The 57,377-nt window shown below is 64.5% G+C and carries 52 protein-coding genes and 1 tRNA gene (1 of these 53 running past the window's edge); 16 read left to right on the top strand and 37 right to left on the bottom strand.

Going from position 1 to position 57,377, the window contains the following annotated elements; translation table 11 throughout:
• Positions 1 to 208 precede the first annotated feature (208 nt).
• Positions 209 to 1,372 (bottom strand): cytochrome P450, encoded by a 1,164-nt coding sequence (locus V7P99_RS03770; RefSeq protein WP_333793451.1) that lies wholly within the window; start codon positions 1,370 to 1,372, stop codon positions 209 to 211.
• 372 nt (positions 1,373 to 1,744) lie between these two features.
• Between V7P99_RS03770 and V7P99_RS03775 the strand changes: the two genes are divergently transcribed.
• The gene (locus tag V7P99_RS03775) at positions 1,745 to 2,833 is read left to right on the top strand and encodes a S1C family serine protease (RefSeq protein WP_333793452.1); all 1,089 of its coding nucleotides are present in this window, start codon (positions 1,745 to 1,747) and stop codon (positions 2,831 to 2,833) included.
• Between the two features lie 96 nt (positions 2,834 to 2,929).
• On the opposite strand, the gene V7P99_RS03780 is transcribed toward V7P99_RS03775, so the two are convergent.
• A tRNA-Arg gene (locus tag V7P99_RS03780) sits at positions 2,930 to 3,006 on the bottom strand.
• 38 nt (positions 3,007 to 3,044) lie between these two features.
• Entirely contained in the window at positions 3,045 to 3,983 is a 939-nt protein-coding gene (locus tag V7P99_RS03785; protein ID WP_333793453.1) for a LysR family transcriptional regulator, read from the bottom strand.
• An 87-nt stretch (positions 3,984 to 4,070) separates the two neighbouring features.
• On the opposite strand from V7P99_RS03785, the gene V7P99_RS03790 reads away from it, so the two are divergent.
• From V7P99_RS03790 to fae, 5 genes are read left to right on the top strand one after another with little or no spacing between them, the layout of a single operon-like run.
• Entirely contained in the window at positions 4,071 to 5,330 is a 1,260-nt protein-coding gene (locus tag V7P99_RS03790; protein ID WP_333793454.1) for a sarcosine oxidase subunit beta family protein, read from the top strand.
• 28 nt (positions 5,331 to 5,358) lie between these two features.
• On the top strand, positions 5,359 to 5,655 hold the full coding sequence (locus tag V7P99_RS03795; protein WP_333793455.1) for a sarcosine oxidase subunit delta: 297 nt from the start codon (positions 5,359 to 5,361) through the stop codon (positions 5,653 to 5,655).
• Positions 5,655 to 8,660: a sarcosine oxidase subunit alpha family protein gene (locus tag V7P99_RS03800; RefSeq protein ID WP_333793456.1), complete on the top strand. Its 3,006-nt coding sequence runs from the start codon at positions 5,655 to 5,657 to the stop codon at positions 8,658 to 8,660. The genes V7P99_RS03795 and V7P99_RS03800 overlap by 1 nt, the downstream gene beginning before the upstream one ends.
• The gene (locus V7P99_RS03805; RefSeq protein ID WP_333793457.1) at positions 8,653 to 9,237 is read left to right on the top strand and encodes a sarcosine oxidase subunit gamma; all 585 of its coding nucleotides are present in this window, start codon (positions 8,653 to 8,655) and stop codon (positions 9,235 to 9,237) included. The genes V7P99_RS03800 and V7P99_RS03805 overlap by 8 nt, the downstream gene beginning before the upstream one ends.
• Positions 9,238 to 9,261: 24 nt before the next feature.
• The gene (fae, locus tag V7P99_RS03810) at positions 9,262 to 9,810 is read left to right on the top strand and encodes a formaldehyde-activating enzyme (RefSeq protein WP_333793458.1); all 549 of its coding nucleotides are present in this window, start codon (positions 9,262 to 9,264) and stop codon (positions 9,808 to 9,810) included.
• Between the two features lie 77 nt (positions 9,811 to 9,887).
• Here fae and V7P99_RS03815 read toward each other — a convergent pair whose 3' ends face one another.
• Entirely contained in the window at positions 9,888 to 10,547 is a 660-nt protein-coding gene (locus V7P99_RS03815; RefSeq protein ID WP_333793459.1) for a helix-turn-helix domain-containing protein, read from the bottom strand.
• A 436-nt stretch (positions 10,548 to 10,983) separates the two neighbouring features.
• Here V7P99_RS03815 and V7P99_RS03820 point away from each other — a divergent pair, with 436 nt between their 5' ends.
• A complete protein-coding gene (locus V7P99_RS03820; RefSeq protein ID WP_333793460.1) occupies positions 10,984 to 11,505 on the top strand; it encodes a SixA phosphatase family protein in 522 nt (173 codons plus the stop codon).
• Positions 11,506 to 11,540: 35 nt separating this feature from the next.
• Here the strand turns inward: V7P99_RS03820 and V7P99_RS03825 are convergent, their stop codons facing one another.
• The 5 genes from V7P99_RS03825 to V7P99_RS03845 form a co-directional block, all read right to left on the bottom strand.
• On the bottom strand, positions 11,541 to 12,623 hold the full coding sequence (locus V7P99_RS03825; protein WP_333793461.1) for an HWE histidine kinase domain-containing protein: 1,083 nt from the start codon (positions 12,621 to 12,623) through the stop codon (positions 11,541 to 11,543).
• 211 nt (positions 12,624 to 12,834) lie between these two features.
• Positions 12,835 to 13,188 (bottom strand): response regulator, encoded by a 354-nt coding sequence (locus tag V7P99_RS03830; RefSeq protein WP_333793462.1) that lies wholly within the window; start codon positions 13,186 to 13,188, stop codon positions 12,835 to 12,837.
• A gap of 201 nt (positions 13,189 to 13,389) precedes the next feature.
• Positions 13,390 to 14,253: a response regulator gene (locus V7P99_RS03835; RefSeq protein WP_333793463.1), complete on the bottom strand. Its 864-nt coding sequence runs from the start codon at positions 14,251 to 14,253 to the stop codon at positions 13,390 to 13,392.
• 116 nt (positions 14,254 to 14,369) lie between these two features.
• Positions 14,370 to 14,933, bottom strand: coding sequence for a sigma-70 family RNA polymerase sigma factor (locus tag V7P99_RS03840; protein ID WP_333793464.1), 564 nt, complete (start codon positions 14,931 to 14,933; stop codon positions 14,370 to 14,372).
• A gap of 2 nt (positions 14,934 to 14,935) precedes the next feature.
• Positions 14,936 to 15,136, bottom strand: a complete 201-nt coding sequence (locus V7P99_RS03845; RefSeq protein WP_333793465.1) for a NepR family anti-sigma factor — start codon at positions 15,134 to 15,136, stop codon at positions 14,936 to 14,938.
• 738 nt (positions 15,137 to 15,874) lie between these two features.
• On the opposite strand from V7P99_RS03845, the gene modA reads away from it, so the two are divergent.
• Positions 15,875 to 16,687 carry a molybdate ABC transporter substrate-binding protein gene (gene modA, locus V7P99_RS03850; RefSeq protein ID WP_333793466.1) on the top strand — a complete coding sequence of 271 codons (813 nt, stop codon included), beginning with the start codon at positions 15,875 to 15,877 and terminating at the stop codon, positions 16,685 to 16,687.
• Positions 16,688 to 16,735: 48 nt separating this feature from the next.
• Here modA and V7P99_RS03855 read toward each other — a convergent pair whose 3' ends face one another.
• Positions 16,736 to 17,149, bottom strand: coding sequence for a winged helix-turn-helix domain-containing protein (locus V7P99_RS03855; protein ID WP_333793467.1), 414 nt, complete (start codon positions 17,147 to 17,149; stop codon positions 16,736 to 16,738).
• Between the two features lie 295 nt (positions 17,150 to 17,444).
• Between V7P99_RS03855 and V7P99_RS03860 the strand changes: the two genes are divergently transcribed.
• On the top strand, positions 17,445 to 19,025 hold the full coding sequence (locus V7P99_RS03860; protein ID WP_333793468.1) for a bifunctional aminoglycoside phosphotransferase/ATP-binding protein: 1,581 nt from the start codon (positions 17,445 to 17,447) through the stop codon (positions 19,023 to 19,025).
• 215 nt (positions 19,026 to 19,240) lie between these two features.
• Here the strand turns inward: V7P99_RS03860 and V7P99_RS03865 are convergent, their stop codons facing one another.
• From V7P99_RS03865 to V7P99_RS03885, 5 genes are all read right to left on the bottom strand, one after another.
• Complete coding sequence (locus tag V7P99_RS03865; RefSeq protein WP_333793469.1) at positions 19,241 to 20,563, bottom strand: globin-coupled sensor protein; 1,323 nt, start codon at positions 20,561 to 20,563, stop codon at positions 19,241 to 19,243.
• 388 nt (positions 20,564 to 20,951) lie between these two features.
• Positions 20,952 to 21,941: an L-histidine N(alpha)-methyltransferase gene (egtD, locus tag V7P99_RS03870; RefSeq protein WP_333793470.1), complete on the bottom strand. Its 990-nt coding sequence runs from the start codon at positions 21,939 to 21,941 to the stop codon at positions 20,952 to 20,954.
• Between the two features lies 1 nt (position 21,942).
• A complete protein-coding gene (gene egtB, locus V7P99_RS03875) occupies positions 21,943 to 23,274 on the bottom strand; it encodes an ergothioneine biosynthesis protein EgtB (RefSeq protein WP_333793471.1) in 1,332 nt (443 codons plus the stop codon).
• A 101-nt stretch (positions 23,275 to 23,375) separates the two neighbouring features.
• The gene (locus V7P99_RS03880) at positions 23,376 to 26,552 is read right to left on the bottom strand and encodes an efflux RND transporter permease subunit (RefSeq protein WP_333793472.1); all 3,177 of its coding nucleotides are present in this window, start codon (positions 26,550 to 26,552) and stop codon (positions 23,376 to 23,378) included.
• A 69-nt stretch (positions 26,553 to 26,621) separates the two neighbouring features.
• A complete protein-coding gene (locus V7P99_RS03885) occupies positions 26,622 to 27,815 on the bottom strand; it encodes an efflux RND transporter periplasmic adaptor subunit (RefSeq protein ID WP_333793473.1) in 1,194 nt (397 codons plus the stop codon).
• A gap of 200 nt (positions 27,816 to 28,015) precedes the next feature.
• On the opposite strand from V7P99_RS03885, the gene V7P99_RS03890 reads away from it, so the two are divergent.
• Positions 28,016 to 28,627 carry a TetR/AcrR family transcriptional regulator gene (locus tag V7P99_RS03890; RefSeq protein ID WP_333793474.1) on the top strand — a complete coding sequence of 204 codons (612 nt, stop codon included), beginning with the start codon at positions 28,016 to 28,018 and terminating at the stop codon, positions 28,625 to 28,627.
• A 15-nt stretch (positions 28,628 to 28,642) separates the two neighbouring features.
• Here the strand turns inward: V7P99_RS03890 and V7P99_RS03895 are convergent, their stop codons facing one another.
• The 8 genes from V7P99_RS03895 to V7P99_RS03930 all read right to left on the bottom strand — a co-directional run bounded on the left by V7P99_RS03895 (position 28,643) and on the right by V7P99_RS03930 (position 37,000).
• On the bottom strand, positions 28,643 to 29,032 hold the full coding sequence (locus V7P99_RS03895; RefSeq protein ID WP_333793475.1) for a DUF930 domain-containing protein: 390 nt from the start codon (positions 29,030 to 29,032) through the stop codon (positions 28,643 to 28,645).
• A gap of 205 nt (positions 29,033 to 29,237) precedes the next feature.
• Entirely contained in the window at positions 29,238 to 29,861 is a 624-nt protein-coding gene (locus V7P99_RS03900; RefSeq protein WP_333793476.1) for a UdgX family uracil-DNA binding protein, read from the bottom strand.
• Positions 29,858 to 30,202, bottom strand: a complete 345-nt coding sequence (locus V7P99_RS03905; protein WP_333793477.1) for a DUF3175 domain-containing protein — start codon at positions 30,200 to 30,202, stop codon at positions 29,858 to 29,860. The genes V7P99_RS03900 and V7P99_RS03905 overlap by 4 nt, the downstream gene beginning before the upstream one ends.
• Before the next feature lie 213 nt (positions 30,203 to 30,415).
• Complete coding sequence (locus V7P99_RS03910; protein WP_333793478.1) at positions 30,416 to 31,654, bottom strand: SH3 domain-containing protein; 1,239 nt, start codon at positions 31,652 to 31,654, stop codon at positions 30,416 to 30,418.
• Between the two features lie 235 nt (positions 31,655 to 31,889).
• Positions 31,890 to 33,185: a dynamin family protein gene (locus V7P99_RS03915; protein WP_333793479.1), complete on the bottom strand. Its 1,296-nt coding sequence runs from the start codon at positions 33,183 to 33,185 to the stop codon at positions 31,890 to 31,892.
• Entirely contained in the window at positions 33,173 to 35,374 is a 2,202-nt protein-coding gene (locus V7P99_RS03920; protein WP_333793480.1) for a dynamin family protein, read from the bottom strand. Before V7P99_RS03920 ends, V7P99_RS03915 begins: the two co-directional genes overlap by 13 nt.
• A gap of 389 nt (positions 35,375 to 35,763) precedes the next feature.
• On the bottom strand, positions 35,764 to 36,222 hold the full coding sequence (locus tag V7P99_RS03925; RefSeq protein ID WP_333793481.1) for a hypothetical protein: 459 nt from the start codon (positions 36,220 to 36,222) through the stop codon (positions 35,764 to 35,766).
• A 451-nt stretch (positions 36,223 to 36,673) separates the two neighbouring features.
• Positions 36,674 to 37,000, bottom strand: coding sequence for a hypothetical protein (locus V7P99_RS03930; RefSeq protein WP_333793482.1), 327 nt, complete (start codon positions 36,998 to 37,000; stop codon positions 36,674 to 36,676).
• A gap of 308 nt (positions 37,001 to 37,308) precedes the next feature.
• Here V7P99_RS03930 and V7P99_RS03935 point away from each other — a divergent pair, with 308 nt between their 5' ends.
• The 4 genes from V7P99_RS03935 to V7P99_RS03950 all read left to right on the top strand — a co-directional run bounded on the left by V7P99_RS03935 (position 37,309) and on the right by V7P99_RS03950 (position 40,580).
• Positions 37,309 to 37,650 carry a hypothetical protein gene (locus V7P99_RS03935; RefSeq protein ID WP_333793483.1) on the top strand — a complete coding sequence of 114 codons (342 nt, stop codon included), beginning with the start codon at positions 37,309 to 37,311 and terminating at the stop codon, positions 37,648 to 37,650.
• A 30-nt stretch (positions 37,651 to 37,680) separates the two neighbouring features.
• Positions 37,681 to 38,802: a hypothetical protein gene (locus V7P99_RS03940; protein ID WP_333793484.1), complete on the top strand. Its 1,122-nt coding sequence runs from the start codon at positions 37,681 to 37,683 to the stop codon at positions 38,800 to 38,802.
• Between the two features lie 93 nt (positions 38,803 to 38,895).
• Complete coding sequence (locus V7P99_RS03945) at positions 38,896 to 39,822, top strand: ABC transporter ATP-binding protein (protein ID WP_333793485.1); 927 nt, start codon at positions 38,896 to 38,898, stop codon at positions 39,820 to 39,822.
• Complete coding sequence (locus V7P99_RS03950) at positions 39,819 to 40,580, top strand: ABC transporter permease (protein WP_333793486.1); 762 nt, start codon at positions 39,819 to 39,821, stop codon at positions 40,578 to 40,580. The genes V7P99_RS03945 and V7P99_RS03950 overlap by 4 nt, the downstream gene beginning before the upstream one ends.
• Before the next feature lie 46 nt (positions 40,581 to 40,626).
• On the opposite strand, the gene V7P99_RS03955 is transcribed toward V7P99_RS03950, so the two are convergent.
• From V7P99_RS03955 to V7P99_RS04020, 14 genes are all read right to left on the bottom strand, one after another.
• Positions 40,627 to 41,280 carry a hypothetical protein gene (locus V7P99_RS03955; protein ID WP_333793487.1) on the bottom strand — a complete coding sequence of 218 codons (654 nt, stop codon included), beginning with the start codon at positions 41,278 to 41,280 and terminating at the stop codon, positions 40,627 to 40,629.
• A gap of 56 nt (positions 41,281 to 41,336) precedes the next feature.
• Positions 41,337 to 42,674, bottom strand: a complete 1,338-nt coding sequence (locus tag V7P99_RS03960) for a L,D-transpeptidase family protein (RefSeq protein WP_333793488.1) — start codon at positions 42,672 to 42,674, stop codon at positions 41,337 to 41,339.
• Between the two features lie 143 nt (positions 42,675 to 42,817).
• Entirely contained in the window at positions 42,818 to 43,825 is a 1,008-nt protein-coding gene (gene thiL / locus V7P99_RS03965; protein ID WP_333793489.1) for a thiamine-phosphate kinase, read from the bottom strand.
• 3 nt (positions 43,826 to 43,828) lie between these two features.
• Positions 43,829 to 44,362, bottom strand: coding sequence for a transcription antitermination factor NusB (gene nusB / locus V7P99_RS03970; protein WP_333793490.1), 534 nt, complete (start codon positions 44,360 to 44,362; stop codon positions 43,829 to 43,831).
• Entirely contained in the window at positions 44,359 to 44,871 is a 513-nt protein-coding gene (locus tag V7P99_RS03975) for a 6,7-dimethyl-8-ribityllumazine synthase (RefSeq protein WP_333793491.1), read from the bottom strand. Before V7P99_RS03975 ends, nusB begins: the two co-directional genes overlap by 4 nt.
• 5 nt (positions 44,872 to 44,876) lie before the next feature.
• Positions 44,877 to 46,025, bottom strand: a complete 1,149-nt coding sequence (ribB, locus tag V7P99_RS03980; protein ID WP_442909861.1) for a 3,4-dihydroxy-2-butanone-4-phosphate synthase — start codon at positions 46,023 to 46,025, stop codon at positions 44,877 to 44,879.
• Positions 46,022 to 46,615, bottom strand: a complete 594-nt coding sequence (locus V7P99_RS03985; RefSeq protein ID WP_333793492.1) for a riboflavin synthase — start codon at positions 46,613 to 46,615, stop codon at positions 46,022 to 46,024. The genes ribB and V7P99_RS03985 overlap by 4 nt, the downstream gene beginning before the upstream one ends.
• A 10-nt stretch (positions 46,616 to 46,625) precedes the next feature.
• Complete coding sequence (gene ribD, locus V7P99_RS03990; protein WP_333793493.1) at positions 46,626 to 47,741, bottom strand: bifunctional diaminohydroxyphosphoribosylaminopyrimidine deaminase/5-amino-6-(5-phosphoribosylamino)uracil reductase RibD; 1,116 nt, start codon at positions 47,739 to 47,741, stop codon at positions 46,626 to 46,628.
• Positions 47,742 to 47,787: 46 nt separating this feature from the next.
• Positions 47,788 to 48,279: a transcriptional regulator NrdR gene (nrdR, locus tag V7P99_RS03995; RefSeq protein WP_333793494.1), complete on the bottom strand. Its 492-nt coding sequence runs from the start codon at positions 48,277 to 48,279 to the stop codon at positions 47,788 to 47,790.
• A 98-nt stretch (positions 48,280 to 48,377) separates the two neighbouring features.
• Entirely contained in the window at positions 48,378 to 49,673 is a 1,296-nt protein-coding gene (gene glyA / locus V7P99_RS04000) for a serine hydroxymethyltransferase (RefSeq protein ID WP_333793495.1), read from the bottom strand.
• 412 nt (positions 49,674 to 50,085) lie between these two features.
• On the bottom strand, positions 50,086 to 51,321 hold the full coding sequence (gene hemA / locus V7P99_RS04005) for a 5-aminolevulinate synthase (protein WP_333793496.1): 1,236 nt from the start codon (positions 51,319 to 51,321) through the stop codon (positions 50,086 to 50,088).
• Positions 51,322 to 51,633: 312 nt separating this feature from the next.
• On the bottom strand, positions 51,634 to 52,872 hold the full coding sequence (locus V7P99_RS04010; protein ID WP_333793497.1) for a L,D-transpeptidase family protein: 1,239 nt from the start codon (positions 52,870 to 52,872) through the stop codon (positions 51,634 to 51,636).
• Positions 52,873 to 53,165: 293 nt separating this feature from the next.
• Positions 53,166 to 53,678 (bottom strand): transcriptional regulator LdtR, encoded by a 513-nt coding sequence (ldtR, locus tag V7P99_RS04015; protein WP_333793498.1) that lies wholly within the window; start codon positions 53,676 to 53,678, stop codon positions 53,166 to 53,168.
• 201 nt (positions 53,679 to 53,879) lie between these two features.
• On the bottom strand, positions 53,880 to 54,968 hold the full coding sequence (locus V7P99_RS04020) for an enoyl-CoA hydratase/isomerase family protein (RefSeq protein ID WP_333793499.1): 1,089 nt from the start codon (positions 54,966 to 54,968) through the stop codon (positions 53,880 to 53,882).
• A 195-nt stretch (positions 54,969 to 55,163) separates the two neighbouring features.
• Between V7P99_RS04020 and V7P99_RS04025 the strand changes: the two genes are divergently transcribed.
• Positions 55,164 to 56,597 (top strand): extensin-like domain-containing protein, encoded by a 1,434-nt coding sequence (locus V7P99_RS04025; RefSeq protein WP_333793500.1) that lies wholly within the window; start codon positions 55,164 to 55,166, stop codon positions 56,595 to 56,597.
• Positions 56,598 to 56,704: 107 nt separating this feature from the next.
• Positions 56,705 to 57,377, top strand: the 5' portion of a protein-coding gene (gene hemB, locus V7P99_RS04030) for a porphobilinogen synthase (protein WP_442909862.1). 383 nt of this gene lie beyond the right edge of the window; 673 of the gene's 1,056 nt are visible here — the first part of the coding sequence; it begins with the start codon at positions 56,705 to 56,707; the stop codon falls past the right edge of the window.

Consider the following 57,377-nt stretch of genomic DNA (forward strand, 5'->3'; position numbering starts at 1 on the left):
CGGCGCTGCGCAAGCCATCGCTGCCGCGCCAGACATAATCAGCCGCGCTCTGCCGAGCATCAATCCGCCCCCGAACCGTTCCCCACAAACGGGAACATTATGCAACAGATCCGGGATATAAATGCAAGAACAGCCGGCTCATCGCCGGCCGACATCGTGATTGAGCCCTCTCTCACCAGAGGCGATCGCGAGACCGTCCGTCAACAGCCTATGCGACGCGCACGGGTAGCACTGAGAACCCGCTTGCCGGATAGAGGGCGATCTCCGGAGGCCGACCAGGCACGAGCGTGATCTGCTCCGTCCGCGTCAGCATTTCCTCCATGAGGACGCGAAGCTCGAGCCTCGCAAGATGCGCGCCCGGGCACACATGAATACCGCGGCCGTAAAGCAGGTTCTCGCCTGAATCGCGATCGAGCCGGAATTCATCCGGATCGCCGAAGACAGCCTCGTCGCGATTCGCCGAGGCCCACATGATCGTAATGCGTTCGCCTGCAGCAATCCGGCGCCCTCCGATCTCCACCGCTTTGGTCGTCCTCCGCCGGTTTGAGATCAGCGGCGCGTGCATGCGCAGGATCTCGTCGATGGCGGCCGCGAGGAGATGCAGATTGTTCCGGAGATGCTCTTGAATGCGCGGAGTATCCGCCAGGAAATGCACGAGGATGCCGACGCACGCCGCAATGGTGCCAAGCTCCCCAACGGTCCAATTGCGCAGGATGCTCACGATCTCTTCGTGGCTCAGCGGTTTGCTATCGACCCGTGTCCGCAGCAGATCCGTCGTGATGTCATCCGGCGCGTCGCTCCCGGCCACCCGTCGCTCCTCGAGCAGCGTCCTGATGTAGCCATCGAACTCGAGAGCGATCTCGGCCATCGCCTTGGTGTCTTTGGCCAAGGTCGCCTCATGGTTCTTTTGCGCCCACGAGAGCAGCGGCTCATGGAGCGCCGAAGGCCAGCCAAGAAAGGCACACTGGACCTGGACGGCGAAGGGCCGCGCCAGCCGGGACGCCAGGTCGATTTCCACGCCCTTGTCGAGGCCGGACACAAGATCGGCCGAAATCGTCCGGCAAAGCGGCTCGAATGCATTGACCCGCTCGGTCTCGAAGTGCCGCTCGACCACGCGCCGGTATGCCGTGTGCTGCGGCGGATCCATTCCGTTCGGCACGGAGAGATGGCTCGAGACGACGTTGCTGAATGCATGGTGGTCGTCCAAGACGCGCACCACATCCTGATGCCGGAATAGCGACCAGCCCAGGTAGTCGCTATAGGCCACCGGGCAACGGCCACGCATGGCATCGTAGGCTTTGATTTGGTTGGAAAGCACCTCGCCGGATCTAGGATCCCAATCCGGTTGCGACTTGTCTGGCGTACGGCTCACAATAATTCCCTGGCGGCATGCAGGCGCGCATCCTCGGATTGCGCCTTCCGGGCACCCCGTATCCCGTCACGGGTAAGCGGTCCTTAACCTAGCTCAAGCCACCGGTTCGCACCTCGGCACGAACAAGCGCGCTCGATCTTTGCCGCCCGATCTTTGCCGAATGCGCGATGCAGGACAGGCAGCGAAAGAATTGCGCCCCCTGTTAGAGTGCTTCCGAAAAATGGGAACCTATTTTCCGAGAAAAAGAACGATAAAACAAAACTGAGCCGTTCCGCGATTCCACTCGTAGCGGAACGGCTCTAGCTCATCGCAGACGTTACACAGGGGAACGCGTACCTTGAAGATGACGCCCAGAACGGCAAAGGTTGAGCAATGAACGACATCGTGCGCCGCGCTATCGTTATCGCGGCGGCTGCCATCGCCCTTTGGTATGGAGGCGGCTTCGTCCAGCGCTGGATCTACACGTCATACGACGCGCGCCCGATCACACCGCGCGGAGATCTCGCCGAATTCGAGCACACCTCCATCGATATCTTCCGCAAATCCGCGCCCTCCGTCGCCTACATCAGCACCATTCGCGCCCAGCGCGACATCTTCGGCAGCAGCACCGTGAGCGAGGGAGCCGGTTCCGGCTTCGTGTGGGACAAGGCGGGCCACATTCTCACCAACGCGCACGTCGTGAGCTCCGCGGACCAGGTGTTCGTTCGCTTTGGCTCCGACCGTCCGACCATTGCTCGGGTGGTCGGCGTGGCACCTGAGTATGACCTTGCAGTCCTGCGCATCAGCAGCCTTCCCTTCGAGCTCACGCCGCTGCCTCTCGGCACCTCCTCGGACCTCATGGTGGGCCAGCAGGTCTACGCGATCGGCAGCCCGTTTGGCCTCGACAGAACGTTGACGACGGGTGTGATCAGCGCATTGAACCGGACGTTGCCGACAGCGACGGGACGGGAGATCACGGGCGTTATTCAGACCGATGCGGCAATCAATCCTGGCAACTCCGGGGGGCCCCTGCTCGATTCGGCAGGGCGGCTCGTCGGCATCAACACCGCCATCGCATCCTCTACCGGCGCCTACAGCGGCATCGGCCTTGCGGTGCCGGTGGATACGGTGAACCGCGTGGTTCCCCAGCTGCTGCGCAAAGGAAAGGTCGCGCGGCCGGGCATCGGCATTGCCGCCGCCTCACAGGAAATCGCCTCCCAGATCGGCCAGGATGGCGTGATCGTCATTGACGTGGCGCCCGGCGGCGCGGCCGACAAGGCGGGTATCGTCGGCGCCGATGTCGAGCGCGGCCTGCTGGGCGACATTATCGTCGCCGTGAACGGCAAAGACGTCTCATCCGTCGGGGAGCTGGCCCAGCAGCTCGAGCAGACCGGCATCGGCAAGACGGCCGAACTGACGGTCGTGCGCAACGGGCAACGCCGCCAGGTGAGGGTCGTGATCGAGGATTTGAACGAGCGCTGATGAGGTCGCTCGCGGCCGCATGCCAGATCATCAAGCTTCGGGACCGCTCAACCGAGCATCAGAAAACACAGTGTTTTCAATGAAAAAACAAGACATTGGCGACCCCGGCAGGATTTGAACCTGCGACCCCCAGATTAGGAATCTGGTGCTCTATCCGACTGAGCTACGGGGCCCGCACCTGACCTATCAAGATCCGGCTCCGGCCGCAATTTCATAAAGCTTCCGAATTCGAGGCGCCGGCCGCCACCAGAATGCCCCGCACCATCTCACCAAGCTCGCGCGGCAGGCGCCCAAGCTCCCGATGGCGAGCGACCAGGGTGAGTTTGCGCGAAATTTGAGGCCCCGGCAGCGGCGCCGTCACGAGTCGGGCGCTCCTCACCTCCGCTTCCTCGATGCAGAGCGGCGTCGTGATCGCAAACCCGCTTCCTGCGGCAACCATGGACGTCACGCCATAGGGCGTATCGAATTCGAACGAGCGGGGCGACACGATGCCAAGGCGGCGGATATGCGCCTCGATCTCGACCCCGGTCCGCGAGCGTGAGCTGAACCGGATCAGCGGCAGCCTCTGCGCGAGCTTGCGCAGCGACGCCACGGTGCGTGGCGCATCCGTGCCCGCCGGCAGCACCAGCATGTAGGGCTCCTTGGCGAGCTGCCAGCGTTCAAGGCCCGCCCACGTCTCGAGGTCATCGACGCCGAGGAAAAGATCGAGCCGCCGCGTCAGGAGATCGCTCGCGTGAGAGGCCGTGAGCCCCGACAGGATCGACACCTCGTCGGCCTTCGTCGCGAGATAGCTTGCAAGCGGCTCCGTCAGCGCGCGCGAGAGCGAATCGACAAGTCCGACCCGGATCAAGGGCAGCTTGCCATGCTTGGTCTCGCGGAGGAGCGGACCAATCTGGCGCGCCTCCGCGATCAGGGCCGCCGCCCGCTGGCGCAAAAGGCCACCGGCAACCGTCACGGCAAGGGGGCGCACCGTCCGGTCGAAGAGATCGAACCCGAGCTTGCGCTCGAGATCTCCAATGGCGAGCGAGACGGCCGGCTGCGTGAGCCCAAGCTCGCGCGCCGCCGACGACATGGCGCCGCTGTCACAGACGGCAAGGAAGATCTCGAGCGATCTGAGGTCAAACGGGAGCGTAGGAGGCGGTTCGCGCATGGGCACATACTATAAGTCAAACTTATATGGCCCACAACGCCCCTGGCTCCTAAGCTCGCGACATCCGTGACGAGGAGCGAGAGCCGCATGTCGGGCACCCGTTATTCCATCTTCTCCGTTTTGCGCGAAGCCTTGCGCGGGCACACGGGCTGGGGCCCGGCCTGGCGAAACGCTGATCCGAAATCCGACTACGACGTCGTGATCGTCGGCGGCGGCGGGCATGGCCTCGCAACAGCCTATTACCTAGCCAAGAGTTACGGTCCGCTGCGCATCGCCGTGCTCGAAAAGGGCTGGATCGGCGGCGGCAACGTCGGACGCAACACCACCATCGTCCGCTCCAACTACATGCTGCCGGGCAACATCCCCTTCTACGAGTTGTCCATGAAGCTGTGGGAGGGCCTCGAACAGGACCTCAACTACAACGCCATGGTCAGCCAGCGTGGTGTCCTGAACCTTTACCATTCGGACGGCCAGCGTGACGCCTTCGCACGCCGCGGCAACGCCATGCGCCTGCACGGCGTCGACGCCGAGTTGCTGGATCGCGAGGACGTGCGCCGGATGCTGCCGTTCCTCGATTTCGACAATGCGCGCTTCCCGATCCACGGCGGCCTGCTCCAGCCCCGCGGCGGAACCGTGCGCCACGACGCCGTCGCCTGGGGCTATGCACGCGCCGCCGACAGGCTCGGCGTCGACATCATTCAGAACTGCGAAGTGAAGGGCTTTAAGCGCGAGGGCGGCCGCGTCACCGGCGTCGAGACGTCTCGCGGCTTCATCGGGGCCAAGAAGATCGGCCTCGCCGTCGCCGGTAGCACGTCGCGCGTTGCCGCAATGGCGGACCTGCGCCTTCCCATCGAGAGCCACGTGCTGCAGGCCTTCGTCACTGAGGCCATCAAGCCGTTCGTCGATTGCGTGGTGACCTTCGGCGCCGGCCATTTCTACATGAGCCAGTCCGACAAGGGCGGCCTCGTGTTCGGCGGCGACCTCGACGGCTACAATACCTATGCGCAACGCGGCAACCTGCCCGTCGTGGAGGACGTCTGCGAAGGCGGCATGGCCTTGATCCCGCGCATGGGCCGCGTGCGCCTGCTGCGCCACTGGGGCGGCATCATGGACATGTCGATGGATGGCAGCCCCTACATCGACAAGACACCGATCGAAGGCCTCTATCTCAATGCTGGCTGGTGCTACGGCGGCTTCAAGGCGACGCCGGCTTCCGGCACCTGCTTCGCTCATCTCATCGCGCGCGACGAGCCCCATCCCGTAGCGCGCGGCTACAGGCTCGACCGCTTCGCGACCGGCCATGCCATCGACGAGAAGGGCATGGGCCCGCAACCGAACCTCCACTGACGCGCCAACGAACAGGAAAGACCAAGCGATGCGAATCGCATGTCCCCACTGCGGCGAACGCAGCCTCGACGAGTTTCTCTACTCGGGCGACGCAACCGTCAAACGGCCGAATTTCGAAAGCCCGACGGCGATGGAGGAATTCGTTGCGTACACCTTCGTGCGCACGAATCCGCCCGGCATGCACCGTGAGCTCTGGTATCACGCTGCCGGCTGCCATTCCTGGCTGGTCGTGACGCGCAACGTCTCGACCCACGCCATCGCCTCCGTCGAGCTGGCGCGCGACGTCGCGCTCGCTGAGAAATCCGCAACGAAGGACAGCGCATAATGGCAACCGGAGATCGCATCGGATTTGACCGGCAGCCCAATCGCCTTCGCACGGGCGGCCTGATCGACCGGAGCTGCACGTTTCACTTCACCTTCGATGGGCACACCTACGTCGGCCACCCAGGCGACACGCTCGCGTCGGCGCTGCTCGCCAACGGCGTGATTCTCGCCGGGCGCTCGTTCAAGTACCACCGCCCGCGCGGCATCCTTTCCGCCGGCTCCGAGGAGCCGAGCGCACTCGTCGAGCTGCGCGAAGGCGCGCGCCGCGAGCCGAACACGAAGGCCACCGTGGCGGAGCTCTACGACGGCCTCACCGCGACGAGCCAGAACCGCTGGCCTTCCCTTCGCCTCGACCTGATGGCCGTCAACTCGCTGCTGTCGCCCGTCTTCGTCGCCGGCTTCTACTACAAGACCTTCATGTGGCCGGCAGCCCTCTGGGAGAAGTTGTACGAGCCGATGATCCGCCGCGCCGCGGGCCTCGGGCGCGCGTCCGACGAAAACGATCCCGATACCTACGAGAAGGCCAACGCCTTCGCGGATGTCCTGATCATCGGCGGCGGTCCGGCAGGGCTTGCGGCCGCGCAGGTGGCTGCCCGCAGCGGTGCGCGCGTCATCCTGGTGGATGAGAATGCCGCCCTCGGCGGCCGCGCCCTCGACGATGCGTCGGAGATCGACGGCAAGCCGGCTGCGGACTGGGTGAAGTCCGTTGAGGCCGAACTGTCGAGCCATCCTGAGGTTCGGATCCTCCGCCGCACGACGGCGTTCGGCACCTATGACGGCGGCACCTACGGCGCCCTCGAGCGGGTGAGCGACCACGTCTATCGCCCGGCGCCTGGCGTTCCGCGCCAGCGCCTGTGGCGAATCGCGGCGAAGAAAGTTGTGCTCGCCGCCGGAGCCACCGAGCGGCCGATCGTATTCGGCGGCAACGATCGCCCCGGCGTCATGCTTGCCGGCGCCGTGCGCACCTACATCAACCGTTTCGGCGTCGCCCCCGGCCGGCGCGTGGTTGTCTTCACCAACAACGACTATGGCGCGACCACCGTGCGCGATCTCCAGCGCGCCGGCGTCGATGTCGTGGCCCTCGTCGACAGCCGCAGAACCGTCTCCGAAGCCGTGAGCCGCCTCGCCGGCGAAACCGGCACGCGCCTGCTCTCGGGCGCCGTCGTCACCGGCACGCGCGGGAGGTCGCGCGTCAGGGGCGTAAGCGTCCGCACAGCCGACGGCCAGACGCTCTCGCTCCACTGCGATCTCGTCGCCGTCTCCGGCGGCTGGAACCCGAATATCCAGCTCACGACGCATCTTGGCAGCAAGCCGGTCTGGAATGAGCGCCTCTGCGCGTTCCTCCCGGGTCCGCTACCAGCGGGTATGTCCGTCGCTGGCGCCGTGGGCGGCGACGTGACGCTCGACAAGGCGCTTGCGGCAGGCAACGCCGCGGGCGCGGCGGCGGCAGCCGAAAGCGGCCACAGAGCCCCGTCCGTCCCCGTACCTCTCGCCATTGGCGAGAGCGATGCCATCGAGCCGATGTGGCGCGTCGCGAAACCGGACGGCAAGGCGTTCGTCGATCACCAGAACGACGTCACCGACAAGGATATCGAACTCGCCGAGCGGGAAGGCTTCCGCGCCGTCGAGCATTTGAAGCGCTACACGACGCTCGGCATGGCCACGGACCAGGGCCGCACCGCCAACGTCAACGCACTCGCCATCATGTCCGAGATCACGGGTCGCTCCATCCCCGAGACGGGCATCACAGTGGCGCGTCCGCCCTATTCGCCGGTCTCCTTAGGCGCGATCGCTGGCCATCACCGCGGCAAGAGCTTTAAGGCGACGCGCCACCCGCCGTCCTATCGCTTTGCCAAGGAGCAAGGGGCCAAGTTCGTCGAGGCCGGCCTGTGGCTGCGCCCGAGCTACTTCCCCCGCCCGGGTGAGCGGGACTGGCTCGAGACGGTCTCGCGCGAGGTGACGACGGTGCGCAATTCCGTCGGCATCTGCGACGTCTCGACTCTTGGCAAGGTCGATGTTCAGGGGCCGGATGCCGGCGTCTTCCTCGACCGCATCTATATGAACGGCATGAAGACGCTCGCCGTCGGCAAGGCGCGCTATGGCGGCATGCTGCGCGAGGACGGCATCCTGATGGATGACGGAACCGCGGCCCGCTTCGGCGAGAACCATTACTTCATCACCACGACGACCGCGAACGCCGTCAAGGTGGTGCAGCACATGGAATACTGCGCCCAGTGGCTGTGGCCCGAGCTCGACGTACAGATCGTCTCCGCCACCGAGCAGTGGGCGCAATACGCGATCGCGGGCCCGAAATCGCGCGCGCTGCTGCAGAAAATCGTCGATCCCGCCTTCGACATCTCGGATGAGGGCTTCCCCTATATGGGTGTCGGCGAGATCACGGTTTGCGGCGGCACCAAGGCACGCCTCTACAGGCTCTCCTTCTCGGGCGAGCGCGCTTACGAGCTCGGCGTCCCCGCTCGTTATGGCGACGCGCTGATCCGCCGCCTGATGGAAGCTGGCGAGGAATTCGGTGCCTGCTCCTATGGCACGGAGGCGCTTGGCGTCATGCGCATCGAGAAGGGCCACATCAGCGGACCCGAGCTCAACGGCACGACCACGCCCAAAGATGCCGGCCTCGGCGGCATGGTCGCGAAGAAGAAGGACTTCATTGGCCACGTGCTCGGCAAGCGGCCCGGCCTGCTCGACGCAGAGCGCCCGACGCTCGTCGGCTTCCGCCCGGTGGACCGCTCGGCCAAGCTGCGCTCCGGCGCGCACTTCATCGCCCGCGATGCGGTACCGAGCGCAGAAACCGACGAAGGCTTCATGACGTCGGTCGCCTATTCGCCTTCCAACGGGCATTGGATCGGGCTCGGGTTCTTGAAGCGCGGGCCGGAGCGCATGGGCGAGATCGTGCGCGCCTACGATCCGGTGCGCGGCGGCGACACGCTGGTCGAAGTCGTTTCGACGGTATTTGTTGATCCCGAAGGAGGGCGCGTCCGTGGCTGAGCTCACACTTTCACCAAGATCCGCATTCCTCGAATGGCATCCGCTGGCGACACGGGAGCTCACCGTCTCCGCGCTCGAAAATCTGACGATGGCGAGCTTCGCTGCCTACCGCGGCAAGGAAGACGCCCTCCGCGAGGCCATCAGCGCCACATACGGCGCCGTGCTTCCCGATGGCGCCGCCCGCGTCACCGGCAACGGCATCGCCTTCGTGTGGGCGGGCCCCGGCCAATGGCTCGCCATTGCCGAGCGCCAGGATGGCCGCGACCTCGAGATGGAACTCAGGGCGCATCTCGCCGGCATCGCGTCGGTGGTCGATCATTCGGACGGGCGCGTCGTCGTGCGCATCTCGGGGCCGAAGGCACGGGCCGTGCTGGCCAAAGGTGTGCCGATCGATCTCCATCCCCGTGCCTTCTCACCAGGCAGCGTCGCAATCACGCACGCTAGTCACATCGGCATCATTCTGTGGCAAACGGATGAAGCGCCCACATATGAGGCTGCTATGTTCCGGAGCTACGCGGACAGCTTCGCCCACTGGCTGTTCGAGTCCGCGGCCGAGTACGCCTCGGCGAACACCTGAACACACACGTAAAGGAGATACGGCATGAGCGGACGCATCGGCTTTCGCGTCGGAGAGGCCCTTGTCGCAGGCGGCCCTCCGGGCACGGCTGCAGAGCCCGAGGTCGCCATCGGCGAGCTGGATGGCCCGTTCGGAACGGCCTTCGCAAATCTGCTCGGCAACCAGGTCGCCGGTCACAGCCGCGTTCTGGCATTGCTCAACACCGACGTCATGGTGCGCCCAGCCACCATCTGCGTCAGCAAGGTAACGGTCACCAATGAGCGCTACACCAACATCCTGATGGGCACCGTCCAGTACGCGACCGCAATGGGCGTGCTCGATGCCGTTCGTGCTGGTGACATCCCGAAGGAGAAAGCCAACGATCTCGGCATCATCGTGTCGCTGTGGCTCAACCCCTCGGTCGCCACCATCGACAATCTCGACCACAAAGTCCTGTTCGATATCCACCGCGAAGCGACGACGCGCGCCATCCACAAGGCGATGAACAACGAGCCTTCGATCGACTGGCTGCTCGAGAACCAGGACAAGATCGTCCACAAGTACTTCGAGCGTGGCCTCAAGGGCGAGATCTAAAATCTCGACAGAGCACGCATTGCACGCGCAAGGCGCCACTTGCACAAAGATCCAGAGCGCGGTCGCACGGCCGCGCTCTATCTGCGTTCGTAGATGATAATCGAGAGATAAATCGCGGGCAGCTCGATCAGCTTGTCGGGCCCGTGCAGCTCAGAAGAATCGAACATCATCGAATCCCCCGCCTCGAGCAGGTACGAGCGCTCGCCATGGGCATACGAAACCTTTCCGCTCAGCATGTAGATGAACTCGATGCCGGCGTGACGGAACTCCGTATAGGGCTCCGCATCCTTATGCAGTGAGATCAGATAGGGCTCGACCGCGATCTCGCCGCCAAGCGATTGCCCGAGCAGATGATAGTTGTGGCCGACCTTCGTGCCCCGCCGGCGGATGGCGACGCCCTCTCCCTTCTTGACGTAGGAGCAGCCTCGTCCGCGATCGTACGAAGCAAGCAGGCTCGTGAGCGGCAGATTGAGCGCCGACGCGAGAAGCTGCAGTGTCGAAAGAGAAGGCGAGATCTGCCCGTTTTCGATCTTCGACAGCATGCCGGTCGAAATATCGGCAACGGAAGCGAGCTCCGAGACGGTAAGCCCCGCGTGCTTACGATATTCACGCACCTGAACGCCGATGGCATTCTCCAGCGTTCTCGCGACGATATCGGGCGCTCCAGAACCAGTGGTCAAATCCGCGGCTTTCGCCCGCGTACTCGCCTTCTTCGGCGTCGTCTTCGGCTTGCGCATGGCTATGGTCTGCTCGCTGAACAAAATCCAATATAATAGCCCCGCAGCAGCGCTGCAGGAACGATCGGCATCGTACCGTCACAAAAAGCAACCCTCTGTGTAGCACCTCTACCGGAGGATGCAGAAGCCCCCGCAGAGATAGCGGAATAGGCAAAAGCAATGTTTCCTCTCAAGAATATTTATTGACAAATAGACAACCCTTCCGCATGATCGTCCGTGGGATGAGCGCTTGAAATTTGGTTATCCGTTTCCTCCCAAGCCACGTTTACCGTTTGGAGCTGCCTCTCTCTCCGACCCGAGTTCCCCTGGTTCCTGGGAGGGCAGAAAATCCAAACGGAATGACTGGGGCCCAAGCACAACCGCTTGGGCTCCTTCTTTTTGCGATCCCGCCAACGTCGCGTCTTGACGGAACCGCGTCCGTGGCGATGCTCGCACCATGCTGACCCTCTCTCTCCTCCGCCACGCCAAATCGAGCTGGGACAACCCCGAGCTCTGCGATCACGAGCGTCCGCTTGCCAAGCGCGGCATCAAGGCGGCGCCGCTGCTGGCGAAGTTCATGCGGCAGGAAAAGCTAAGACCGAACCTCGTCCTGTGCTCGGACGCCATGCGCACGCGCGCAACTCTCACGCTCCTGCTCTCCGAGCTGGGTCCGCCGCCGCCGGAAGTGGTTTACGACGATGCTTTGTACCTGGCTTCACCGCGCGCCATCCGCCGCGTGATCGCGGAGGCTGGGGCAGGCCACGCGCATGTGCTCGTCGTGGGGCACAATCCGGGCCTCTATGCCCTTGCCCTCGAGCTGGCCGGCGATGGCGATCGCAAGCTCCTTGCGCATCTGGCGCGTGAGTTTCCGACCGCGGCGCTCGCCGTCTATTCACTCGATGCGGAAAGCTGGAAAGACATGGAAACCGCGCGCGGCCATCTCGAGCACTTCACGACGCCACGCCGGCTCGAGAGCTGACGACCCGGCATCCGCAGCCTTCAAGGTCTTCGCGATCACGACGCGGCGTCGATCATCTCGTGCGATAGCCGCATGCAGCAGGTCAGCCCCTCGGCATCGAAGCTGATGCCCTCCGTCGGCGCCTTGCCATCGGCGAACGATGAGGCAAGCGTAAGCCCAAACCCGTAGTGGGATGGCGCCGGCGCGGGCTCCCCGCCCCTCTCTCTCCATTTCACCTCGAGATAGCGCTCGGGTCCTGCGCCCTTGAGGGCCCACTCGATCGCGACCTTGCCGTTGCATGAGCGCAGCGCGCCGTGCTGAAGCGCATTGGCGGCCAGCTCATGCAGCGCCAGCATGAACGTCTGCGCCACCGATCGCGCAAGTTTTACCGGAGGCCCATGCGCCGACGATCTGTCCGCGATATCGGCAAGCAGCGCCTCCACGGCTGGTGCGAGATCAATCCATTCCCCGTCACCGGCCGCAATCCTTTGATGCGCCCGGGCAAGCGCTCGGAAGCGCCCCGTCAGCACCTCTCGCATCTCCGCCACGTCCCGCCCGTCTCTGATCGTGCGCAACGCAAGAGATTGCAGGACCGCAAGGAGATTCTTGCTGCTATGAGCCTGGGCCGCAAGCTGAGCGCGCAGCGTGCCCGCGGTGGTCCGCTCCACGTCGATCTCCGCGTCCAGGCGGCCCACCTCCGAGACCAGCTTTGCGAGCTTTGCCCTTTCCGCAGCCAGCTCCGCCTTGGCACGCCGGAGTTCGAGAAGACAGGCGACCCGCTGGGTGAGCAGCTCCCTTACAAAGGGCGCCGGCACGAATTCATAGGCTCCGTCCAGCCCCTCACCGGGGATGAAGTCCTCCGGCATCTCGCCCGACACCACGATGACGCCGCCATGGCTGGGCCGCGTTTCCGAGATCGCAAGCCCAGCAAGTTCGGTGCGAACTTGCCTCTCCCAGCCATCGACATGCAGGATCACGAAGGCAAAGCGATCGGCGCGCAGGCGCGTCCTCGCATCCTCGCCGGGCACGATCGTCACGACCTGCCCTCCGAGCGCGCCGAGGAGATCCCGATAGAGCGTGTGGCGCCGAGGCTCGGGATCGACCACAAGAAAATTAACTGGTGCGTCTGCACCCGGCATAATGAGTCTGCCTCACGGTCAACGGCACGCGGCCTAGCACCCCGTGCCATGAGCTTGAGCATCCCCCGGAACCGCCCGGAACGAGACCCGAGCGCCCCAAGCCCGATCATCTGAGATGCGAGCCTGCGGCTACGCATCGAAAGGGCTTCTAAGCAGGGCCTGCGGAGCGGTTCCCGCTGCACATCCTGCCCCCGTGAAGTATGAGCGCGTGTCAGGCGCCCGGCGCCACCAGATCGTTCACCAAGCGTCGCACGACGTCGAAATCAAACGGCTTGGATACGGTCATGCGCTCACGAAACGCGTCGGGCATGGCCTGAGTGCCATGGCCGGTGGCGAAGGCGAAGGGAATGCCCCGCTGACCGAGCGCCTCCGCCACTTTGAAGCAATCATGATCGCCGAGGGTCACGTCGAGGATTGCCGCATCGATCGGGGTCGATGCCACGAGCTCGAGGGCCTGTCCTTCGGAATGGGCCGGACCGACCGTCTCGTGACCATACTCGGCGAGGAGCTCACTCAGCATCATCGCGATGAGAGCTTCATCGTCGACAACCAGCACACGCGCCATTTCAAATCACCTTATGTGCTCAGCCGCCCGACGGGCGAGCCGCGCACTGCCACCTACAGATGAATCTGTGGACCACCCGCGAGCATTGCGCAACGCATAATTAATTCCCGCGCGGGCGCGAAAAACACGCGCCGGCACCCCGTTCCACGCCGCTCCCACAGAGCACCATGACGACGGCGGACATAGAACGGGCTCACGCGATCAAGGCCTGGCGGCCCGGTCCGCTGCCGCGGCGGCTGAAGGGACCACTTTCGCTCCGCCTTCCGCTCCGAGCGCCGATGAGGCATCGGGGACATGGGCGTTCGTGCCGAAGAACAAGGCCTGGCTGACGAGCGCGCGCACCGTGTTCGGCTCAAAAGGCTTCGTGATAAGGAAGGTGGGCTCGGGACGCTCTCCCGTGAGGAGCCGCTCCGGAAAAGCTGTAATGAAAATGACCGGAAGGTTGAGCCCGAGAAGGATCTCGTTGACGGCATCCAGCCCCGAGCTTCCGTCCGCGAGGTGGATATCCGCGAGCACAAGCCCCGGCCTTTTCTTTTTCACCTCGGCGATGGCCTCGCGATGTGTGCGCGCTACCCCCGAAACCCGGTGACCCAGGCCCTTCACGAGAGCCTCGAGATCCATCGAAATCAAGGGCTCGTCCTCGATGATCAGAACGTCCGTCGCGGTTTGCTCGGCGATCTGCTCGCCTGCTTCCTCGATGAGCCGGGTCACCTCGTCCGCGGTGCAATCAAGAATTTCCGCGATCTGCGGCGTGGTGAACCCCTCGACGGATGCGAGCAGGAAAGCCTGCCGGGGCAGCGGCGTGATCGCCTCCAGGCTGCGGTCCGCCTGGCTCTTGGGCGCGATGGAGTCTCGGTTGAGGCTGATTGAGTTCCAGACCCTAAGGAAGCACCTGTAGAGTCCCACTCGCTTCGCTTGGCTCTCCGGAAAGCTTTGTGGGTCCGCGACCAGCGTTTCCAGCACCGCGACGACATAGGCGTCCCCGCTCTCCTGGCTCCCGGTCAGCGCACGCGCGAAACGCCTCAAATACGGTAGCTGAGGCGCAATCGTCTCTGCAAGCGACATTGGTATCTCCCTACTGAGCAGACCTGAATGGGGCTGCGACCCTGTGCTGCTAAACGCTCAGCAAAATCGGAAAGTTCCGAACGAGATATCGCAGCGGGACCAATTACTAAGCTTCATCAACGTGCGTCGTGCTTAACGGCCGCGCGCGCCGAGGCACGGGAGGCGCCGGAGGAGCTTGACGCGCTGCCCTTGAGCTCATCGTCCCCGAGCAGCTCTACGAGGCGGTTGCGCGCCCGGTTGACGCGGCTCTTGATGGTCCCCACGGCGCAGCCGCAAATCTCGGCTGCCTCCTCATAGGAAAATCCTTCCGCCCCAACCAAAATCAGCGCTTCCCGCTGATCCGACGGAAGCCGCGCCAGCGCCGTGCGAAAATCGGCGAGGTCTAAATAGCCGTATTGTTCCGGCTGGACCGAGAGTGAATTCTGATACTGCTCATCCGGATCGTCCACCTCCCGCTTGAGCTTTCGATGCTGGGAAAAATAAACGTTGCGGAGAATGGTGAACAGCCAGGCTCGAAAGTTCGTCCCGGGGGTGAAGGAATCCCGGCTGTTCCACGCTTTGACGAGCGTTTCCTGTACGAGATCATCCGCGCGCTGCGCGTCGTTGGCGAAGGATCGCGCGAACGCCCGCAAATGAGGAATAGCCCCCACGAGAGACTGCTCGAAGTCCGGCGCTGCCATATTCAGTCCTTACGCTCCTCTCCGTCCTCGCTGGAGACGTCCCCCTCGGACTTTTTCAGCTGGTTGAGGAGTTGCAAGAATTTCTCCGGAACCTGCTCCCGCACGACCTCCTCGTAGCTCTCCCGCAGCTTGCGCCCGAGCGCGCCCTGGATCGCTTCGTCGATGTGCGCTGCCGGCTCCATATCCATGATGGCCTCTCGCATGATGCTCCGAGCCGGTTGAACGGATTTTGGCGTGGTCATCTCTTGTGGTTCCCTCGGAATGCTCATCCCCGCACGCCGGGTCATCAAGCGCCCGACTTTATTGGTCAACCTTATCAGTTACCCGTCATCTCGCGCGGCCGGCCTGCCGACCTTACACACATACCGATTTTCCCTCCGCGGCCCGCCGGCACAATCGACTTTACAATAAACGGCATAGCAAACAGCGAAAGTTCAGGCTCAAATTCTCTTCCTGAACCAAGCACCTGTAATTCTTAACGGAAAATTGGCGCATCGAGCCACCCTCGCTTTTCCACGACGCCCGGCCTGCACGCGCCCGCCCCCTCTAACGCACCTGTCCGGATTTCGGTTCCGGCGTCATTGCTTCTTTATTCTGCGGCCAAACGGCCCATTCGCCGGTCGGAACTCACGCGGAGCCTTCACGTTAGGAGCTGACGCGGCGGCTCCGACAAAAAGCGTGGAACGGACAGCCCCGCACAGACTTTACTTAAGGACAGCTGGCGCCTCCCGCACCCCCTCCCCGACCCTAGAGCACGGGTGGCGTCAAGCTCGTGGTGCCGGCGCGCACTCCCTCCCGATCATGCCGCCGGCACCACACCCCTCACCTTGCCTTCCCTTCCCCATCAGACAAAGCCGGGCTCCCTGCTCACCCTTGACAGGGAGCGCGGGGCAATGGAATCGCTATGTCGCACTGGATATAGCTCTTCAGGACCCTCATCCATGACCCTATCGGCTCGCCTCGTAGCCTGCGTGGTGGCTCTGTCCTTTGCCTTAGGATCGTCACTGGCCCGGGCCCAGGATACGCATCCCGCTACGAGTCCCGCAGTGGCGGCCAAGCCCGTCGTAGTTTTTGCCGCGGCAAGCCTGAAAAATGCCCTCGACCGCATCGCCGAGAGCTGGCACGCCGACACCGAAAAAAGGGCCACCTTGTCCTTCGCGGCCTCGTCGGCCCTGGCGCGGCAGATCGAATCCGGCGCACCCGCCGATCTGTTCATCTCGGCCGACCTCAAATGGATGGATTGGATAGCCGAGCGGAACCTGATCGATCCCGCCACTCGCAAAAACCTGCTGGGTAACACACTGGTGCTGATCGCCCCGAAGAGCAGCACGGCGTCGCTGGCCATCGAGCCCGGCTTCGCCCTCGCGCACGCGCTCGGGGATAACGGGCGCCTCGCTATGGGCGAACCGAACTCGGTGCCGGCCGGCATCTACGCAAAGGCCGCGCTCACCCACCTCGGCGTCTGGGACGCCATCGCACCCAAAATTGCCGGCGCTGAGAACGTTCGCGTCGCGCTTTCCTACGTCGCGCGCGGTGAGGCCCCATTCGGCATCGTTTACGCAACGGATGCCCGGAGCGAACCCGCCGTGCGGATCGTCGGCACCTTTCCGGCCGACAGCCATGGCCCTGTCATCTACCCGGTCGCGATCACGACATCCTCCCACAACGCGGAAGCACACACCTTCCTGGAGTTCCTCTCGAGCCACGCAGCCTCGGAAATTTTTGAGGACGAGGGCTTCACGGTCCTGAAGTAGGCCCCCGGTGCCGTTCGCTGGTGCGGCTCCACGGGCCCGCGAACGCACCTACACGCCGTCGAGATCGGACTCGAAAGCGGCAAGCTCGGCCCGCGCCGCTTCTGCGGCCCGATCCTCGATCCGCCTGTAAGCCGCAATGAGAGCGCGCCCGAAATCGGTGAGCTCGGCGCCGCCGCCCCGTGCGCCGCCGGCTGCGGTCGTCACCAGGGGACGCTTGAACAGCCGGCCCAACTCGTCGACGAGCAGCCAGGCACGGCGATAGGACATGCTGAGTTCACGCGCTGCTGACGAGATCGAGCCCGTACGCTCGATTGCCTCGAGAAGATCCGCCTTGCCCGGTCCAATCTTGCGCTCGTCAGGAAATACGATGCGGAGGCGCAATGTTGCGCGCGACAACGGCCCTCGCTCCGCAATCATCGTGCGGTGGATGACGCTCTTGCCCGGCTTGGGTTTACCAATCATCGTGCTCCGCCCCCTTGTCCCCTCACTCATCTCTTTTACAGCTCGCCATTTACCGAAGCGAGCCTACGAGTGTAGAGAGGCTCGGAGCCGGGGGCGAGAGGGCTTGGCAAGCCCAAGGGCCATGCAGGTCAAACATCGAGCAACCAACTAGCGAATTTGCAGCGAGGGTAAGCGAACGGAAAATGCTCTAGAATCCGCCATCGATTCCGTTGCCGACATAAAGAGACGCACACTCGGGAGAGGAACGAGAGAGTTTTGAGACACGAGGACATGGCCTGCAGACGGAAACGCCGCGATGCCCAATACGCACCGCCCTGACGATCTTGCAGAGATGGACGAAGAGGCGGCGAAACTGATCGCCTTTCTCACCAACCCCGCTTCGTTCCCCAACCGCCCCGACACCATCGAGATCATCGAGACACATGCCGCGCGCGTCATCCTGGCTGGCGATACGGCCTACAAGGTGAAGAAACGCGTCAAGCTGCCATTTCTCGACTTCACGACGCTCGCCGCGCGCGAGACGGCACTTGCCCGCGAGCTGGAGCTCAACCGCGACCAAGCGCCGGGGCTCTATCGCGGCCTCACGATGATCGGACGGCGCGCCGATGGTTCCCTCGCATGGCAGGAGGGCACTCCGACCGAGGCGGTCCTCGTCATGAATCGCTTCGAGCAGGACCAGCTTCTTGCACGCATCGCTGCCAGAGGTCCGCTTCCGCGTGAGGCGGGCAGGGCCCTGGCTGCCATGGCGGCCCGCTATCATCGCGCCGCACCACCGGCGATCGGGCTGTCCGGCGCCAGGATCATGCAGAAAACCCTGGAGGACCTTTCAGCCTCGCTCGTGGAAGCGGCGCCTGAGAGCCAAAAAGCACTCGCGGCAGAGTTCCGGGAGCTGAGCCTCTCCGAGGTCGGCCGGGTTGCCGGCCTTCTCGAGCAGCGGAGCCGCTCCGGATACGTGCGCCGCTGCCACGGCGATCTCCACCTCGGCAACATCGTCATGCTGGATGGCCACGTCGTTCCCTTTGATGCGCTGGAGTTCGACGAGAACCTCGCCACCATCGACGTCTTGTACGATCTGGCCTTCCTTCTCATGGATCTCGACGTGCGCGGCGATCGCGCCGCCGCCAACGTCGTGCTCAACACCTACGTCGGCATCGCACCCGTTGGCGAGGAAATCGAAGGCGTGGCGGCATTGCCGCTCTTTCTCGCCACGCGCGCGGCCATCCGCGGGCTCGTTGCCCTGCAAAGCGCGCTCCAGAAGCCTGCCGCGCAGCAGAGCGACGGCCTCATCGCTCGTGCCATATCCTACATGACCGCCGCCATACGCTATCTCAAACCCGTGCAGCCGGCGCTCATTGCGATCGGAGGTCTTTCAGGCACGGGCAAGTCGACGCTGGCCGCACGCCTCGCACCGATGCTCGAGCCCGCTCCCGGCGCCCTCGTGCTGCGCACGGACGTGGAGCGCAAGCAGATGTTCGACACGCCGGAGACAGAGCGATTGCCAAGCGAACATTATTCTGAGGAGGTTTCGGACCGGGTCTACGCGGTACTCTATGAAAAAGCCGAACGCGCCCTCGCCGCCGGACACAGCGTCATATTCGACGGCGTGTCCGCCAAGCCCGAGGAACGGGAAAGAATCCAGGCCATCGCATCGCGATTGGGCTCCCGTTTCCTTGGCCTTTGGCTCGAGGCGCCGCTCGCGACGCAGATCGCCCGCGTGGAGGCCCGCCGCGACGATGCTTCGGACTCGGACGCCGAGGTCGTACGGGCGCAGGCCTCGCGCGATCTCGGCCCGATCACGTGGATCCGCATCGATGCCGGCCAGACGTTCGATCGCACGTTCGCACAAGCCGAAGCGGCGTTGGCCGCAGCCGCCTGATCACGGCCGGAAAAGAGCCTGAAGCCGGCCTCGAATTCGCGTGCACGGGAACGGCTAGAGCCTGATCGTTCTCGGTGGATGCGGACACGCATTCTCCGAGAACGTGAATCAGTCTCTCAAATAAAAACTTAGAGCGCGTTCACGTTGCGCAATCCGATTCCGATAAAAGTGAACGCGCTCTAGGGGCCGGCCGATGCGGGCGCGGCCTCTGCGGACTACGCTGCCCGTCTGGATGCAGCTTTCTCGGCGGCCAGCCTGAGCGCTTCCGCCTGCTCGCCGAGGCGGCGTGCCGAGGCCAGCATCTGCGCGGCGGCAGAACCCGTTGAAGCGGCCGATTCCGAGAGGCCCACCGTGTTGGACGCAACATCCTCCGTGCCGCGCGCCGCTTCTTGCACGTTGCGCGCGATCTCGACGGTCGCCGCGCCCTGCTCCTCCACCGCGGCGGCAATCGTGTTGGCAATCAGGTCGATGGACTTGATGACCTCGCCGATGCTGCCGATCGAGCTCACGGCATCGGCGGTCGATCCCTGGATGGCATTGATCTGCGCCCCGATCTCGGCCGTCGCCTTGGCGGTCTGATTGGCGAGCGATTTGACTTCCTGCGCCACCACCGCAAATCCCTTTCCCGCCTCTCCCGCGCGTGCCGCCTCGATCGTAGCGTTGAGCGCCAGCAGGTTCGTCTGCCGCGCGATGTTGCTGATCAGCTCGACTACATCGCCAATCGCCTGGGAGGCTTGCGAGAGATCGCGGACCTTCTCAGAGGCCCCATCGGCCGTCGCGACAGCACGCCCCGCGACCTCCGTCGAGCCCGCCACCTGGCGCGATATTTCCTTCACCGAAGCAGAGAGTTCATCCGCAGCCGCCGCCACCGTGCGGACATTGACAGAGGCCTGCTCTGCCGCCGTCGCCACGGTGGCCGTCTGCTCCGTCGCCGAGCGTGCAGACATGGCAACGGAATCCGCCGCCCGCTCGAGCTCGATGGCCGTGTGCGCCACCGACCCCGCCATGGTCACGACCGCATCCGCGAGCGCGCTGAGCTCCCGTTGTCCCGCCTCGAGATACACCGACATGGCAAGCTCCATATCGAGCATCGCGGCCTTGAGCACCGCGCTTTGCAACGCCGCTCTCCGATCGACGCCCTTCCGGCCGGCCTGACCTTGCGGCATTCTGAGTGTGATCGCCTCAAAGAGCCCGCTCAAAAGGGCATTGTAGCTGCCAAGGTACCATTTGGGATCGAGCCCGATGCGATGATGCGTTTCGCCGATGCGCCTGATCGCGGCCTCGTAAGCGGTATCGAACTTCGCGCTCAGAATGATCTCCCAATGCTGCCGTTGCGCATTCCTGGCACCGGTCATCATGTCCCGGGACTTGAAGAAAGCGGCCGTCTCGGGAAAAGCGAGGATGTGCGAGTAAAATCCTTCGAGAACACCTGGAAGCTCAGACACGAGGAATTCCTTGTACTCCTGCAGGAGCAACCGGGTCTCGTCATCAATGCGGTTGAACGACAGCCGCACCGCCATGGCGTTATTCGCGCTCATATTTCCCCTCTTTTTTATTCCTGAGAACGCTTCCCTGGAAAGCCAGGCCACCTACCTCTGCAATTCGCAAGATCAATTAAATGTCGAAAATATAACTATTTCATATTCTATATTTCATTCAATCTATCCGATGCTGAGCGAAGGAATGATATTTTATCCAATTTAATTCGTAACTTGGCGGCAATGCCTCCCGCACGCGGCAAGCATTCCGCTGAGTCGCGCGAAAAAACAAGATCAACCCGTAAAAACCACCCCGAAGCCGGCCTTCGGAACTCGGAATTAAAAAATAGGAGAAAACAAAAACCGAGCGTCAAACCGGCCGCAACCCCGAGTACGTATTGGAGTAGGCTCACCAAGCGAGTGAAAAATCGATCGATCCGGCGGCAATCTACCGAGTGGCAGGCGCGGAGAGTTCGTGGATGCTGAACGTTTGATCTGCGTCGATCCACACCTTAGTCGGCTGCCAGCCGGCCTCGCGCGCCATCTCGCGGAACTGCGCCACCGTATACTTATACGAGTTCTCGGTATGGATGCTCTCGCCAGCCTGGAAGTGAAAGTGCCGGCCGGCGATCCGCACGTCTTGCGCGACGGAGCTTACGAGATGCATCTCGATACGGCCCTCGTGCGGGTTGTAGAGTGCCCGGTGGCGGAACGTCGCGAGATTGATCGCTGCACCAAGCTCACGGTTGATACGGCGCAGGAGATTGAGATTGAAGGCCGCTGTAACGCCGGCTGCGTCGTCATAGGCCGCCACCAGGCGACGCTCGTCCTTCCGGAGATCCACGCCGACGATCAGGCGGCTTTCTCCTGACAGGACTGCACGGAACGAACGCAACAGCACAACGGCCTTTGCAGGCGCCAAGTTACCGATCGTCGATCCCGGAAAGAAGCCGACCTTCGGGCGCACGGCGAGATCACCCTCGAGGCGCAACGGAGCGGAAAAATCACCCACGGCCGGACGGATGTCGAGGTCAGGGAAGCGTGCGGCCAGACGGCGCCTCGCGGCAACAAGGGCCGAACCGGAAACGTCAATCGGCACATAAGTGACGCCCCGCGGAGCGTGCCGAAGAAGGATCTCTGTTTTACGGCTCGAGCCGGATCCAAACTCGACGAGCACACCGTCCTTTGGCAGATCCCCGATCATCTCGCCGGCATGCGCGTTCAGGAGCTCCGTCTCGGTTCGCGTCAAGTAATATTCCGGAAGGTGCGTGATCTCTTCGAACAGCGCGCTGCCGGCGGAGTCATAAAAAAAGCGAGACGGAAGCTCCTTCTGCGGCTTGGAAAGCCCCGCCGTCACGGCTGCCTCAAAATCATGGGAAGCCGCGGCGTCCGCCTCTTCGCTTTTTCGGCGGCCGATGGAAAGAGTGGAGGCCCGCATATCAGCCGCCATCCGTCGCGAGCCTCACACCGGCGAACTGCCAGCGCTGGTGCGGATAGAAAAAGTTGCGGTAGCTGGGGCGGGTGTGCCCGTCCGGCGTTGCGCAGGAAGCTCCGCGCAGCACCTGCTGGCTCACCATGAACTTGCCATTGTACTCGCCGATCGCACCCGCCGGGGGGCGATATCCCGGATAGGGCAGATAAGCGCTTTGCGTCCACTCCCAAACGTCGCCGAACATCTGCCGCGGCCCGCCTGTCGTGGAGGCGCCGGCCGGCATTGGCCGCAACGCGCGCGTGCCGAGCAGGTTGCCTTCGATCGGCTCCTCCGCGGCAGCGATCTCCCACTCGAACTCCGTTGCCAGCCGATGTCCTGCCCAGCGGGCAAAGGCATCGGCCTCGTAATAGGAAACGTGCGAGACGGGGGCGTCAGGCTCGATCGGCAAGAGGCCCTCCAAGGTCATCATGAGCCAGGTGCCGTCCCGCTCCTCCCAGTAGAGCGGGCTCCGCCAGCCTTTGCTATTCACGCGCGTCCAGCCGTCAGCGAGCCAAAGCGAGGCGGTGCGATAGCCGCCATCGGCCATGAATGCCAGCCACTCGCCGTTCGTCACCAGCCGGTCCGCGAGCCGAAACGGGCGCACGAGCGCATCGTGGCGCGGCCCCTCGTTATCCCAGGCAAAGCCTTGGCCCTCGTGGCCCACCTCGAACGTGCCGCCGGGATAGGCGATCCACCCCGCTGACGCATCGCTCGACGGCCCGTTCATGGCCGCCCGTAAAGCATGCGGCTCGTGATAGGCGGGGCGCAGAGGATTGGTCGCGAATAACGCCAGGATGTCGGTGAGCAGGAGTTCCTGATGCTGCTGCTCGTGATTGATGCCGAGTTCGATAAGCCTGGCCACGTCTCCACCCGGCTCGAGCCCGCCCGCCAGCAGCCGCTCGAGGGCCTCGTCCACGTGCGCGCGATAGCCGAGCACACGTTCGGCCGACGGCCGCGTGAGAAGGCCGCGAGCCGGCCGCGGATGCCGCTCGCCCTGGCTCTCGTAGTAGGAATTGAAGCAATAGTTAAAAGCATCGTCGAAGATGCGATAGCCGGCAAGATACGGCTTCAGCACGAACGTTTCGAAAAACCAGGTGACGTGTGCAAGATGCCATTTCGTAGGACTGGCATCGGGCATCGCCTGCACGACCATGTCTTCCGCGCTGAGCGGGCTGGCCAGCTCGAGCGAGAGGCGGCGGCTGTCGCGCAGCCTATCCGCGAGCGTACGGCCCTGCCCTCGGATGACCGTGTGTGCAGGATCTGAAAACGTTTCGGATTGCGCAAGGGCGGGAGCAGGCATGGCGAAGCAACTCCTTGAGGCTGAGCCTGGTTCCCCAAAAAATGGGAGCGAGGCCGATCGGAGATGCCGCCTTCCGCAACGTTGCGATAGAGGCGCCTTGCCTATTCGGCAGGCTGGGACGCCTCCTCGTTTGCAGGCCGGCGGCGCGTGAAGAGCCGGCCGAGCCACCGGCAGATCACATAGAACACGGGCGTGAAGATGAGGCCGAAGACCGTCACGCCGATCATACCGGCGAACACGGCGGTGCCGAGCACTTGGCGCAGCTCCGCGCCAGCGCCGACTGCCCAAACGAGCGGCACCACGCCGAGAATGAAAGCCAGCGACGTCATCAGGATCGGCCGCATTCTGAGCCGCGCCGCCTCCTTGGCCGCTTCGAAGCGATCCTTGCCCTGCTGCTCGAGCTGCGCTGCAAACTCGACGATGAGAATGGCGTTCTTCGCCGCAAGGCCGATCAGCACGATAAAGCCGACCTGCGTCAGAATGTTGTTGTCCTGCCCGCGCAAGATGACCCCGCTGATCGAGGCGACGAGGCTCATCGGTACGATCAGGATAACGGCAAGCGGAAGAGTGAGGCTTTCATACTGCGCCGCGAGCACGAGGAACACGAATATGACGCCGAGCGCGAACGCGAATGCCGCCGTGTTTCCGGCTTTGATCTGCTGGTAAGCAAGCTCGGTCCATTCGAAGCTGAAGCCCTGCGGCAGCGTCTCCGCCGCGATCTTCTCCATGAGGTCGATGGCCTGGCCTTGCGAGTAGCCAGGCGCCGCCGTGCCATCCAGCTCCGCCGCCGGATAGAGGTTGTAGCGCGGCACGCGCGCCGGTGCCGAAATGTCTCGCACCGTCGTGAACGTTCCGAGCGGCACCGTGTCGCCCTGGTTATTGCGCACCCGGATGTTGAGCACGTCCCTGGTATTGGCTCGGAAATCACTGTCCGCCTGCGCCGTGACGCGGAACGTTCGCCCGAGCAGATTGAAGTCGTTGACGTAGGAGGAGCCGAGATAGGTCTGCAGCGCCGTGAACACATCCGACACGTCGATGCCGAGCATCTGCGCCCTGACGCGGTCGATATCGAGATAGAGCTGAGGCGTGGCGTTCTCGAACATCGAGAACACCTGCATGAGCCCTGGCGTCTGGTTCGCCTTCTCCATCATGGCGCCGACGGCCTGCTGGAGCGCGGCCGGCCCCGCGCCGAGGCGATCTTGGACCATCATGCGGAAGCCACCGGCGCTGCCGATGCCGCGCACGGGCGGCGGCGGCACGACGAGCACCATCGCCTCCTGGATCTCGGAGAATTTGGCGAGCAGCGCCTGCTGGATCGCCTGCGCCGACTGGTGCTCCGGATCCTTGGCGCGCTCGCTGAACGGCTTCAGCACCACGAACACCGCGCCAGCGTTTGGCGCGTTGGTGCGCGTCGCTCCGGAAAAGCCGACGATGCTGACCGCATGCTGGACCCCAGGCACCTCGAGCGCGAGTTCGACCACCCGCTTGTGGACCTCGTCGGTTCTCGCAAGCGAGGCGGCAGGCGGAAGCTGCGTGACGGTGATCAGGTAGCCGCCGTCGACCGCCGGGATGAAGCCGACGGGCGTCTTCTGGAACTCGTTCATCCCGAAAGCGATGATGCCGCCGTAGATGACGAGCATGACGAGCGCCATGCGAACCAGCCGGCCCACGAGCCAGGCATAGCCGGAGGCCATCTTGTCGAAGCTCCAGTTGAACACGCGGAAAAACGCGTGCACCGGCCACATCAAAAGGCTGCCCCGATGCTGGCCCTCGGTATGCGGCTTGAGGAGCATGGCGCAAAGCGCCGGGGAGAGCGTCAGCGACACGATCAGCGAGATCACCGTCGCGCCGGCGATGGTGAGGGCAAACTGCCGGTAGAACTGGCCGGAAATGCCCGTGATGAAGGCGGATGGCACGAACACCGCCGATAGCACGAGCGCGATGGCGATCAGTGCTGAGCCGACCTCCTCCATGGTGCGGTAAGAGGCTTCGCGCGGGCTCATTCCCTTGGCCATGTTGCGCTCGACGTTCTCCACCACGACGATGGCGTCGTCGACGACGATGCCGATGGCGAGCACGAGCCCGAACAGGGACAGGTTGTTGAGCGAGAACCCGAACGCCGCCATCAGGAAGAAGGTGCCGATGAGCGATACCGGGATCGCCACGATGGGAATGACCGCGGCCCGCCACGTTTGCAGGAAGAGGATCACGACGAGAACGACGAGCACGACCGCTTCGAGGATCGTATTCACCACCGCGTCGACCGATTGCTGGATGAACTCGGTAGGGTTGTAGATGATCGCGTATTCGAGCCCGGACGGGAAGCTCTTCGAAAGCTCCGCCATCGTCGCATTGATGCGCTCGGCTGTGGCCATGGCGTTCGAGCCGGGAAGCTGGAAGACGCCGAGGCCGGTCGCCGGATTTTTATCCAGGTAGGAGTTCACGCCGTAGTCGAGCGCCGCCAGCTCCACGCGCGCCACGTCGCGCAGCCGCACAACTGCCTCGCCGCTCTGCTTGACCACAATTTCCCCGAATTCGGCCGGATCGGCGAGGCGACCTTGCGTCTGCACCGAGATCTGGAACGCGCCGGGCTGGTCTATCGGAGGCTGATTGAGGATGCCGGCCGCCACCTGCACGTTCTGCCCCTGCAGCGCCGCCACGACGTCTCCCGCCGTGAGCGCCAGGGATTGAAGGCGATCGGGATCGAGCCACACGCGCATGGAGTAGTCGCGGCTTCCGAATACCGTGATCGAGCCAATGCCCTCGATGCGGCTCAGCACATCGACGACGTTGACGCTGGCATAGTTCGAGATGAACAGCGTGTCCCGAGACTGGTCGGGCGAGAAGAGATGCACGACCATCATGAGGTCGGGCGAGGCCTTGGCCACGGTGACGCCGATATTGCGCACGTCGGACGGCAGGCGCGGCTGCGCGATGGCGACGCGGTTCTGCACCTGCACCTGCGCGGTGTCGAGATCCGTCCCGAGATCGAACGTCACCGAGATCGAGAAGCGTCCATCACCCGTCGAGTTCGACGAGATGTAGAGCATGTGCTCGACGCCGTTGATCTGCTGCTCGAGCGGCGCCACCACCGTCGCGGCAACCACCTCGGCGCTGGCTCCGGGATATTGCCCGGTGACGTTTACGACGGGCGGCGCGATCTCGGGATACTGCGCAATGGGCAGCCGCTCGAGCGAGACCACGCCCACGATGATGAACACGATCGAGATGACGGCGGCGAAGATCGGCCGATCGATGAAGAAATGCGAGATGCGCACAGGTCTATCCTACCGCCCTGAAGCATGGGGCCAGGGTCCGGTTGTCCGGCACACTCTGGCCGCGGGATGTCAGTTCGTGCCGACGACGGGGTTCTTGGCCTCGCTCGTCGCTGTAACTTGCTGAGGCGCCACCTTGATGCCCGGCCGCACCCGCATGAGACCGTTGACGATCACGGTGTCGTCCGGATCGAGGCCACCCTTGACCACGCGCAGCCCGTCCACCACCGGCCCGAGGGTTACGAATTTCGGATTGGCGACGTCGTCCTCCGAGAGGGCGTAGACGAACTTGCGCACCTGCTCGGTGCCGATGGCGCTGTCGGGAACGAGCAACGCCACCTCCGGAGGAGACACCGCGATCTGAAGGCGCCCGAACATGCCGGGCGTGAGCTTCCCGTCGGCGTTCTTGAATTCGGCGCGGATGCGGATCGTGCCAGAGGACCGATCGATCACATTGTCCACGAAATCGATCTTGCCCTGATGCGAGAACGTATCCTCGTCGATCAGCTTGAGGCCCACGGGCAGCGACATGCCCCGGTTGCTGTTCTTCGAGGACTGCGCCGCATTGAGGTATTTGAGATAAGAGGCCTCGTCCATCGTGAACTCGAACCGGATCGGATCCACGGAAACGACGGTTGCAAGCAGCGTCGTGTTGCCGCTCGTGCCGCCCGTGACCAGATTCCCGGTCGATACGCGCCGATCGCCGATCCGCCCTGAGACGGGGGCCTTGAGCTCGGTGAACTGCAGGTCGAGTTCAGCCTGCTGGACGGCAGCCTGCTGGGCGGCGACGGACGCTTCCGCCACGCGCTCGGCCTGTATCCTCTGATCCAGCGTCTGCTGTGTGATGGACGTGCCGGGCACCAGATGCGAGCCGCGCTTCAGATCGGCTTTGGCGAACGCGAGGTTGGCCTCCGCCTGCGCGACTGCGGCTTTCGCTTGTGCCAGGACCGCCTCGAACGGCCGCCGATCGATGGTGAAAAGCCTGTCGCCCTCTTTGACGAGTTGGCCGTCCTGGAAATGAATCTGCTCAAGATAGCCGGATACGCGGGCCCGCACCTCCACGTAGTCGAGCGCCACGAAACGCCCCACATACTCGTCATAATCTGAGACGAGCTTGCGCACCGGCTTGGCTACGGACACCTTGGGCGCAGGCGGTGCTGCAGCCGCACCCGGTTGGGCGCTCTCCTGAGCCTCGCCGCACGCCTGAAGCATCAGCACGGGAAGCAGTGCAGCCGCGAGAGCGAAACGAAAACCACGAGGCCTCATAAGCCCTCCAGCCTGAAACTCGAGATCACATCCGGCTCCCAGCCAGCTCAGTATTGCGCCAGGAGCGAAATCTGGGAATGAGGTTGCAAACCGCGCGGGATCACGATTGATCCGCCGGCCAATCTACCCTAGAACCGAAGGACGGTACTGACCGGTAACATCCGCTTGGTACTGAGCGGTAACATAACAGTCAAGAGGCGATGAGCAAGACCTTGGCAGACAGACGGCGCAAATCTGATGCGGGCGAGGCCGCCCTCCCTCCTCGTGAGCGCATCCTGGCCGTCTCCTGCGACTTGTTCTACCGGCACGGCGTGCACGCCGTGGGCGTGGAGCTGATTGCCGAGGCAGCTCAGACCAATAAGATGACGTTGTACCGCCATTTCAAATCAAAAGACGAGCTTATCGTTGCCTATGCGCGGCGCCTTGCCGCCGAGGGCGAGGCGGTTTGGGAGCGCCTGGCGGTCGCATTCCCCGACGACCCGGAAAGGCGCTTGGCCGCCTGGGTGGACCATGTTGAGGAGATTCTGACCAGCTCGGCGGAGCGCGGTTGCGCGCTCGCCAATGCCGCCGTCGAGCTTCAGCCCAGCCATCCTGCGCGCACCGTGATCGAGGATTACAAGCGCCGCAAGCGCGAGCAGCTCGTCGGCCTCTTCGCGCAATCGCGCTACCGCAATCCCGAACTGCTGGCCGACGAGGTCTTCCTGCTTTTCGAGGGCGCGCGCATCAGCATTCAATGCGGCGGCCGCGGCCCGGCTCTGCGCGTGGTGGAAATGCTGCGGGATCTTCTCGCCGGTGCGCCGCGCGATATCTGAGCGGCCGCTGCCCTGCTACTTCCAGAGCCCGATGTCATCCCATTCGTCGGGCGGAATTTCATCCCCGATTTTATAGCTGAAGGCCAGCGCCTGCGTCTGGTCATCCGAAACCTTGCACTCGAACGAGAGCGCGTACCAATGGCTCTTGGCGCGCACGGCCGCGCCCTTGGCGGACACCACACTGCCATCAAAATGGGCGCGTTTGAACGTATCCGGCATCAACCTATCCGCCCCCGCCAGCCGCTTCTCCCGGCGCACGGTCTCGAGCCCCTTCATCACACACGCCTGGTGCGCGCGCTCCTCCGGCTCGAGTTTCATCAGCGACCTCTTGAGGGAACCCGCGGCAGCGGCCCCCGCATGGACCATGAGCACGAACCCAAACATGAACCCGAGCGGCTTGCGCACGTCTCCCCCTTCCCCAGTTCCGTCTCGCGCTTGCCGGAGGCGAGCCAGAAAAAACCGAGCGCATCGAGAACATGATCACGCTCTCGGGAGAGCGGGAGCACGTTCGCGCAGCACTATAGGATTTCAACAAGAGTGAACGCACTCTAACGACCAGCCAATTGTGGCAGCAATGCGCAACATCTCCCGAGATGCCGATCCAACGCGCTCAAGCTGTTCGGCGCGCACTTGGCCTCGCGGCATCCTGCACCGCGTGCTGGAGATCGGCGACAAAACGGCGGAACGCTTCCGCCCGCGCCGCGCGGTCCGGCAGCCTGAGGAGGAACGAGGGGTGGATCGTAACGAAAAGCGATCGTCCTGCTGCAATCTCCACCGCCTTGCCGCGCATGGCTTCGACGCCGGCCGGCCGGCCGAGCAACGCACGCGCCGCGCTGGCGCCCATGGCCACGACCACTCTCGGACGCACGATGTCGAGCTCCGCGACGAGCCAATGATTGCAGATGTCGATCTCGCCCGCGTTCGGCCGCTTGTGCAGGCGCCGCTTTCCGCGCGGCTCGTTTTTGAAATGTTTGACGGCGTTGGTCATGTACACCGTCTCGCGCTCTACGCCGGCCGCCACCAGCGCCTGATCGAGCATCCGGCCGGCCGGCCCCACGAACGGGTGTCCGGCGATATCTTCCTTGTCTCCCGGCTGCTCGCCGACGAGCATGACGGCCGCGGGCGCCGGCCCTTCGCCGAAAACGGTCTGCGTCGCATTGCGGTAGAGCGGACAGCGCCGGCAGACAAGAGCTTCCTCGCGCACACGCCGCAACGCCATTTCGGCAGCCCTCATTGCGGCTCCTTTCCGAACGCCTTTCTCAGTTCGTTCTTGGCACGCTCAAGCACTTGCAGGCGCCGCCGGGGAAGCCCGGAGCCGGCGCGATTAATGAAGAACGTCAGCATCGACATGGCGGAACGGTAGGGCGAGCTCTTGCGCCGCGTGCTCTGTTCCGCCGACCGTTTGAGAGAGCGCGCGATGTCCGCGGCGCGCGGCTTGGCGAACACGCCCTTTTCGAGATCGAGTGCATCGCTATGCTTGGTGACTTCGGCTGACCATTTGCGCCCCGCCGACGCCGCCCGCCGGTTGCGTGCGTTTCGGATCTTGCTCCGCGCGATATTACTTTTTTGGGGCATCCGCCTGCCTCCTCAAGGCAGAGCACGAGTGAGTGTGCTTATTGCCGTGGGCTCGGAGCGCGCTGTGCTCCCTGATGATCTTTATTGAAAACAGTATCCCGCCGCCGAAGGTTCCCCGTGCCATGGGAGAGCACGCGGACACGGCGCAACGCACCGGCGGCAAACCGTCGGTCTTCACGTAGCATCAGAGATGCGGGAAAGAGAGGGCCCCGCTCAGGGCTTTGCGACGTAGACGCGGCTCGCTGACGCCTGGCTCGGCCGCTCTTCTGCGAGATAGTAGCTGTTCACCCATCCGGTGACGCGCCCATAACGGATCGGACACCAGCTCGCGCGACAATTTCCGGTGATCTCCACCTGCCGGCCGGTCGCAGGAATGGACGCGATCTGCGCATGCGATTCCGAGGGGCCCCGCCGCACGTTGAGAACGTCGAAGCGATGCACACCCTTGACCCGGTAGAGTGACGCCGTACGGCGCGCCTCCCCAGCAGGCTCTGCAATCACGGGAGCGGTCTCGGGCGGCCTTTTGATCGGACGCTTCGGAAGATCGACGCGCTCGAGAGCAGCGTGTCGCTGAGAGGATGCCTTTTTGCCGGCGGAGGCCTTCGGCGGCACGGCACCCTCACGGACTACGCTATCGGCGGCGGACGCGTTGCCGGCCGTGTGTGCCCGTTCATCCGCCGCACCCGGCTGTTGCGCCATGCCGGCGTCAACACCAGCGGAAGGCTCCGATGCTGCTGTGCCCAGGCGGGCCGATGCTTCGAGCAGACCGGCCCCACCAAACCGCATCGACGGTCCATCCTCGAGGCTCGTTTTCGGGCTCTTGTCTCTGAGCGCCCCGGTCTCCGGGGGCAAGCTACGCTGGGGGTTCGCCTCCGCCACGGGCTCAGCCTCGCGAGCAGGCAGCACAGCGGCCACCTTCTCCTCGGTCTTGCGCGGCTCTGCGATCTTGCGGGGCTTCGCGGCTTCCTGGGGGGGCTGCGCCTTGCGAGCCGGCTTCTTCTCGGCGGCAGGCTTGTCTACGGCCCGCTCGGCCTTTGCGACGACCGCGGGCTTCTCGGCCTTGGGTGGCGTCCATCCAACGAGCGTGCCCGTCCCCTCCTCGCCGTCATCCACCTTGCGCCAGTGGATGCGCGCACCGTCTTGCCGGATGGTGAGGCAGCGTACGCCGGCATCGAACCAGCGGAACCATTTCGTGCAGAGCTGGTCGCCATCGACCCACCAGCGGCCGCGGTCCTTGGCCGAGCCGAGAACGGGCGCCAGCACGCCGGCCTCCGCCGACACGAGCCCGTCCTTGCCGAAGCGCATGGGAACCTTGGTGCCGAGCGGCGTGTCGATCTCGACGACCGACCCGGACACCGCTTTCTGAAGCTCTTCGCCCGTCACGGCGACCGGCTCGGCGAGTGCCGTGCCCGCAACCGACAGGGTTCCGATGAAGATGAAAGATCTGAGCAACGAACCGATCCTGACGCTACGCTACTCCGTGAGTTTCACCCTTCCTCCAACATCAAAGTGGCAGGAACAGGTTCTTCCCGACGCTCGGTTCAAAATTCGTCCCGTCCAGCAAGCGCGTAGCCTGAAGAAGGCCGCTCGCCTAGCCGGAGCACCACTCCGATCATGGATCGGTTAGCATTAACGGAACGTAAAGCCGGCGTGCCGAGATCGGCGATACGGATCAGCACGGCGCGCGTCAGGATCTTGCCGAGGCGAGCGGCGTGCCGAGCATGCGCCCCAGAGCGTCGAACGCGCCATCGAGATCGGCGAGCGCCAGCACCACCGCGCGCGCCGTCCGGTATTCCGTGCCGGCCGCGGGGCCCGTAGACGCAGAATGCGCAGCCAGCATGCGCAGAAGCGCCGTCAGATCTCTCACGAGCGTCTCCACCAGGCGCGCCGCCGCCGAGGTTTGCCGTGGCCAGCGCACCGGGGTTGTAACAGCGCGCGATGTTCCCGCCGAAACCGTATCCTCGCCCCGCACCACGCCGGGCCTCAGCTTTTCTGCATATCCGGCGTAGGCGGAGAGAAGCGCTTCGATTGTCTCTGACGCACTGAGCTCGCCTCGCCGGATCCGTCCGAGCAGAAAGCGCGCCTCGCTCTCCCAGCGCAGGAGAAGACCCGCTGCTCCGGGCCGCAATGCATCCCTCGCGAACTGATGGAACGTGAGCCGGGCGAGCCGCCGCACAAGCTTCTCCGCCTTGCGCGTGCGACGCTCCCTGATCTCACCTGCGAGACGCGCGAGCGCGGCCGAGAGCGCGAGCGCGCCGTTCGGATCCACGCCACCCTCATCTGTACCGTCCGCAGCCGGATCGACCTTATGAGCGTCCACGAGCAGGACATCCCGGAAAGCACCGTCCGTGAGGCTCTTGAGGCGAGCCGCCACGCAGGCGGCGTCGCTGTCGTCTTCGAGACCGTCCTTGTGTGTTGCGACCAGGAGCGCACGATGATGACAGCGCCGCGGCAGAGCCGCCCACGCCGCCCGCTCGCTCTCGGTCCACGCGCGCGTCGCCACCGTGCACCAGATTACGATGTCTGCGGCTCCGACGAACGACGCCGGGTTCGTCCCGGGCGGCGTATCGAGAAGCTCGTAGCCTCGGAGCCGCTCGATAGGCGCCGCAACCCGCAAAGCCTGATAGAGCGACCCGGTATAATCGCCCGTCGCGCCACCATGATCGATCGGCGTGCGCTTACCCTCGCGGTCGAGGCCATGCACGGCGGGCGTCTCCGCGTAGGTGACGAGCACCGGGATGCGCGAGCTCGCAACGGCGCTGACGGGCAGCAGCTCCTGCCCGATCAGAAGATCAGCGACCGAAGTCTTGCCCGAATTGCGCTCGCCGAGCACAACCACCCGAAGCGGACGGCGGAGCGCACCCTCGAGCCGCGCCAGTCCCGCGATGCAGGCCGAAAGCGCCTCATCCTTGATCCTCGTACCGAGGAGACGGGTCCTGACGGCGCGCAGTTGCTCAGGATACTGTCGGGTTACGCTGTCCATGATGATGTTCCGGAGACCTCGCCCCTCAGAGCCGTGTCGATGTACTGAGCCAAGTTTTCCAGATGCTGGGTCAAGGTTTCGTTGTCTTTAAGGCGCAGCGCCTGCGCCGCAATCCGCTCGTCCTCTCCCTCGCGTCCCGCCTCAGGGGAAACGGTTTCCTGCCCATCCTCGGCATCGGAAAGCAGGAGCTCGAGCCGCCGTTTGAGCGCATGCTGGATATTGCGGCAAGCCGCAAACGACCATTGAATCGTCGTCGTGCTGAAGCGGTGGAACTCGGCGCCCGCGAGCTGGACGAGCTCGTCGGCGATGGGAGCGAACTCGGCACGGATCAGCGCCTCGATCCTCGCCCCAGACACATCCGGTGACGGTTGCCGCTTCCAGAAAGTTTTCCATTTCGAGATCTCGAGATCGAGCACCAGCAAACGGCTGAGGGGCGCCACGGCCGGCGTCGGAATGGCGAGCGCTTCGCCGCCGGGATCGGCGAGGTCCGGCTCCGGCACCACGGACCGCACGAGCTTGTGCAGCTCCGGCACCACGCGGGCATGGAAGGAGGTCAGGCGCAGCGCCCCCTGTTCGAACGCGAGTTGGAACCCCGCCGCCATCGCGCGCCGCAGCTCAACGCCTTCATGCGTCCAGACACGCGGCGGCCGCCCGCGCGACAACGTATCGATCAGCACGTCTCGCTCACGCACCGCGTGCGTATCGATGGTTGCCTTGAGGGTGCTGGCTAGGCGCTCTTTCTCCTCCTGAATGATGCGGGCGAGTTGGGCCTCGATGCCGGTTGCAGACGCCTCGATGTTGGCCGCCACATCGGTGAGCAGCTCCCGCTCCCGTGCGTACACCTCCCGTGTCCGCTTGCTCGATGGTGCGGATGGCGTGCGCGCCGCATCGGCCGAAGCCAGCAGGATCTGCAGCTCGCTTCTCGCCGCGCTTTCGCAGGCACGCGACATCTCCGCAAACGAACGTGTGATCTGGCGCAGGATATACGTGGGGTGGGACGCACCCATGAGCGCGTCGATGGCCTGGTTGACGGCGGCGAGGCCCGACATCGCGAAGAGGGACTGGCGGAGGCGATCGCGTCCATCCTCCGAGCCGAGCAGCCCGGTGCCGATCTCTCCCGGCTGCAGCAGGCCGGCCCGCACGAGATACGCCGCCGATCTGCGCTTCAATAGCCGCTCGACAGCTCCCTTTTCGAAAGCCAGCGCCTGGTTGGCCCACGAGGCGCTGCCGTACACCACCGGGATGTTCGAGCCTGGAAACTCCGCCGCCAGCCTCTTGCGCACGAACGACACCACATGCGGCAGCTCGCTCTCCACGTCGGAGAGATCATCGATGCGATTGATTAGCACGACGATGCGCTCCTTGTGGAGCGCCCTCATGATGCGCAGGAGCGCCACGTCGTTGTCAGAGAGTGGCTGGCGTGCCGTGAGCACGACGACGTAGACGTCGGCCTCCCCGAGGCTGCGCCGCGTGATTTCATCCCGGATGAGAAACGGATCATTGGTTCCTGGCGTATCGACGAGCGTGCACGGAAAGTCGAACGGGCCTTGCCGGCAATAGATATCCGCCGACTTGGTGATGTCGGAATACTTGCCGATCAGCGGCGAGCCGCTGAAATCTCCCGAGCAGATGTATTGCTCGAGCGTGCCGGGCTCGAGATTGTGAAAAAAATGGGCTTGGCCCAGAAGATCCTCGAACTCGTCGCCCAGCCGTTCCTTGGCGCGGGCGCGGAGCATCACGGCATGTTTTTGCAAGAGCTGCGGCTCGAAGTCCGGCACCAAGCGCTGCGTGAGTTCCCGTATCGGGCCGCCGCCGTCCGCAAGCTGCTCCCACTCCGCCCGCTGGATAAAGGTGAAGACGGCCGCATACCCGCCCGGTGGCGTCTGGCCAAAGTGTAGGCTCGTGACGGCGGTCGTCCACGGCGTGACGCTCGTCGGCAGAAAGCGCGGATTGCGCACGAGGGCGTTGATGAAGGAGCTTTTGCCCGATTTGATCTGACCGACGACGGCGACGCGGCATTCAAGCTGCCGCAGGCTATGGAGCGCATCGGCGACGAGCGGGCGTGCCGCGGGCTCCACGAGACCGGCAAGCACGTCGCCGCAGGTCAGAAGCTGCCGGCGCACGCCTTCGAGCCGCGCCCCAATGCGGCCCGACCAATTTGCGTCCAACCCCGACCTGATCGCGTTCACGCGTCCGGAGCCTCCCTGGCGATAGCGTCGTTACGGCTCAGGCGCGTTTGCTTTGCACAAGCCCGAAGCGCTCCGCAGTGCGCTTCGAATCGCGGACGAGAGCCGATGCAGATACCTTTCTTGGCCCTTACCCCTGCAAGAGCCCCCTCATCTCAAGCGGCGCTGCTCTGAGGCCCTTCCGGTCTTAGAAAAACACGGGGAACGGCCTCGCGCGCGGTCAAGTCGTGCTTCTAATCGGACACCTGGGCACGCATGGCTTCGCCATGACTCTGATCGGAAAACCGGTCCCCACTTTCCCGGAAGCACACTAGAAAATCACCATGGACATGGCCGAAACGTGTCCGACCGCGATTTTCATGCCGATTTCGCAAAGATAATGCGTGTGCGTGCTATCTCGAGGCCAATCCGGGGATGTGCCGGGCGGCCTCACGCGTGCCGAGCGCCAGAGCGCGTTCGTACCAGGCTTTCGCGAGCATGGGATCCGCGCCATCGGCGTGCTGCCCCGGAGCCACCTGCTCCGGATCGTAGCTCCGCGCGAGCTTGAGCGCTGCCGTACCGGAGCCCAGGCTTGCCGCCTCCTGCAACAGGACCCGCGCCGTGTCGATCTCGCCGCCCGCCAAGAGCTGTTCGGCCCGGCGCAGCAACCCACCCGCCGCATCGCGCGAGTGGGGAGGATGCGTTCCTTCCGTGCGGGACGCCGCGATTAGAGGCTTGCTCGCCACGGCATGCCCCGCCACCGAAGCAAGCAGCCCGTGTTGCCAGCCGGAAAGCGTCGGCCATGACATGGCCATGGCAACAGTCGCAGAGGAGAGGACGATGATCCCCAGCATGGCGACGACGATCGGCATGCGCGAGCGCTTTTGCTCGCTCGCCCTTGGACGCGCCGGCGGACGATCAATCGTTTTAGCTAAAACCGGCGCACCTCGGAGAGGGCCGATATAAACGCGCGGCAATGTCGGAGAACGCTCGTGTTCCCCGATACTTTCCGCACCCTTGAGGCGCTCGAGGCGGCGTAGAAGCCTCCTCAGATTATCCATTTGCCGATCTTCGTCACGGTTCATCTACGCTACCTGCACCTGTCCGCACGCGTGCTTGGCGAGCCATCGCCAAGCACACTGGAACGTGAACTCAAAGCTGTTTGCGCAATGCCATCTGAGCCGGCGGGCTCTATGGCGCGCGGACCCGAAGCCCGCATGCGTTAGCTCTGCAAGCCTGCACAAGATTGTGTCGAAGGCCGGTGAGCCCGGTGCGACAAGTATGCAGGGTGATGCACCGGCTGCTGGGGGTTAAACGCCTCTTTCAGGACTCGTTACGGTCCGGAGTGCGCTTGACGACATGAAGGGCGAGGATAGGCATAGGCACGGGCGCTGGCTTCGTTCCCGGCCGGAATCGCCGCATGGCTTGCCATTTAAGGGCGGCACAATCCAATTCGCCGCTCGCCGCCAACTGGAAAATCATGATGGCAATCTGCTCACGTAGCGAACCGTCATCCGAGCTGATCTGCAGATCGGCGCAGGCCTCGTCAAACGCGCGCTGCAGCACCTGAAGCTCGGCATCCGAATAGTAGCCCCTACCTCTTTTATTCATCTCGAGCCAATTACTGGAAAAGCTGATGGAATAAGTCATGCAATACTGAGACGGTTAGACATCTCGAGCCACCTTAGAAAGGATAAACACCGAAGAGGGCTAAATCGTTCAAAGAATTATGGGCCATCATTCAGATGAAGGTTTAGCTGGGGTGTAGCGAGCCCGCACCTTTTCTCCAGTCTCATCACATATCGGCCACTTCCCTCCCCTACCCGATGATGGCGCATCTGCCGCGCGACCCCGACATTCAAACAATGCTCCTCATTCGCACCACCTCGATCTCCATCGGCGCCGTTTTCCGGCCTCTGCCGCGCCTCGCATGCGTTGCTGCAGCGGTGTGCCTCGCAATGGCTAACGCCCTTTCGCTGCCCGCGTCGGCGAAATCGTCAAGCACCAAGGCTGCCGGAAGCCAATCCACCGCGGACCCGGAATGCCTGACCGTCACGCAATCCTCGCCCGCCACCTACACCATCGAGAACACGGCATGCCCCACTGAAAGCGTTCTCGCCTCGATGGAGCTTGCCGGCGCGAGCGACGACACGCGATGCTTCGTGAAAAAGATCCGCACTCAAATCTCAATCGCGAGCGAGGGTGGCGCGCCCGTGATCAACTATCAGTGCATCGAGGGCACACCGGGGTGTTCTGCCGAGCTCGTGCGTGACATGTTCCCCGAATGCCGCGCCGGTTGACGGCACGCTGTTGGGAAAAGGCTTCGACCGATGGCTCCATACGACCGCGACGCCTCGCTTGAGCGCCAGCAGATCCATGAGATCTCGCTCAACGTCGCGCGTCGTTTGCGCACGGTCCTCGATCGCAACCGCTACATCCCCGCCGAGCTGCATTCCGAAGTGGAGAAGACGGTGCGCGTCATCACCGGCATCCAGCGGGATGTCGATCAGATCATGGCCGCCCTGCCGGAGACCGAGGCGCTCGACTTTGCTATCCTCGCACACATCATGGGGGGACAGCGCCACGCGCTCGATCTGCTCGAAGTCCTCGAGGAAAAGCTCGAAGGCAGCCAGAGCCTCTACCAACGTGATACGGCCCGGGTGCATCAGGCGCTGCTCGCCGTGTCGCGTGAGATCGAGCAGGATGCGCTGCGCTATGCGACAGCCGAGCCCGCCGAGGCGCCTCCACCCTCGCCTGCGGCCGGGGAACCCGCAATCGCTCCTCAGCCAGCCCGCGCCGCGCCTCCGCCTTACGCACCGGCTCCTCCGCCACCGGCCTATGCCAGGCCGACACCGCGACCGCAGCCCCGTCCGCAGCCGATACCGCCCGCGCGGTCTGCGAAGGCATGGTCACCGTGGCGCGAAGCCCTTACGGGGACTCTCCAGCGTATCCAGCTTTCTATCGCAGCTCTCGCCGGCCGGCCGGTGCCTGTTGCCGTCACCGCCCTCGTCTTCGGCGCCGGTCTCGTCGTCGCTGCTCAAGCTCTCATCAGCTCCGACCCGCCCGTGCCCGCACGCACGGCGGCTACGGAGCCGGAGACCGCACGCGAGCAGCCCGCCGGCGCGGCCGGGACTGCGCCGGCCGTTCAGGCTGCAGCCCTGACCAGTACCGCCTCTGCCTCCGACATGGAGCAGCCCTATCTCGTCGTTCTCGCCACCCGGCGCAGCACCGAGGAGCTGCAGCAGGATTATCGCTCCTTCAAAGCGTCGTACCCGGATCTTCTCGGCAACGCCAAGGCCCGGGTCGACCGTGTGCAGGGGCAAGACAACAACACGTGGTATCGCCTCTCCCTGATCCCTCCGCGCACGCACGGCGACGCCAAGGCCCTATGCAGCGATTTGAGAAACGCGGGGCTCACGGGATGCTGGATCAAGCCCGTTCCGCTGCGATGATGGCCTTGGGCCAGGTGACGCGCTTGCAGCGCTCCGGCAACGCGCATATGTCAGTTCGGCGTTTCCATCCGATCCGCGCCCCGGAAGAGGAGCATGAAGCCCATCATCTCGGTCAAGGATGTGCACAAGACCTATGCCTCCGGTCATGTGGCACTCAAGACGATCAATCTCGACATTCGCGAGCGTGAGATCTTCGCCCTGCTCGGACCCAACGGGGCCGGCAAGACGACGCTGATCAGCATCGTCTGCGGTCTCGTCAATGCGAGCGGCGGCAGCGTGACCGTCGACGGCCACGACATCGTGCGCGACTATCGTGCCGCCCGCAGCCTCATCGGCCTCGTGCCGCAAGAGCTCTCGACGGAGATGTTTGAGACCGTCTGGGCGACCGTGACGTTCACTCGCGGACTGTTCGGTAAGCGCCCATCGCCTCGGCATATCGAGCAGGTGCTGCGCGACCTCTCTCTCTGGGACAAGAAGGATGCGCCCATCATGACGCTCTCGGGCGGCATGAAGCGCCGCGTGCTGATCGCCAAGGCGCTCGCGCACGAGCCGCGCATCCTGTTTCTCGACGAGCCGACCGCGGGCGTCGACGTCGAGCTCAGGAAGGATATGTGGGATGTCGTCCGCCGCCTGCGCGACGGCGGCGTCACCGTCATCCTCACCACGCACTACATCGAGGAGGCCGAGGAGATGGCGGACCGCATCGGCGTCATCGCTAATGGTGAGCTGATCCTCGTCGAGGAGAAAGCTGATCTGATGCGCAAGCTCGGCAAAAAGCAGCTGACGCTCGAGTTGCAGGAGCCGTTGCGCGAGCTTCCGTCCGCGCTCGCCGCGCACACGCTCGAGCTTGCCGCCGACGGCCACGCCCTCATCTTCACCTACGACACTCATGCAAACCGCACCGGGATCACGGCGCTGCTCAACGACATGCGAGAGGCCGGCATCGGCTTCAAGGATCTGGCCACGAGCCAGAGTTCGCTCGAGGATATTTTCGTCGATCTTGTAAGGCAGCCCCGATGAATTTCGAAGCCGTTCGCGCGATCTATGGGTTCGAGATGGCCCGCTGGGGCCGCACCATCATGCAGAGCATTCTTTCGCCGGTGCTCTCGACATCGCTCTATTTCATCGTCTTCGGTGCCGCCATCGGCTCGCGCATCGCCGAAATCGACGGCATTGCCTACGGCGCCTTCATCGTGCCGGGACTGATCATGCTGATGCTCTTGACGGAGAGCACGTCGAACGCCGCCTTCGGCATCTATTTCCCGCGCTTCGCCGGCACCATCTACGAGATCCTCTCCGCGCCGGTCTCTCCCTTCGAGATCGTGCTCGGCTACGTCGGCGCCGCCGCCACCAAATCCGTGATCCTGGGCCTCATCATCCTCGCCACGGCGAGCCTGTTCGTACCCATCCGCATCGCCCATCCCGGCTGGATGATCGGCTTTCTCATTCTCACCGCCGTCACGTTCTCTCTTCTCGGCTTCATCATCGGCATCTGGGCTGATGGCTTCGAGAAGCTGCAGATCATCCCCATGCTGGTGCTGATGCCGCTCACGTTCCTCGGCGGCACCTTCTATTCGATCAACATGCTGCCGCCGTTCTGGCAGACGGTGGCGCTCTTCAACCCGATCGTCTACCTGATCAGCGGCTTCCGCTGGAGCTTCTATGAGGTCTCCGACGTGAGCGTCGCGGTGAGCTTCACCATGACGCTGGTATTCCTTGCGGTGTGCCTTCTCGTCATCTGGCGGATCTTCAAGACCGGCTACCGCATCAAGCCATAGGGCAAGGTGAGCAGCAGCATCCTTCCGGAAGGAAGCGGCTGCTGCATCATCGGCTTTTCGTCATCCCCGTTGCGAGATCGCTCGTCTTCGCCTGGCCGGCGAGAACGGCGGCGTATTGCGCGGCGCCCTCCACCATGGCTCCGGGATGAACAAGATTGGCGAGCGCTCCGGCGACAAGGGCATCCATACCGAGCCCCGCGCGACCGATCACGAGCAACGCTCTGTCCCGCGCGTCGATCTCGTCCTTCACCGCCTCCGCATGCGCAGTGTTCTTGACGCCGTCGAACTCGGGCGTGACGGCCGCCAGCCCATAACGCTGCCCGGTAAGCAGCGGCGTCACGTCGAAGTCCGCCTCGATCTTCGTTTCAGCAAAGCGGGCGGCCGCAGCCGCACGCGGGCCCGGTGCATGATGCACCCGCACGAAGGCGCGGTAGAGATCGAAGAAGCCCGGCCGGCCGGATGTGTCGATATCGGCGCGGATCCTTTCGCATCCGCCTCGCCACAGATCCGCCTCGGGATCATCCTCGCATGTCATGCGCACGGAATAGGCGCGCGGCAAATCCATGCGCCCCTGCACGTCGGAGAGCCAGAACGCGAACCAGATCCAGCCGCCGATGACGAGAGCCGCAAGCAATGTGAGCCAGTGCCGCTTGAGGACGGCCAGCGCATCTGTCGGGTAACGTTGAAAGCGGGCAAGCATGACGGAGGGAGAATCCCACCGCACGGCGCTCAAGACAAGCCCGCCGCGTCAATCGCTCAGGGTGCGAGCCCAGCCGACGGCGGCGGCGGCGCATCGGGATCGAACACGTCCGCCATGGCGACCGCGCCATCCCGGCGATAGATGTCGGGACGGAACGAGATCCGTCCATCCGGCTCCGCCCAGGCCGTGATGTAGGCGAAATAGACCGGCACCGGGCGCGAGAACTTGAGGTCGAGCGCCTGCCCCATGTCGAGCACCGCCTGCACCTGGCCCGGAGTCTCCCAACCCGGCTCATTGCGCGCCAGCCATTCGACGAGCTGGAACACGTCCTGCACACGTACGCAGCCGGCGCTGAACGCGCGCGCACGCTGCTGGAAGAGCGGCTTCATCGGCGTATCATGCATGTAGACGCCGTGCTCGTTCTGCATGTCGATGCGCACGAGCCCCAGAGCGTTCTGCGGTCCCGGATCCTGCTTGAGCTTGATCACGCGCGCATCGGCCTGCGACCAGTCGATCGATGTGGGATCGATTTCCGGGCCATTGAAGTCACCCGACACCACGCGGATCCTCTCCTGCTGGAGATAGCCGGGCTCCTTCACGAGGCGGGGAAAGACATCGAGCTTCGCGACGCTATCCGGCACCCGCCAATAGGGGAAGAAGTTGAGCCCGCGGATCATGGTCTTGAGCGAGGGCGTATCCCGCCCCTGCCGGCCCACGATCACACGATGGCGCAGCACGGTCTGGTAGCGCTCAACCGCCTCGAGCTGGAACGCCGGCACGTTGACGAGAACGTAGCGGTCCTCCGGCGGCTGCTGCACGAGTTCGAGGATGCGGCCGTGATTGATCTTGAGCTGCGCAAGGCGTTCCTCCGCCGTCATGTTGAGGGCGGCGAGCGTCGGCTGGTCGACGCGTCCCGTCGTCCTCAAGCCGTTGTTCTCCTGGAATCGGACGACGGCCTGCTCGACGATGGAATCGAACGTGTAGCTGTGGGTGCCGGCCGACCGCGCAAGCTCCCCGCTGACCATCAGCCGGCGGCGCAGAAAGCCAACCCGCTCGTCATCGTCGCCCGGCCGCAGCATGCGCGTGCCTGGAATAACCGGCCAGCCGCCGCTGTTGACGATCCGCTCGTAGTGCGCGATCGCCCGCTCCATCGCCGCCAGCATCTCGTCGCTGCGCCAGGGGATATCGTTCGGGCGCAGGTCGTTGAGCGTGTCCTGCCGCGGCGGTGTCCGCTCGAGCGACGCCTTCTTGCCGGAGAAATCGGGCTGACCGAATCCCGTGATGCCTTCCCACCAGTTTGCGTTTTGAGCGACGGCAGAGCTTCCCGACCACGAGAGAACCGCCACGACGAGCGCAAAGCCGATGCCGCGGAAAAGCTTGAGAAACGAAGTCACCGGAATTTCTGTCCCTTTGCCGCAGGTCGCAAGAAATGGAGTGAGGGCGCGCACGGGCCCGAGTCGCCGCCCTGTTAGACGGTCACGATATGGCCAAACAAAGACCCCTCCGCAATATATCCAGGGGGCCTTGCAGGCGAGTTTTAAAGTGGGAAATGATCCCATCCCGTGGCCGCCATGGGCATCGGACGCCCATCCGTTCCGAGAATGACGAGATCCGCGCCATCCGTGAGGCGCCCGATTTCGGCAACGGCTACGCCGCTCGCTGCGGCCGCGGCCTGAAACTCCGCCGCACGCTGAGGAGGCACGGCCGCCAGCACCTCGTAGTCGTCGCCTCCAGCGAGAGGCAGCTCGAGAAGCCCCGGCTCACCTTTGAGCGCCGCGCGGAAGGGCGCCGATAACGGGATACGCTCCGCTTGGATCACCGCTCCGGTGCCCGAGGCCCGCGCCATCCTCCCGCAGTCCTTGGCAAGGCCGTCCGACACGTCCATCGCCGCCGTTGCGAACTCGAGAAGATGCGGCCCAAGCGCAAGGCGGGGCTCCGGCCTCAGATAACGGCCGACGAGCGCGCGCACATCCGCGTCAGCAAGGCCAAGCTCTGCGGCCCGCGCCGGCTCTTGCCGCAACCGGAGGCCGAGCGCGCTATCGCCAAGCGTGCCCGATACGAAGAGAAGGTCGCCGGCCTGCCCCGTCGCCCGCTGCACCATGCGGCCTTGCGGCACGCTGCCGATGGCCGTCACGGTGAGAGACAGCGGCCCCGGGCGCTGGTCGGTATCGCCACCCGCGAGCGCAATGCCGAAGGCCTCCTGCGCCTCGGCGAGCCCCCGTGCCAAGTCATCGAGCCATGCCCCCTGCGGCCGCTCGGGAAGCGAGAGCGAAAGAAGATAGGCGATCGGGCGCGCGCCTTTCGCCGCCAGATCCGAGACGTTCACGGCAAGCGCCTTCCAGGCGATATCGGCGGGCCCGTCGGCAGGCAGGAAATGCACGCCCGCCGCCACCGCATCCGTTGTCAGCACGAGATCTTCGCCGGGAGGCGGCACGAGAATGGCGCAATCATCCTTGAGGCCGAGCGCACCGGGAAACCCCTCGGCAAGCGGCGCGAAGGTGGTTGCGATCAGCTCGTCCTCTCCCCCCGCCTTGCCATCCGCCACGCGCTAGCCTCCTCCGCCCGGAGTCTCGAACTCCTTCGCCCGCACCTTGTGCGCGATCCTGTCGAGGACGCCGTTGACGACCTTGGGCTCGTCCGCCTCGAAGAACGCCTTGGCGATGTTGATGTACTCGTTGATGGTGACGCGCGCCGGCACGTCGGAGCGCTCGAGCAGCTCGAACACGCCCCCGCGCAGGATGGCGCGGAGGATGGAATCGACGCGCACCAGCCGCCATCCCGTGCGCAGCTGCTGATCGACCAGCGGATCGATCTCCCGCTGCCGGCGCACCACGCCCTTCACCACATCGGCGAAGAACGTCGTGTCGGCGCCCTCGAGGTTCGTCAGCGTCTCGCGGCGGGCATCGTCAGACTGCTCGGAGCCTGCCGTGGCCGGCGGCGGCACCATGAATTGCTCGATCACGTCGCCGGCGTCGGTGCCGGCCAGATCCATCTGGTAAAGTGCCTGCACGGCCGCCATGCGCGAGACCGTGCGCGGCCGCGGTTGATCGCCCGTGCTTTTCTTTCGTCGTGGAAGGGTCATGGCGCGCGCCGCCCGAAGTCCCCCGCAAGCTTGAGCAGCCTGAGGCAGGCCCGCGCAGCATCGCCACCTTTGCCATCGGCTCCGCCCTCGGCCCGCGCCAGCGCCTGGGCTTCCGTATCGACGGTCAGCACGGCGTTGCCGACCGGAATGTTGTGGCGGATCGCCGTTTCCATCAGCCAGTGGTTGGTATTGTTGCAGACGATGTCGTAATGCGAGGTCTCACCGCGAATGACGCAGCCGAGCGCGAGCGCGCCCGCATAGGAGTCGCGGCTGTTGCCGGCAAAGAGCCCGGCGGCGACGGCCTGTGCAAACGCCTGCGGTATTTCGAGCGCACCCGGAACCGGCACCCGGTCATAGGCGACGCCCGCCGCATCGAGCACAGCCCGCGCGCCAGCGATCAGCTCGTCCGTGACGTTCTGATAGTACGGCGCCTCGATGATGAGGATGCGGGCCGAGCTTCCGGAGTGAAGCTCCATCTCGGAGCGGGAGCGGGTTTCTTTTCTGACCATGACAGCTACTCGATAGCCCGTGTATCAACAATGCGCAGGCCATAAGCCTCGAGACCAACGTAGACGTCGTCCGGCGCGTTCGTCAGCAGCACCATGTCTCCGACGCCGAGCGCGCGCAGGATCTGCGATCCCACTCCGATCTCGAGCTGCCGCCGCCCGTGTGCGCTTTTTCCATCGGCGGCAGGCTGCATCGAGCGAGACGCGATCCAGTCCGAGACGCCCTTGGGGCCGACATGGCGGATCAGTACGAGAACGCCGCGCCCTTCGCGCTCGAGCGCCCGCATGGAGTTGGCGACGGTGCCATGGGTCCCGCCGATGCCAAGGAGATCGCCCGGCACGTTGACCGCGTGCACGCGCACCAGCACCGGTCCCGGCGCCGTGAGATCACCTTTGACCAGCGCCAGATGCTCGACGGACTCCACCGTCGTGGTGAAGACATGGAGATCGAACGCGCCGCCGAACGCGCTTTCGACTTTCGCCTGCGCCACCTGCTTGACCAGCCGGTCATGCTTCAGGCGGTAGGCGATGAGATCCTCGATGGTGCCGATCTTGAGGCCATGGCGCTGCGCGAAGGGCACGAGGTCTGGCATCCTCGACATGGTGCCGTCTTCGTTCATGATCTCGCAGATCACGGCGGCCGGATAGAGCCCGGCAAGACGCGCGAGATCGACGGATGCTTCTGTATGGCCAGCGCGGATCAGCACGCCGCCTTCGCGCGCGACAAGCGGAAACACGTGGCCGGGAGAGACAATGTCATTCGCGCCCTTGGTCGGATCGATAGCGGTCGCGATGGTGCGCGCGCGATCGTGGGCCGAGATGCCCGTCGACACGCCCTCGCGCGCCTCGATCGACTGCGTGAACGCTGTACGCTCGCGCGCCGCCTGCGTGCGCACCATGAAGTCGAGCCCGAGTTCCTGCGCCCGCGTCTGCAGGAGAGCAAGGCAGATGAGCCCGCGCCCGTGCTTGGCCATGAAGTTGATGGCGTCCGGCGTCGCCATTTGCGCCGGAATGATGAGATCGCCTTCGTTCTCGCGGCTTTCGGCATCGACGAGAATGACCATGCGTCCGTTGCGCATGTCGTCGACGATCTCCGCCGTCGATGAAAGAAAACCGCCGCTCTCGGCGCGTGTGATGTTCTCGAGTTCGATGCTCACTCGCGAAACTCCATGATCCGCGCCACGTATCTGGCGAACAGGTCGATCTCGACGTTGATTTCGTCGCCGGGCTTTTTGCGCCCCCACGTCGTCTGGGTCAAGGTCGCCGGAATGAGATTGACGCCAAAGCGCAGCCCGTCCACCTCGTTGACCGTGAGCGACGTGCCGTCGAGCGCGACCGAGCCCTTGGGCGCGATGTAAGGCGCGATCTCTTCCGGCACCTCGAGCAGAACGCGCAGGCTTTCCCCGTCCGCGTGCATGCTCACGATGCGCCCGACGCCGTCCACATGCCCCGAAACGATGTGTCCGCCAAGCTCGTCGCCGGCTTTGAGCGCCCGCTCGAGGTTCACCCGCCGTCCGGCCTGCCAGGCTCCGAGCGTCGTTTTCGAGAGCGTTTCGTTCGAGACGTCGACGGTGAATGCGGAACCCTCGCCATCGGCCCGCACGGCGACGACGGTGAGACAGCAGCCATCACACGCGATGGAAGCGCCAAACACGATGCCATCCGCATCATAGCGCGAGCGAATGGCGAAACGCCCGCCCTCGGCGCCGATGACCTCGCCGACATCCGTAATAATTCCCGTGAACACCTTTGCGCTCCTAGCTTCCGACCTGCCGCACGCGAAGGAGCGCCAGTGCATCCGTTCCGACGCGCCGGTGCGCCGCGAGCGCGAGATCTAGCCCCGGAGCATAGCGGGCGGCAAGCTCCGAGAGTGCCGCGGCATCCGCCTTGCCGGCGCCGGCCTGAAAAAGGGCCACTTCATCGGCGAGACCAGCCTCGGAAAATGCACGCCAGGTTGCCGCTCCGCCTTCAACCAGAAGCCGCGTCATGCCTGCGTCCGCAAGCCGGGACAGCACGTGCGCGAGCGACAAGCCGGCGGCGCCGCATGGCACCCGCTCCACCCTTGCCCCGGTTGCCTCGAAATCGCCGGCGCGCGCCGCCGGCGCGTCCTCTCCGGTGAAGATCCACGTCGGCACCTGCCGAGCGGTGCGCACGAGCTTGAGGCCTGACGGCAGATCGAGCGACCGTGACAGCACGACACGCAGCGGCGAGCGCCACTCAAGGCCGGCCAGCCGGCACGTGAGCTCCGGATCGTCGTCCCGCGCCGTGCCGCCGCCGACGAGAATGGCATCGCTCTCCGCCCTGAGCCGGTGGGCGGCCGCTCGCGCCTCCGGGCCGGTCACCATCAGAGGCTGGCCGCCGGCCCCGCGCGGCAGCGTGCCATCGCTGGCTAGCGCCATCTTGAGTTGCACGAAAGGGCGCCGGTCCGTGATGCGCCGGATATGCCCCAGCGTCGTCCAGCGCGCTTCGCCCTCTTCGAGCCCGACCTCGACCGTGATCCCGGCCGCCTTGAGCCGGGCGATGCCGTCGCCCTGCGTCCTCGGATCCGGATCGCCGACGCCGACCACCACGCGCCGGACGCCGGCCTTGATCACGGCATCGGCGCACGGCGGGGTCTTGCCGAAATGGGCGCATGGCTCGAGCGTGACATAAAGCGTGGCCCCGCGCGCGCGGGGCCCCGCCCGCCTCAGCGCCTCCGTCTCCGCGTGCGGCCGTCCGCCCGGCTGCGTCCATCCCCGGCCGATCACCTCGCCCGTCGCCTCGTCTGCGAGCACCGCGCCGACGGCGGGATTGGGCGCGACGGTGCCGAGCCCCCGCTGCGCCAGCGTCAGCGCAATCCGCATCATCTGCGCATCGAAGGACGAAAAGCTCATGGCCTCAGATCTCCCCCTCTCCCCGTGAGAGCGAGGAGAGCATCAATCAATGCTTTTTCGCGATCCCGAGCGCCGGGCCAGTCTCGTCGTCGCGCGCGATCTCGCCCAGGACCTCCTGGAAGTCGGCTGCCTCGCGGAAATCCCGATAGACGGAGGCGAAGCGCACGTAAGCCACCGGATCGAGGCCGCGCAGTCCCTCCATCACGTAGGCCCCAATGGTGGCGCTCGGAATCTCGGCTTCTCCCGAGCTCTCGAGCCGCCGCACGATGCCGGAGACCATCCGGTCCACCCGCTCCGGCTCGATGGGCCGCTTGCGCAGGGCCACCGCGACCGACTTCGAAAGCTTGTCGCGATCAAACGGCACCTTGCGTCCGGAGCGCTTGACGACGATCAGCTCGCGCAGTTGCACACGCTCGAACGTAGTGAAGCGGCCGCCGCAGTCGGGACACACGCGCCGCCTGCGGATGGCCGTATTTTCCTCGGTAGGGCGGCTGTCCTTCACCTGCGTTTCCTCGCAGGCGCAGTAGGGGCAGCGCATCTGGAGCGTCTCCGAATTGAAAGGCGCCGGTGCACGCAGCGCCGGCGCCTTCTTCTAAATCAGTTTGTGGATCGGCGAAACGCCAGTCCGCGCCCGGATCAGTAGATCGGGAAGCGCTTGCAGAGCTCCGTCGCCTCGGCCTTGATCTTTTCCTCGACGGCCGAGTTCCCGGCTTCGCCGTTCTTGGCGAGGCCTTCCAGCACCTCGGCAATCATGCGGCCGATGTCGCGGAACTCGGCTTCCCCGAAGCCGCGCGTGGTGCCGGCAGGCGCACCGAGACGGATGCCGCTCGTCACCATCGCCTTCTCGGGATCGAACGGCACGCCGTTCTTGTTGCAGGTGATGTGGGCCCGCCCGAGCGACTTCTCCGAGATGTTGCCGGTGAGCTTCTTCGGCCGAAGGTCGACGAGGATGAGGTGCGTATCCGTGCCGCCCGACACCAGCGCGAAGCCGGCGTCCACCAGAACCTCGCCCATGGCCTTGCAGTTGGCGATCACCTGCTTGGCGTAGGCCTTGAATTCCGGCGCCAGGACCTCGCCGAACGCCACGGCCTTGCCGGCGATGGCATGCATCAGCGGTCCGCCCTGAATGCCGGGGAAGATGGCCGAGTTGACCTTCTTCGCAATTTCCTCGTCGTTGGTGAGGATCATGCCGCCGCGCGGTCCGCGAAGCGTCTTGTGCGTCGTCGTGGTCACGACGTGCGCGTGCGGGAAGGGCGAGGGATGCTCGCCTGCGGCGACGAGGCCCGCGAAGTGCGCCATATCTACCATCAGGTGCGCACCGACCTCGTCCGCGATCGAGCGGAACGCGGGGAAATCGAAATGGCGCGGATAGGCCGATCCGCCGGCGATGATCAGGCGCGGGTTCTCAGCCTTCGCGATCTTGCGCACCTCGTCCATGTCGACGAGATGCGTATCGGGCTGCACCTGGTAGTGGACAGCGCGGAACCACTTGCCGGACTGATTGACCGGCGCGCCGTGCGTGAGATGGCCGCCATGTGCCAGGCTGAGGCCAAGCACCGTATCACCCGGCTTCGCGAGCGCGTTGAAAACACCCTGGTTGGCCTGCGAGCCGGAGCTTGGCTGCACGTTCGCGAAGCTGCAGCCGAAGATCTTCTTGGCCCGCTCGATGGCCAGCTCCTCGACGATGTCAACGTACTGGCAGCCGCCGTAATAGCGCCGGCCGGGATAGCCTTCCGCGTACTTGTTGGTGAGAACGCTTCCGGACGCCTCGAGAACCGCCTTGGACACGATGTTCTCGGAGGCGATGAGCTCGATCTCGTACTGCTGGCGGCCCAGCTCCTTGTCGATCGCGGAGGCGACCTCGGGATCGGTCTCGGCCAACGATGCTTGGAAGAAATGGGCGGTCGGGCTTTGAGCCTTCATTTTCAACATGACGTTTCCTCGTTGGTCCGATTATGGGGATGAATGCGAATGGCGCTGAGCAAGCCTGCGCGGAAGGAGGACCGGCGCGTCGCCAGAGGCCTCGTGGCGGCACGGGGATTGTGGCACGACGGCCCCTACTTTCGCATGCCATTATCATGCGTCAGCTCGAAGCAACAGAGAAGTTGCGTCGCACCCCCAAGTGTGACTGTGCGCTGCAACACAGCCTCCACGATCATCGCGAGGAGCAGAATGCACCTCGAGGGATCCTACGTTAGGGGACGCTAAGTTGCTTGTTGATTTTGGATTTCAAAGCACGCCAGCAAGTGCGTCCGCGACGCGCTGTGCCCGCCAACCTTAAAGTGTGATCGCGGCGGTGCAGCAACCTCGCGGACTGCTGGATCGAATAAAAAACGACGTGTGCTTATTCGGCCGCAAGTTTGCCGGTGCGGCCCTCGGCGGCCGGGCAGGCCGTCCACAGCTCGCTCAGCGCCGCCGTCAGCGTATCCATCTGCTCGTCGGTGTGATGCGGCCCCGGCGTGAGGCGGATGCGCTCCGTGCCGCGCGGCACCGTCGGATAGTTGATCGGCTGCACATAGATGCCGTGCTGCTCGAGAAGGCGGTCCGTCACCTCTTTGCAGTGAACCGGATCGCCGATCAGCACCGGAACGATATGGCTCTGGTTGGGGAACACCGGCAGCCCGGCGGCCGTGAGGCGCGCCTTCAGCGCCTTCGCCCGCTCCTGGTGCCGAGCCCGCTCGAACGGGCTCGCCTTGAGGTGGCGGATGCTGGCGAGCGCGCCGGCTGCGATGGCAGGCGCAAGCGACGTGGTGAAGATGAACCCGGCGGCGTAGGAGCGGATGGCATCGCAGAGATCGCTGGTGCCAGCGATGTAGCCGCCCATCACGCCGAAGCCCTTGGCCAGCGTGCCGTTGATGATGTCGACGCGGTGCATGACGCCGTCACGCTCGGCAATGCCGCCGCCGCGCGGCCCGTAGAGACCCACAGCATGAACCTCGTCGAGGTAGGTCAGCGCGCCGTATTTTTCGGCGAGATCGCAAATCGCTCCGATCGGCGAGATGTGCCCATCCATCGAGTACACGCTCTCGAAGGCGATGATTTTCGGCGTGTCGTAAGGGAATTCCTTGAGCTTCGCCTCCAGATCCGCGACGTCGTTATGGCGGAAGATGCGCTTCTCCGAACCCCCGTGGCGGATGCCCTGGATCATCGAGGCATGGTTCTTCTCGTCGGAGAAGATCACGCAGCCGGGCAGCAGCTTGGCCAGCGTCGAGAGCGTCGCGTCGTTGGCGACGTACGCGGAGGTGAAGAGAAGTGCCTGCTCCTTGCCGTGCAGGTCAGCGAGCTCCCGCTCGAGCTGGACGTGATAGTGCGTGGTGCCGGAGATGTTGCGCGTGCCGCCGGAGCCTGCGCCCACGGCGTCGATCGCCTCGTGCATTGCGGCGATCACCTTGGGATGCTGTCCCATGCCCAGATAATCGTTGGAGCACCAGACGACGATCGGCTTGGCGCCGCCTGGCGTGACATGATCGGCGGCCGGAAACGCACCGCGATGGCGCTTTACGTCAGCGAACACCCTATAGCGACCCTCCCGCCGGATCGCATCGAGAGAAGCCTTGAAGTGCCTCGCATAATCCACCATCGACGTATTCCTCGAACGTTTTGTTCTACGGCGCGCCGCTGGTTTTAGAAAGCTCCTGGCAACGAGCAGACAGGTTTCCGAGGAGTATCGCGACCCAAGTATGGCAGACCGATTTGAGCCTTAGCATTGCGCGCCGGAGGTTACAGTGCAACGACCCCTTATGTCGCGGCAAGCCCTGTCCGTCCAGTAGTAAGAGACGGGCGTCGCGGCCAAGACGGTTGCTTCCGATGAAAACCATGCTCCGCGGGGCCTTCCGGGTGCCTTGACCATTATCAAGTGCGACGTGGAAAACGAGGCTTCGCCCCCACGCCGTCAATAAGACGTCGCGATTTGTGCGACGCCATCGCGGTTATAGAGGTCGCGGCGGAAATGCACGGTCCCGTCCTCCGTGGCCCAGGCCGAAATGTAGACGAAGTGCAGCGGCACCGGCGCAGCGAGCTTGACGTCGAGCCGCTCACCCGTCTCCTTCATCTTCTCCACGCGTTCCTGATCCCAGCCGCTATTCTGCCCGAGCAGCCAGTACGCGAGCCGCTCCACATTATGCACCCGGATGCAGCCTGAGCTCGCCGCTCGGAAATTGCTGCCGAAAAGACCTTCCGACGGGCTGTCGTGCATGTAGACGGAATCGCTGTTGGCGAAATTGATCTTCACGAAGCCGAGCGGATTGTCCTTCCCGGGCGGCTGCCGGTAAGCGTAGGACTTCACCGCCGCTCCGCTCCAATTGATCGTCGCGGGATCGACCTTCTTGCCGTTGCTGTAAGCCTCGATGCCAGTCTTGATCAGCACGTTCTCGCCTCTCGCCTGCATCTCGCGGCCCTGGGGGATGAGGTCCTTCTGGATGACGGTCGGCGGCAGGCGCCAGATCGGATTGAAGTTCATCTCCGTGATCGAGGAGCGGAGGATCGGCGTCGCCCGGTCCGGCTTGCCCACGACTCCGGTATGGCGCGAGATGACCTTGTTGAGCGCCACCGCCTCGACCTGCGCCGCCGGGATGTTGACCACCACGTACTTGCTCTGCGACTTGACGACGGCGGCAAGCTCCGTGATCCGCTTGAGATTGACCTTGAGCTGTTTGAGCCGATCCTCGGCGCTGACGTTGAGCGCCGCCAGCGTCGGCTTGTCGAGCCGGCCATTGGGCGTCAGCCCGTTCGTCGCCTGATAAGCCTTGAGCGCCTCAACGACGGTGCCATCCAGCGTTTCACCGCCCGCCGCATCCGCGCGGAGCTCGCCTGAGACGATGAGCCGGCTCCGCAGCGCCGCGACCGCCGAATGTTGCTCGCCGGGCTTCACGAGCGCCTCGGGAATTGTTCCCCATCCGCCGGCCTCGACGATCCGTGTGTAGCGCGCGATCCCCCTTTGCGTTGCAGCCACATTGGCGGGCGACAGCGTCGGATAGCCCGGCGCGGGATTGCGCTCGAGTTCCTTGAGCCTCTGGCGCTCGCTTACGGCGCTGCCGGCGCCGTCTCTGGGGCCGAACTGCAGGCTCCACATGTCGTCCATGGCCAAGGCGGCCCCCGACGAAGTAACGAGGGCGGCGAGGGCCACCCCCATCCGCCGGCAGCCCCTGCCACGAATGCCACTGATCGACGCCGCCATGAAGCCCCCTACGCCACGCGATCGCCCCGGGCCACGCCCAGGCTCGATCAGGCGAGTATCATCCCACCAGTTCTCGATATGATGAAAGAATGGCATGTTCCGGAAGCCGTCAAAAGCCCCCGGGCGCGGCGGCCGCCGGGAGTGATGCGGGCCTGCCACAACTCCCTTTCACAGGGTCCCATGCCGGATAGCGGACGCAAAAAAGGGCGCGTGACGCGCCCTTTTCCGATTCTCCGCTTTTGCGGATTTTAAAGGCGGTAGCGGATCTGATCGGTCCAAAACCGCTCGAGACGCCCCAGTGCCTTGTTCAGCCCCTGCAGCTCCGTGCTGGAGACCTGCGCCACCGCTTCGACCGAGCCGAGCTGACGCTGGTAGAGCCTGGACACGACCTCCGCCGCCTGCCGGCCCTTGGCCGAGAGCGAAACGCGCACGCTCCGCTTGTCCGTCTCGCTCCGCTCGTAGTCGATGTAGCCCATCTCAACGAGCTTCTTGAGATTGTAGGAAACGTTGGAGCCCATGTAGAGGCCGCGGCTCTTGAGCTCTCCGGCTGTCAGCTCGTTGTCTCCCATATTGTAGAGCAGGAGAGCCTGCACTGCGTTGAGCTCGGAGATCCCGGTCCGGTCGAACTCGTCCTTGACCACATCGAGCAGGAGGCGGTGCAGACGCTCTATGAGATGAAGGCTCTGCACATACTCCGAACGAAGATTGGGATCCTGGTTTACGGGCGCATGATTGCGCGCCGCACTGACTGCCGTACTCATACCTGCCTCACACAACACCTGTTTGACGCGACCGGTTTTCCCGGTTCTGATATTTGGAGACTACGGCAGATCCATAAAAATTAGCTCAATCTATTCGGTAAATCCTGGGTGAATCTCGGTCCCGGCTTGGAGCACACGGGAGTCGGGTTCTCACCATCACGCACGCAGCGAAACACTGGAAAACATATCCTCGCCGCGGTCTCAGGCGCGCGCCGCCTGCATCTCCTCGCGCGTCGGCAGCGCCAGCTCGCGCACCCCAAGCGGAGCAAAGTAAACGTCGAGCATGGCCTCGCTCACGTCCGTGATGCGCGCGGGCGACCAGCGCGGCGTACCATCCTTATCGATCAACGCCGCCCTCACCCCCTCGTAGAAATCGCCCTTGGCCTCGAGGATGCGCACGGCGAGCCGATAGTCCGCGATCAGCGTCTCTCTCAGGTCGCGCGTCCGAGCGGCGAGAATGTGCCGATGGGTGATCTTGAGGGAGAGCGGCGAGCGCTGGTTCAGCTCGGCCGCCACCTGCTGCGCCCAGTCCCGCCCTGCTCCCTCGACCGCCTCGAGCCGTGCCAGGATGCCCTCCACGCTTGGCTCCGAGAAGCACTCGGCGATCAACACACGGACAGGCGCAAGCTCGCCCTCGCCCGGCTCGACATGCCGCTCATCCAGCACCGGATCGACGGGCCACGTATCCGCGAGCGCAGCCTTGATCGCTTCGAACTCTCCGGCCTCGATGCAATGCGTGACGAGCCCGAGCGCGTAAGCCTCCGCGCGCCCGATGCTGCGTCCTGTGAGACCGAGATACATGCCGACATGCCCCGGAAGCCGCGCCAGCGTGTAACAGACACCGACATCCGGAAAGAGCCCGATCTTCGTCTCCGGCATAGCGAACGAATAGCCCTCGCCCGCCACGCGGTGCGTGCCGAACTGGGTGATGCCGACACCACCGCCCATGATCATGCCGTTGATCAGCGAGACCGTGGGTTTGGAGAAGCACTCGCATTGCCAGTTGAGCGCGTACTCGTCAGCGAACGGCTTCATGCCGGCTGCGGGATCCGTCCGTGCAAGGCCGACGATCTCGCGCACGTCCGATCCTGCCGAAAATGCTCTCGGGCTCTCCGACTCGAGGACCACGGCATAGACCTGCGGATCGCGCGCAAACGACCACAGACCTTCCGACAGCGTGGCCCGCATCTCCTGTGTGAGCGCGTTGAGCGTCTTCGGACGAGCGAGAGTGACGAGCGCCAGCGATCCCGTGATCTCGATCCTCAGCGCTTCGTCGGCCGTCTCTGCCATCGGCATCTCTCCCGTAACCGTGTCATCTGCTGTCCAAAAGCTCCTGGAAATCGCGATGCTTGCCATTTGGAGCCACATTTCGCGCCTATACAGGCTTCGTCGATGAGATGAAACTGCCAGCTTGATTCGCTAGGCGGCATCTAAGCTCACGCCCGCGGCGGCCTCGCATGCCGGGCCTCGCATTCAAGGAACGGAATGAGCCTCAGGATCGCACCCTTCACGCGGTATCGCACGGCTTTAGGCATTGCGCTCGCGGTTCTCGCCAGCGCGGAGGCCCACGCCGGCGATGCGTCCATTCCGGAAGCTGTGACGAGCGCATTCGAGACGATCGTCATCGACGCCAGGAAAGCCGCATCCAAGGCGACCGCCGCCGCAAAGGGAGCGGTTGATGCCCGCAAACAGAAGCGTGCCGCAAGCCAGCACGTAAAACCCAAGCACAAACCCGCCCGCGAAGACGCCGGCAAAAAAGCAGACGGCAGCGCAAGAGAAAGCCAGGCGCCAGCTTCGCCCGCCAGCGCCCCGTCGGCGAAAGACGCCGCCACTGGCGCTGCGCCCGGAGAGGCAGAAGCCGCTCCCGCCAAGAAGCCGCTTATCGCCACCGAGTGGCCGGCCACCGATGTGGAACTGGCAAGAGCGCGCTGCACACAGCTCCTGAAGGGCGTCGACGCCGTCGCTATCCCGGAGCCGCCGTTCCGCAAGGGCGATTGCGGCACCATGGCGCCGGTCCGGCTGGTGTCCATCGGCAAGGATCCGGAGGTCGCGCTGTCGCCGCCTCCCGTCGTCACGTGCGATTTGGTGGTCGCGCTCGCGAAATGGATCGAGACCGAAGTGCAGCCCGCTGCCAAGCGCCATCTCGGCTCGGCCGTGATCCGCATGGAATCGATGAGCGACTATTCCTGCCGCATGGCCTACGGCCGCATCGGCAACAAGCTGTCCGAGCACGGTAAGGCCAACGCCCTCGATATCCGCAGCTTCACCACCCAGAAGGGCAGCCAGGCCATCGTGCTGACCCATTGGGGCGAGACGCGGCGGGATGTCCTGCGCCGCCTCGTCGCCGAAAAAAAAGAAGCGGAGAAGGCGGCCATCGCCAAGGCTGCGGCAGAAAAGGCTGCCAAAGACCGCATGGAGATCGCCGAAGCCGCCGCCAAGGGACATGTCACGTCCCTGCCGCGCCCAACCATTGCGGAGGGCGTCTCCAAGAATGACAAAGCCCCTCTCGCCCTGCGCACCTCAATCACGGGAGACGGCAAGCGCGATGCCAAGCGTCCCTCGAGCCTCGGCGGGCCGAAGGAAACCGCCTTTCAGAACGACGCGGCACTGAAAGCCGCGCCCACAAAGGACGCTGCCGTTAAAGATGCCACTCTCAAAAATAACGCTGGCAAAGCGACGGCGAAGCGCAAGCGCCGGTCTCGCGAGGAGGCCGCTCTGCTGGCGGCGCTTCCGCCCGATGCGGCGGCCAAAGTAGCAGCGCCGCCGCCAAAAACCGCCGCCGCACGCTTCCTGCGGGAGATTCACGCCTCGGGCTGCCGCATTTTCGGGACGACGCTCGGCCCTGAGGCCAACGAGGCCCACCGCAACCATTTCCACGTCGACATGGCCGAACGAAAGGTCCACAAGATCTGCGACTGACTGGTCTTCTGAGCCGGATGCCGCGGGGCTTGAAACCTTGCTCCGAAGTGCGGATGATTCCGGCCGATCTCCCACCTTCCGGAAACACTCTAGTCGAGGCCTCGAGCGTGACCCTGCCCAAATCCGCGCCCCGCACCGCCGCCACAGCACAATCCGCTTCCGCGGGCGGCTATCCGGCCGTGCGCCTGCGCCGCACCCGGCGGGCCGCCTGGTCGCGCCGCCTCGTCGCCGAGGCAACGCTCTCCCCCAGCGACTTCATCTGGCCATTGTTCGTCATCGAGGGCGAAGGGCGGCGCGAGCCGGTCGCCACCATGCCCGGCGTCGCGCGCCTGAGCGTCGATCTGATCGTCGAGGCCGCACGGGAAGCGGAAGCGCTCGGCATCCCCGCCATCGCGCTCTTCCCCAACACCGATCCGTCGCTGCGCAGCGACGACGCCCGCGAGGCGCTCAATCCGGAAAACCTCGTCTGCCGCGCGACCCGCGCCGTCAAGGCTGCCGGCATCGGCGTCGGCATCGTGCTCGACGTGGCCCTCGACCCCTATACGAGCCATGGCCACGACGGTCTTCTCGTCGATGGCAAGATCGTGAATGACGAAACCGTCGCCATGCTCGTCCGCCAGTCTCTGATCCAGGCCGAGGCGGGCGCCGATATCCTGGCTCCCTCCGACATGATGGATGGACGCATCGGCGCCATCCGCCGCGCTCTCGAGGAGGCAGGCCGCACCGATACGCAGATCATGTCCTACGCCGCCAAGTACGCGAGCGCCTTCTACGGGCCGT

Origin of the sequence: Hyphomicrobium sp., from assembly GCF_036780825.1 — a bacterium.
In the GTDB taxonomy this organism is placed as follows: Bacteria; Pseudomonadota; Alphaproteobacteria; order Rhizobiales; family Hyphomicrobiaceae; genus Hyphomicrobium_C.

Coding starts and splice junctions, on each gene's coding strand:
- nrdR (WP_333793494.1), bottom strand. CDS start 48,279: ATGCGCTGCCCCTACTGCGCCTGCGAGGAAACGCAGGTGAAGGACAGC.
- V7P99_RS03900 (WP_333793476.1), bottom strand. CDS start 29,861: ATGAGGGCTGCCGAAATGGCGTTGCGGCGTGTGCGCGAGGAAGCTCTT.
- V7P99_RS04025 (WP_333793500.1), top strand. CDS start 55,164: ATGAGCCTCAGGATCGCACCCTTCACGCGGTATCGCACGGCTTTAGGC.
- V7P99_RS03860 (WP_333793468.1), top strand. CDS start 17,445: ATGCCCAATACGCACCGCCCTGACGATCTTGCAGAGATGGACGAAGAG.
- V7P99_RS03885 (WP_333793473.1), bottom strand. CDS start 27,815: ATGAGGCCTCGTGGTTTTCGTTTCGCTCTCGCGGCTGCACTGCTTCCC.
- V7P99_RS03785 (WP_333793453.1), bottom strand. CDS start 3,983: ATGCGCGAACCGCCTCCTACGCTCCCGTTTGACCTCAGATCGCTCGAG.
- glyA (WP_333793495.1), bottom strand. CDS start 49,673: ATGTTGAAAATGAAGGCTCAAAGCCCGACCGCCCATTTCTTCCAAGCA.
- V7P99_RS03790 (WP_333793454.1), top strand. CDS start 4,071: ATGTCGGGCACCCGTTATTCCATCTTCTCCGTTTTGCGCGAAGCCTTG.
- V7P99_RS03825 (WP_333793461.1), bottom strand. CDS start 12,623: ATGCCGGGTGCAGACGCACCAGTTAATTTTCTTGTGGTCGATCCCGAG.
- hemA (WP_333793496.1), bottom strand. CDS start 51,321: ATGGTGGATTATGCGAGGCACTTCAAGGCTTCTCTCGATGCGATCCGG.
- V7P99_RS03955 (WP_333793487.1), bottom strand. CDS start 41,280: ATGCTTGCCCGCTTTCAACGTTACCCGACAGATGCGCTGGCCGTCCTC.
- V7P99_RS03905 (WP_333793477.1), bottom strand. CDS start 30,202: ATGCCCCAAAAAAGTAATATCGCGCGGAGCAAGATCCGAAACGCACGC.
- V7P99_RS03975 (WP_333793491.1), bottom strand. CDS start 44,871: ATGGTCAGAAAAGAAACCCGCTCCCGCTCCGAGATGGAGCTTCACTCC.
- V7P99_RS04010 (WP_333793497.1), bottom strand. CDS start 52,872: ATGGGGGTGGCCCTCGCCGCCCTCGTTACTTCGTCGGGGGCCGCCTTG.
- V7P99_RS03945 (WP_333793485.1), top strand. CDS start 38,896: ATGAAGCCCATCATCTCGGTCAAGGATGTGCACAAGACCTATGCCTCC.
- V7P99_RS03835 (WP_333793463.1), bottom strand. CDS start 14,253: ATGTCGCTTGCAGAGACGATTGCGCCTCAGCTACCGTATTTGAGGCGT.
- ribD (WP_333793493.1), bottom strand. CDS start 47,741: ATGAGCTTTTCGTCCTTCGATGCGCAGATGATGCGGATTGCGCTGACG.
- nusB (WP_333793490.1), bottom strand. CDS start 44,362: ATGACCCTTCCACGACGAAAGAAAAGCACGGGCGATCAACCGCGGCCG.
- V7P99_RS03935 (WP_333793483.1), top strand. CDS start 37,309: ATGGCTAACGCCCTTTCGCTGCCCGCGTCGGCGAAATCGTCAAGCACC.
- V7P99_RS03845 (WP_333793465.1), bottom strand. CDS start 15,136: ATGCGAGAGGCCATCATGGATATGGAGCCGGCAGCGCACATCGACGAA.
- V7P99_RS03775 (WP_333793452.1), top strand. CDS start 1,745: ATGAACGACATCGTGCGCCGCGCTATCGTTATCGCGGCGGCTGCCATC.
- V7P99_RS03915 (WP_333793479.1), bottom strand. CDS start 33,185: ATGGACAGCGTAACCCGACAGTATCCTGAGCAACTGCGCGCCGTCAGG.
- egtB (WP_333793471.1), bottom strand. CDS start 23,274: ATGCCTGCTCCCGCCCTTGCGCAATCCGAAACGTTTTCAGATCCTGCA.
- V7P99_RS03940 (WP_333793484.1), top strand. CDS start 37,681: ATGGCTCCATACGACCGCGACGCCTCGCTTGAGCGCCAGCAGATCCAT.
- V7P99_RS04020 (WP_333793499.1), bottom strand. CDS start 54,968: ATGGCAGAGACGGCCGACGAAGCGCTGAGGATCGAGATCACGGGATCG.
- V7P99_RS03800 (WP_333793456.1), top strand. CDS start 5,655: ATGGCAACCGGAGATCGCATCGGATTTGACCGGCAGCCCAATCGCCTT.
- ldtR (WP_333793498.1), bottom strand. CDS start 53,678: ATGAGTACGGCAGTCAGTGCGGCGCGCAATCATGCGCCCGTAAACCAG.
- fae (WP_333793458.1), top strand. CDS start 9,262: ATGAGCGGACGCATCGGCTTTCGCGTCGGAGAGGCCCTTGTCGCAGGC.
- egtD (WP_333793470.1), bottom strand. CDS start 21,941: ATGCGGGCCTCCACTCTTTCCATCGGCCGCCGAAAAAGCGAAGAGGCG.
- V7P99_RS03830 (WP_333793462.1), bottom strand. CDS start 13,188: ATGGCGCGTGTGCTGGTTGTCGACGATGAAGCTCTCATCGCGATGATG.
- V7P99_RS03855 (WP_333793467.1), bottom strand. CDS start 17,149: ATGATTGGTAAACCCAAGCCGGGCAAGAGCGTCATCCACCGCACGATG.
- V7P99_RS03795 (WP_333793455.1), top strand. CDS start 5,359: ATGCGAATCGCATGTCCCCACTGCGGCGAACGCAGCCTCGACGAGTTT.
- V7P99_RS03815 (WP_333793459.1), bottom strand. CDS start 10,547: ATGCGCAAGCCGAAGACGACGCCGAAGAAGGCGAGTACGCGGGCGAAA.
- V7P99_RS03820 (WP_333793460.1), top strand. CDS start 10,984: ATGCTGACCCTCTCTCTCCTCCGCCACGCCAAATCGAGCTGGGACAAC.
- modA (WP_333793466.1), top strand. CDS start 15,875: ATGACCCTATCGGCTCGCCTCGTAGCCTGCGTGGTGGCTCTGTCCTTT.
- V7P99_RS03925 (WP_333793481.1), bottom strand. CDS start 36,222: ATGCCGATCGTCGTCGCCATGCTGGGGATCATCGTCCTCTCCTCTGCG.
- V7P99_RS03950 (WP_333793486.1), top strand. CDS start 39,819: ATGAATTTCGAAGCCGTTCGCGCGATCTATGGGTTCGAGATGGCCCGC.
- V7P99_RS03930 (WP_333793482.1), bottom strand. CDS start 37,000: ATGACTTATTCCATCAGCTTTTCCAGTAATTGGCTCGAGATGAATAAA.
- V7P99_RS03890 (WP_333793474.1), top strand. CDS start 28,016: ATGAGCAAGACCTTGGCAGACAGACGGCGCAAATCTGATGCGGGCGAG.
- V7P99_RS03840 (WP_333793464.1), bottom strand. CDS start 14,933: ATGGCAGCGCCGGACTTCGAGCAGTCTCTCGTGGGGGCTATTCCTCAT.
- V7P99_RS03865 (WP_333793469.1), bottom strand. CDS start 20,563: ATGAGCGCGAATAACGCCATGGCGGTGCGGCTGTCGTTCAACCGCATT.